This window comes from Paraburkholderia sp. NPDC080076, from assembly GCF_050281145.1.
Classification (GTDB): Bacteria; Pseudomonadota; Gammaproteobacteria; order Burkholderiales; family Burkholderiaceae; genus Paraburkholderia.
The window spans coordinates 57672-113659 of sequence record NZ_JBNNWQ010000011.1 but is presented as its reverse complement, the minus strand read 5'-3'; the positions used below and the strand labels follow the sequence as shown (position 1 = coordinate 113659).

General features: G+C 62.4%; 52 protein-coding genes and 1 tRNA gene (2 of these 53 cut by a window edge). 25 read left to right on the top strand and 28 right to left on the bottom strand.

The genetic code is table 11. The features are described 5' to 3' along the window. A protein-coding gene (locus tag ACQKRQ_RS33720; RefSeq protein WP_427481756.1) for an FAD-binding and (Fe-S)-binding domain-containing protein crosses the window boundary here: on the bottom strand, positions 1–2934 show its 5' portion. The gene continues 66 nt to the left of window position 1, outside the view; only the first 2934 of its 3000 coding nucleotides appear in the window; its start codon is at positions 2932–2934; its stop codon lies beyond the left edge, outside the window. Between the two features lie 40 nt (positions 2935–2974). After that, entirely contained in the window at positions 2975–4012 is a 1038-nt protein-coding gene (locus ACQKRQ_RS33715; protein WP_408287056.1) for a DUF1338 domain-containing protein, read from the bottom strand. Positions 4013–4179: 167 nt separating this feature from the next. Here ACQKRQ_RS33715 and ACQKRQ_RS33710 point away from each other — a divergent pair, with 167 nt between their 5' ends. Then, complete coding sequence (locus ACQKRQ_RS33710) at positions 4180–5112, top strand: LysR substrate-binding domain-containing protein (RefSeq protein ID WP_427481754.1); 933 nt, start codon at positions 4180–4182, stop codon at positions 5110–5112. Positions 5113–5131: 19 nt separating this feature from the next. On the opposite strand, the gene ACQKRQ_RS33705 is transcribed toward ACQKRQ_RS33710, so the two are convergent. Further along, complete coding sequence (locus tag ACQKRQ_RS33705; protein WP_408178515.1) at positions 5132–6265, bottom strand: 4-hydroxyphenylpyruvate dioxygenase family protein; 1134 nt, start codon at positions 6263–6265, stop codon at positions 5132–5134. A 216-nt stretch (positions 6266–6481) separates the two neighbouring features. Then, positions 6482–7465: a pca operon transcription factor PcaQ gene (pcaQ, locus tag ACQKRQ_RS33700; protein ID WP_427481752.1), complete on the bottom strand. Its 984-nt coding sequence runs from the start codon at positions 7463–7465 to the stop codon at positions 6482–6484. 108 nt (positions 7466–7573) lie between these two features. Here pcaQ and pcaH point away from each other — a divergent pair, with 108 nt between their 5' ends. Further along, entirely contained in the window at positions 7574–8278 is a 705-nt protein-coding gene (pcaH, locus tag ACQKRQ_RS33695; protein ID WP_427481750.1) for a protocatechuate 3,4-dioxygenase subunit beta, read from the top strand. Positions 8279–8281: 3 nt separating this feature from the next. After that, complete coding sequence (pcaG, locus tag ACQKRQ_RS33690) at positions 8282–8869, top strand: protocatechuate 3,4-dioxygenase subunit alpha (RefSeq protein ID WP_132383770.1); 588 nt, start codon at positions 8282–8284, stop codon at positions 8867–8869. A 147-nt stretch (positions 8870–9016) separates the two neighbouring features. Here the strand turns inward: pcaG and ACQKRQ_RS33685 are convergent, their stop codons facing one another. Beyond that, positions 9017–10273, bottom strand: a complete 1257-nt coding sequence (locus ACQKRQ_RS33685) for a serine hydrolase (RefSeq protein ID WP_427481748.1) — start codon at positions 10271–10273, stop codon at positions 9017–9019. Here ACQKRQ_RS33685 and ACQKRQ_RS33680 point away from each other — a divergent pair. Next, the gene (locus ACQKRQ_RS33680) at positions 10222–10377 is read left to right on the top strand and encodes a hypothetical protein (protein WP_427481982.1); all 156 of its coding nucleotides are present in this window, start codon (positions 10222–10224) and stop codon (positions 10375–10377) included. The genes ACQKRQ_RS33685 and ACQKRQ_RS33680 overlap by 52 nt on opposite strands. A 26-nt stretch (positions 10378–10403) precedes the next feature. Here the strand turns inward: ACQKRQ_RS33680 and ACQKRQ_RS33675 are convergent, their stop codons facing one another. Further along, positions 10404–10667 carry an H-NS family nucleoid-associated regulatory protein gene (locus ACQKRQ_RS33675; RefSeq protein ID WP_427481746.1) on the bottom strand — a complete coding sequence of 88 codons (264 nt, stop codon included), beginning with the start codon at positions 10665–10667 and terminating at the stop codon, positions 10404–10406. Between the two features lie 466 nt (positions 10668–11133). Between ACQKRQ_RS33675 and ACQKRQ_RS33670 the strand changes: the two genes are divergently transcribed. The 3 genes from ACQKRQ_RS33670 (at position 11134) to ACQKRQ_RS33660 (ending at position 12784) form a co-directional block, all read left to right on the top strand. Continuing rightward, positions 11134–11769 (top strand): LysE family translocator, encoded by a 636-nt coding sequence (locus tag ACQKRQ_RS33670; RefSeq protein WP_408178512.1) that lies wholly within the window; start codon positions 11134–11136, stop codon positions 11767–11769. A gap of 295 nt (positions 11770–12064) precedes the next feature. Continuing rightward, positions 12065–12268: a cold-shock protein gene (locus ACQKRQ_RS33665; RefSeq protein WP_012428559.1), complete on the top strand. Its 204-nt coding sequence runs from the start codon at positions 12065–12067 to the stop codon at positions 12266–12268. A 291-nt stretch (positions 12269–12559) separates the two neighbouring features. Beyond that, the gene (locus ACQKRQ_RS33660) at positions 12560–12784 is read left to right on the top strand and encodes a hypothetical protein (protein ID WP_132383764.1); all 225 of its coding nucleotides are present in this window, start codon (positions 12560–12562) and stop codon (positions 12782–12784) included. Positions 12785–12896: 112 nt separating this feature from the next. On the opposite strand, the gene ACQKRQ_RS33655 is transcribed toward ACQKRQ_RS33660, so the two are convergent. Next, a complete protein-coding gene (locus ACQKRQ_RS33655; protein ID WP_408178511.1) occupies positions 12897–14528 on the bottom strand; it encodes an acyl-CoA synthetase in 1632 nt (543 codons plus the stop codon). Between the two features lie 92 nt (positions 14529–14620). Between ACQKRQ_RS33655 and ACQKRQ_RS33650 the strand changes: the two genes are divergently transcribed. Next, positions 14621–15430, top strand: coding sequence for a Crp/Fnr family transcriptional regulator (locus ACQKRQ_RS33650; RefSeq protein ID WP_408287044.1), 810 nt, complete (start codon positions 14621–14623; stop codon positions 15428–15430). A 182-nt stretch (positions 15431–15612) separates the two neighbouring features. Then, positions 15613–17172 carry a methyl-accepting chemotaxis protein gene (locus tag ACQKRQ_RS33645; RefSeq protein WP_427481743.1) on the top strand — a complete coding sequence of 520 codons (1560 nt, stop codon included), beginning with the start codon at positions 15613–15615 and terminating at the stop codon, positions 17170–17172. Positions 17173–17282: 110 nt separating this feature from the next. Here ACQKRQ_RS33645 and ACQKRQ_RS33640 read toward each other — a convergent pair whose 3' ends face one another. Beyond that, on the bottom strand, positions 17283–17636 hold the full coding sequence (locus ACQKRQ_RS33640; protein WP_427481741.1) for a transposase: 354 nt from the start codon (positions 17634–17636) through the stop codon (positions 17283–17285). Positions 17637–17968: 332 nt separating this feature from the next. Here ACQKRQ_RS33640 and ACQKRQ_RS33635 point away from each other — a divergent pair, with 332 nt between their 5' ends. Continuing rightward, positions 17969–19051 carry a porin gene (locus tag ACQKRQ_RS33635; protein WP_408178619.1) on the top strand — a complete coding sequence of 361 codons (1083 nt, stop codon included), beginning with the start codon at positions 17969–17971 and terminating at the stop codon, positions 19049–19051. Positions 19052–19192: 141 nt separating this feature from the next. On the opposite strand, the gene ACQKRQ_RS33630 is transcribed toward ACQKRQ_RS33635, so the two are convergent. The 9 genes from ACQKRQ_RS33630 to ACQKRQ_RS33590 all read right to left on the bottom strand — a co-directional run bounded on the left by ACQKRQ_RS33630 (position 19193) and on the right by ACQKRQ_RS33590 (position 29006). Beyond that, entirely contained in the window at positions 19193–20326 is a 1134-nt protein-coding gene (locus tag ACQKRQ_RS33630) for a porin (RefSeq protein ID WP_132383752.1), read from the bottom strand. Between the two features lie 773 nt (positions 20327–21099). Beyond that, positions 21100–21273, bottom strand: coding sequence for a hypothetical protein (locus ACQKRQ_RS33625; protein ID WP_427481738.1), 174 nt, complete (start codon positions 21271–21273; stop codon positions 21100–21102). A gap of 191 nt (positions 21274–21464) precedes the next feature. Then, positions 21465–21674 carry a hypothetical protein gene (locus ACQKRQ_RS33620; protein ID WP_408178507.1) on the bottom strand — a complete coding sequence of 70 codons (210 nt, stop codon included), beginning with the start codon at positions 21672–21674 and terminating at the stop codon, positions 21465–21467. Between the two features lie 465 nt (positions 21675–22139). Beyond that, positions 22140–22227: transfer RNA gene (locus ACQKRQ_RS33615), tRNA-Ile, on the bottom strand. 153 nt (positions 22228–22380) lie between these two features. After that, complete coding sequence (rpoD, locus tag ACQKRQ_RS33610; protein WP_427481736.1) at positions 22381–24783, bottom strand: RNA polymerase sigma factor RpoD; 2403 nt, start codon at positions 24781–24783, stop codon at positions 22381–22383. Positions 24784–24874: 91 nt separating this feature from the next. Further along, positions 24875–26746 (bottom strand): DNA primase, encoded by a 1872-nt coding sequence (gene dnaG, locus ACQKRQ_RS33605; RefSeq protein WP_132383746.1) that lies wholly within the window; start codon positions 26744–26746, stop codon positions 24875–24877. Positions 26747–26825: 79 nt separating this feature from the next. Continuing rightward, a complete protein-coding gene (locus ACQKRQ_RS33600) occupies positions 26826–27272 on the bottom strand; it encodes a GatB/YqeY domain-containing protein (protein ID WP_011490548.1) in 447 nt (148 codons plus the stop codon). Between the two features lie 235 nt (positions 27273–27507). Further along, on the bottom strand, positions 27508–27720 hold the full coding sequence (rpsU, locus tag ACQKRQ_RS33595) for a 30S ribosomal protein S21 (protein ID WP_028196180.1): 213 nt from the start codon (positions 27718–27720) through the stop codon (positions 27508–27510). 68 nt (positions 27721–27788) lie between these two features. Further along, positions 27789–29006 carry an NAD(P)/FAD-dependent oxidoreductase gene (locus ACQKRQ_RS33590; protein ID WP_427481733.1) on the bottom strand — a complete coding sequence of 406 codons (1218 nt, stop codon included), beginning with the start codon at positions 29004–29006 and terminating at the stop codon, positions 27789–27791. 120 nt (positions 29007–29126) lie between these two features. On the opposite strand from ACQKRQ_RS33590, the gene tsaD reads away from it, so the two are divergent. After that, positions 29127–30155 carry a tRNA (adenosine(37)-N6)-threonylcarbamoyltransferase complex transferase subunit TsaD gene (gene tsaD / locus ACQKRQ_RS33585; RefSeq protein ID WP_132383742.1) on the top strand — a complete coding sequence of 343 codons (1029 nt, stop codon included), beginning with the start codon at positions 29127–29129 and terminating at the stop codon, positions 30153–30155. Positions 30156–30229: 74 nt separating this feature from the next. Here the strand turns inward: tsaD and folE2 are convergent, their stop codons facing one another. The 4 genes from folE2 to ACQKRQ_RS33565 form a co-directional block, all read right to left on the bottom strand. Then, positions 30230–31036 carry a GTP cyclohydrolase FolE2 gene (gene folE2 / locus ACQKRQ_RS33580; protein WP_132383740.1) on the bottom strand — a complete coding sequence of 269 codons (807 nt, stop codon included), beginning with the start codon at positions 31034–31036 and terminating at the stop codon, positions 30230–30232. 254 nt (positions 31037–31290) lie between these two features. Continuing rightward, positions 31291–33198 carry a 1-deoxy-D-xylulose-5-phosphate synthase gene (gene dxs, locus ACQKRQ_RS33575; RefSeq protein WP_427481731.1) on the bottom strand — a complete coding sequence of 636 codons (1908 nt, stop codon included), beginning with the start codon at positions 33196–33198 and terminating at the stop codon, positions 31291–31293. 85 nt (positions 33199–33283) lie between these two features. Beyond that, entirely contained in the window at positions 33284–34165 is an 882-nt protein-coding gene (locus ACQKRQ_RS33570) for a polyprenyl synthetase family protein (RefSeq protein WP_427481729.1), read from the bottom strand. Then, positions 34162–34470, bottom strand: coding sequence for an exodeoxyribonuclease VII small subunit (locus tag ACQKRQ_RS33565; RefSeq protein ID WP_007178839.1), 309 nt, complete (start codon positions 34468–34470; stop codon positions 34162–34164). Before ACQKRQ_RS33565 ends, ACQKRQ_RS33570 begins: the two co-directional genes overlap by 4 nt. Positions 34471–34755: 285 nt before the next feature. Here ACQKRQ_RS33565 and ACQKRQ_RS33560 point away from each other — a divergent pair, with 285 nt between their 5' ends. Both ACQKRQ_RS33560 and ACQKRQ_RS33555 read left to right on the top strand, forming a co-directional pair. Next, a complete protein-coding gene (locus ACQKRQ_RS33560) occupies positions 34756–35862 on the top strand; it encodes an aromatic ring-hydroxylating oxygenase subunit alpha (RefSeq protein ID WP_132383734.1) in 1107 nt (368 codons plus the stop codon). Between the two features lie 213 nt (positions 35863–36075). Then, positions 36076–36945, top strand: a complete 870-nt coding sequence (locus tag ACQKRQ_RS33555) for a sulfurtransferase (RefSeq protein WP_427481726.1) — start codon at positions 36076–36078, stop codon at positions 36943–36945. 101 nt (positions 36946–37046) lie between these two features. On the opposite strand, the gene ACQKRQ_RS33550 is transcribed toward ACQKRQ_RS33555, so the two are convergent. From ACQKRQ_RS33550 to polA, 3 genes are all read right to left on the bottom strand, one after another. Then, positions 37047–37919, bottom strand: a complete 873-nt coding sequence (locus tag ACQKRQ_RS33550; protein WP_427481724.1) for a dienelactone hydrolase family protein — start codon at positions 37917–37919, stop codon at positions 37047–37049. 102 nt (positions 37920–38021) lie between these two features. Next, positions 38022–39371 (bottom strand): NAD(P)/FAD-dependent oxidoreductase, encoded by a 1350-nt coding sequence (locus ACQKRQ_RS33545; protein ID WP_132383728.1) that lies wholly within the window; start codon positions 39369–39371, stop codon positions 38022–38024. A gap of 165 nt (positions 39372–39536) precedes the next feature. After that, positions 39537–42278 carry a DNA polymerase I gene (gene polA / locus ACQKRQ_RS33540; RefSeq protein WP_427481722.1) on the bottom strand — a complete coding sequence of 914 codons (2742 nt, stop codon included), beginning with the start codon at positions 42276–42278 and terminating at the stop codon, positions 39537–39539. A gap of 1 nt (position 42279) precedes the next feature. On the opposite strand from polA, the gene ACQKRQ_RS33535 reads away from it, so the two are divergent. Beyond that, the gene (locus tag ACQKRQ_RS33535; RefSeq protein ID WP_106282655.1) at positions 42280–43023 is read left to right on the top strand and encodes a TIGR00730 family Rossman fold protein; all 744 of its coding nucleotides are present in this window, start codon (positions 42280–42282) and stop codon (positions 43021–43023) included. A 65-nt stretch (positions 43024–43088) separates the two neighbouring features. Here the strand turns inward: ACQKRQ_RS33535 and ACQKRQ_RS33530 are convergent, their stop codons facing one another. Further along, positions 43089–44006, bottom strand: coding sequence for a transcriptional regulator GcvA (locus tag ACQKRQ_RS33530; protein ID WP_427481719.1), 918 nt, complete (start codon positions 44004–44006; stop codon positions 43089–43091). Between the two features lie 95 nt (positions 44007–44101). Here ACQKRQ_RS33530 and ACQKRQ_RS33525 point away from each other — a divergent pair, with 95 nt between their 5' ends. Together ACQKRQ_RS33525 and ACQKRQ_RS33520 are read left to right on the top strand one after the other, a co-directional pair. Then, the gene (locus tag ACQKRQ_RS33525; protein WP_408287022.1) at positions 44102–44671 is read left to right on the top strand and encodes a chromate transporter; all 570 of its coding nucleotides are present in this window, start codon (positions 44102–44104) and stop codon (positions 44669–44671) included. Further along, complete coding sequence (locus ACQKRQ_RS33520) at positions 44668–45198, top strand: chromate transporter (RefSeq protein WP_132383722.1); 531 nt, start codon at positions 44668–44670, stop codon at positions 45196–45198. Before ACQKRQ_RS33525 ends, ACQKRQ_RS33520 begins: the two co-directional genes overlap by 4 nt. 59 nt (positions 45199–45257) lie before the next feature. Here the strand turns inward: ACQKRQ_RS33520 and ACQKRQ_RS33515 are convergent, their stop codons facing one another. Further along, positions 45258–46784, bottom strand: coding sequence for an AMP nucleosidase (locus tag ACQKRQ_RS33515; RefSeq protein WP_012428586.1), 1527 nt, complete (start codon positions 46782–46784; stop codon positions 45258–45260). Between the two features lie 199 nt (positions 46785–46983). On the opposite strand from ACQKRQ_RS33515, the gene ACQKRQ_RS33510 reads away from it, so the two are divergent. The 7 genes from ACQKRQ_RS33510 to ACQKRQ_RS33480 all read left to right on the top strand — a co-directional run bounded on the left by ACQKRQ_RS33510 (position 46984) and on the right by ACQKRQ_RS33480 (position 52846). Beyond that, positions 46984–47379 carry a hypothetical protein gene (locus ACQKRQ_RS33510; protein WP_132383720.1) on the top strand — a complete coding sequence of 132 codons (396 nt, stop codon included), beginning with the start codon at positions 46984–46986 and terminating at the stop codon, positions 47377–47379. 225 nt (positions 47380–47604) lie between these two features. Further along, on the top strand, positions 47605–48600 hold the full coding sequence (locus ACQKRQ_RS33505) for a homoserine kinase (protein WP_427481716.1): 996 nt from the start codon (positions 47605–47607) through the stop codon (positions 48598–48600). Continuing rightward, positions 48591–49397: a BPSS1780 family membrane protein gene (locus tag ACQKRQ_RS33500; protein WP_132383716.1), complete on the top strand. Its 807-nt coding sequence runs from the start codon at positions 48591–48593 to the stop codon at positions 49395–49397. The genes ACQKRQ_RS33505 and ACQKRQ_RS33500 overlap by 10 nt, the downstream gene beginning before the upstream one ends. 171 nt (positions 49398–49568) lie before the next feature. Then, entirely contained in the window at positions 49569–50021 is a 453-nt protein-coding gene (locus tag ACQKRQ_RS33495) for a MarR family winged helix-turn-helix transcriptional regulator (protein WP_408178494.1), read from the top strand. Positions 50022–50195: 174 nt separating this feature from the next. Continuing rightward, positions 50196–50615 (top strand): organic hydroperoxide resistance protein, encoded by a 420-nt coding sequence (locus ACQKRQ_RS33490; RefSeq protein ID WP_106282649.1) that lies wholly within the window; start codon positions 50196–50198, stop codon positions 50613–50615. 218 nt (positions 50616–50833) lie between these two features. Next, positions 50834–52333, top strand: coding sequence for a cryptochrome/photolyase family protein (locus ACQKRQ_RS33485; protein ID WP_427481713.1), 1500 nt, complete (start codon positions 50834–50836; stop codon positions 52331–52333). 54 nt (positions 52334–52387) lie between these two features. Then, positions 52388–52846, top strand: coding sequence for a TspO/MBR family protein (locus ACQKRQ_RS33480; protein ID WP_427481711.1), 459 nt, complete (start codon positions 52388–52390; stop codon positions 52844–52846). 85 nt (positions 52847–52931) lie between these two features. Here ACQKRQ_RS33480 and ACQKRQ_RS33475 read toward each other — a convergent pair whose 3' ends face one another. Together ACQKRQ_RS33475 and ACQKRQ_RS33470 are read right to left on the bottom strand one after the other, a co-directional pair. Next, the gene (locus ACQKRQ_RS33475; RefSeq protein ID WP_132383708.1) at positions 52932–53108 is read right to left on the bottom strand and encodes a DUF3563 family protein; all 177 of its coding nucleotides are present in this window, start codon (positions 53106–53108) and stop codon (positions 52932–52934) included. Positions 53109–53215: 107 nt separating this feature from the next. Further along, complete coding sequence (locus tag ACQKRQ_RS33470) at positions 53216–54412, bottom strand: extracellular catalytic domain type 1 short-chain-length polyhydroxyalkanoate depolymerase (protein WP_132383706.1); 1197 nt, start codon at positions 54410–54412, stop codon at positions 53216–53218. A gap of 412 nt (positions 54413–54824) precedes the next feature. Here ACQKRQ_RS33470 and ACQKRQ_RS33465 point away from each other — a divergent pair, with 412 nt between their 5' ends. Together ACQKRQ_RS33465 and modA are read left to right on the top strand one after the other, a co-directional pair. Further along, the gene (locus tag ACQKRQ_RS33465; protein WP_427481708.1) at positions 54825–55526 is read left to right on the top strand and encodes a phosphatase PAP2 family protein; all 702 of its coding nucleotides are present in this window, start codon (positions 54825–54827) and stop codon (positions 55524–55526) included. Between the two features lie 135 nt (positions 55527–55661). Beyond that, on the top strand, positions 55662–55988 hold the 5' portion of the coding sequence (gene modA / locus ACQKRQ_RS33460; RefSeq protein WP_427481706.1) for a molybdate ABC transporter substrate-binding protein. The gene runs 447 nt beyond the window's last position; 327 of the gene's 774 nt are visible here — the first part of the coding sequence; it begins with the start codon at positions 55662–55664; its stop codon lies beyond the right edge, outside the window.

Genomic DNA, 55988 nt, shown 5'->3' with positions numbered 1-55988 from the left:
CTCGATCTGCTCGCGGCAACTGAACCCGTTGGTCAGCACGATCGTCTCCGCGTGCGCCGCACGCACCGCGGGAAACAACTTGTCTTCGCCGATCTTCGTGGACAGCGCGTGATGCTCCCCGTTAAAACCAAACGATCCGGCCATGCCGCAGCATCCAGTATCGAGCAGCTTCCATTTCACGCCGAGCTTGTTCAGCAACGCGGTGTCGCCCTGCATGCCGAACAGCGCCTTCTGATGACAATGTCCGTGCACGATCACGTCCGCGTCAAGCGTCGGCCAATCGAACGGCTGACGCGCGACGAAATCGGAGAACAGGAAAGTCTGCGCCGACAGTTTCTTCGCTAGCGGATGGCCGGGCAGTTGCTTCAGCAATTCGTCCTTAAACACCGACAAACAACCGGGTTCGAGACCGACGAGCGGCACGCCGGCGGCGATATCGTCCGCGAGGTCGTCGAGAATGTGCGTGAGCAGTTCGCGCGCGCGTTCGAGCAGGCCAAAGTCATAGAGCGGCCGCCCGCAGCACAAACGGTTCTTCGGCAACATGACGTGCCAGCCCAGTTGCTTTAAAACATCGGCGGCGGCCTGCGCGATCTCGGGCGTAAAGTGATCGTTGAACGTGTCCACCCATAGGATGACTTTCTTCACCTCACCGCGAACCTCACGCGCCGTTTGCGGCGAACGCTGTGCGATCTGCCTGTACGTGGCATCCGCGAATCGAGGCAATTCACGCGTTTGCGCGACGCCGGCCAGCCACTTGCCGAACGAAGACAAACCCGGCGCCGACGTCATGAAGTTCGTCAGACGTGGCAAACGCGCCGCCCACGGCGCCCATTCGCCGATCCGTCCCATGAACAGCGCCTGCCGTGGCCGACGATTCGTCTCGTAGTAATGCGATAGAAATTCCGCCTTGTACGAAGCCATGTCCGTATGCGTCGGGCAATCGGATTTGCAGCCCTTGCACGCGAGGCACGTATCGAGCGCTTCCTTCACTTCGCGGCTTTGCCAGCCGTCGGCGATCACATCGCCTTGCAGCATTTCCCAGAACAGATGCGCGCGGCCACGCGTCGAATATTTCTCTTCACGCGTCGCGCGATAACTCGGGCACATCGTGCCGCCATCGAGCGAGCGGCATTTGCCCATGCCGATGCAGCGCTCGATCTCGCGCTGAAAACCGTCGCCCTCCTGGCTCGCGAACGTCAGTCGGGTTTGCAGCGTGACCGGCTTGTAAGCGGGCCCCATGCGCAGGTTCTCGTCGACGCGATATGCGTGCACGACCTTGCCCGGATTCAGACGATTGGCCGGATCCCAGATCGCCTTGAACTGCTCCATCGCCTGCATCAGTTCAGGGCCGTACATGATCGGCAGAAACTCGGCCTTCGCCTGGCCGTCGCCGTGTTCGCCCGACAGCGAGCCGCCGAATTCGACCACCAGTTCGGCCGCTTCGCGCAGAAACTTGCGCCACGTCGCGACACCTTCCGCGCTGCGCAGATCGAAGGTAATGCGCGCGTGCACGCAGCCATCGCCGAAATGGCCGTAGAGACTCGTCTCGTAACCGTAGCGATCCACCAGCGCCTGGAACGCGCGCAGATAGTCGCCGAGACGCAACGGATCGACCGCCGCATCTTCCCAGCCGACCACCGGGTCCGGCGTGCCGGAATCGACCGATAACGCCACCGCCGACGCGCCGGTCTCACGAATCGACCACACCTTCGCCTGCAACGCGCGATCTTCGACGAGCATCGCGGACACATTCGGCCCTGCTTCGCCCGAGGCAAAGTAAGCGGCGGCGGCTCGCGCCTCGCGCATCACGTCGTCTTGCGTGTCCGCGCCGAATTCGAGCACGACCCACGCATCGCCTTCGGGCAGCAACGCGATCTCGTCCTTTTTCAAACCGCGCGCCTGCAAGCCGCGAATGATCGCGCGGTCGAGTCCTTCGATAGCGATCGGCCCGCAGCGCATGAAATGCGGCACGGCGTCCGCCGCCGTGTAGATATCCGTGAAGCCGACCACGACGATCACGCGCTTGGCCGGGCTCTTCACGAGACGCACTTTCGCCTGCAAGGTGAGCGCGCAGGTCCCTTCGGTGCCGACCAATGCACGTGCGACGTTAAAGCCGTTTTCCGGCAGCAGTTGATCGAGATTGAAGCCCGACACACGCCGCTTGATCTGCGGGAATTTCGCGCGAATCTGCTCGGCGTAGGTGTCGCGCAGTTGCTTCAGCGCGGCGTAGATTTCACCCTGACGGCCACCTGCCGCGATGATGCGTTCGAGTTCCTGATCGGATGTCGGACCGACCCAGAACCGCGCGCCGTCGAAAGTCGCGATTTCCAGCGCTTCGACGTTTTCGACCGTCTTGCCGGCCATCACCGAATGCGCGCCGCACGAGTTGTTGGCGATCATGCCGCCGAGCGTGCAGCGGCTATGCGTCGCCGGGTCGGGTGCGAAAGTGAGGCCATGCCGCTCCGCCGCATCGCGCAAGGTATCGCAGACCACACCAGGTTCGACGATCGCAACACGCTCGACCGGATCGACCAACACGACACGGTTCACATACTTGCTCGCGTCGGCGACTACCGCGACGTTGACGCACTGCCCGTTCTGCGACGTGCCGCCGCCGCGCGCGAGAAACGGCACGTCGTTGCGGCGGCAGGCGGCGAGCGTGGCCAACAGGTCGTCGACGTCCGCGGGCACGACGACGGCGAGCGGCACTTGTCGATAGTTCGACGCGTCCGCCGCATACAGCGCTTTAGAGCCCTGGTCGAAGCGCACTTCGCCGCGCACGTGGCTGCGCAAATCGGCTTCGAGCGCCTGCATCACAGCGGCGCTGCCCGCAAAAGGCGTGGCGATGCGCGGCGTCTTCTTCAACGCGCGGCGGCCGGCACCGTCCAACTCATCGACGCTTGCGCCTTGCTCTTCATCAAATGACGTTCCCACTGCGCTCCCCGTTTCTCGTGCCGATGCCGCCGATTCGCGCTCAGGCAGCCTGGCTCGCGGTCATCTTGAAGATGCCCTGTGCGTTGCCCGCGTCGAAACGCAGGTCCGTTTCCCAACGACGCGCGTCCTGATCGAAAGTCCGCTTGCGCGTGATGAACTCGTAAAACGAGCCCGGCACTTCACGCGTCACGATGCCGCCGTCAGCTGCGCGGAACTCGCGCTGAACGAGGTCCGCGCGATACGCCGTCTGAAACACACGGCCCGAGCGCGAACGCTCCACTTCCGGTTTCATCGGACGACCCTTGGCCTTCTCGTCGTCGGAGAGTTGAAAGACATCCGCGACGCGATCGGTGGCGTGATTGAAAGCGTTGCCTTCGGTCGCGATCCATGCCATCTCCGCCGATTCCTTCAACAATACTTCGTAATCGGCTTCGCGTGGCATGTCGTGCTGCCGCGCGAACGCGCCCACGATCACCGGCAGCAATTCATACGCCGCGTCGAGCGGCAGCACGCCGTCCCGCTCGAGCTCCCACAACTGGCCGATGGCGCGCGGCGTCAACGGATCGCGCGACGCGCCGATCACGTTGGTCACGGCCTGCTGAAATTCTGCCGAGAACCGCTCGGGATGCAATTCGCTGACGAAGAACTGCGCGATTTCATCGGGCGCGTCGTCGTGCGCCCAGGCGCGGCCGGTCATGCCGAGGCGGTCGAGCGGATAGCGGCCGTTGATGCTGAAGCCGAGCGGACGAAGAATGCGTGCGAACGCGGCTTCACCCGTCGGCAACGCGCCGCTGTGCGGCCAGCGCACCGTGCGCAACGCGCCGTGATCGAAGTACACGCTGCCGCCTGCTGCGATCGTCTCCTCGGTGTACTGGCGGCCGTTCGCCGAGCGCGCCAGCAGATCCTCGAACAGCGCCATGTTCATCGCCTGCGCGAGTTCGGCTCGCGTGACGATGCCGTCCTCCCCTTCGTCCAGAATGCGCGGATGATTCAGCGTCGCAAAGAGCCGTGTGGTTTTGTCGGCGCCGAGCAGTTTCAGCAGCAGTTGTTCGACATTCGCATTCTTGATGTTTCGCATAGCGGTTCTCTACGTAGCTTTGACGGGCGCTGATTCACATGTTCGAGCAGAGCTGCCGGTGCGGGTGCAAGCCGCAGGACGGCACGATCGAAGGCGTGATTATTCAAACCTGCCGGCTTGCCGTAAAGCGAGATAAAATCGCCACTTGATGCGTTTTTGGAATCAACGTGCGAAAGTTCAAGATCCCCAACATGGGCGCGCTGCTCGCTTTCGAAGCCGCCGCGCGGCACGAGAGCTTCACGCATGCGGCGCGCGAACTCTTCCTGACCGAGAGCGCGGTCTCGCGGCAGATCAATACGCTGGAGAGCAATCTTGGCGTGCGGCTGTTCGTACGCGTCAAACAGCGCGTGGTGCTGACGAAGGCAGGCAAGGTCTATAGCGCGCAAGTGCGGCGCTCGCTGGAACAACTCGATCGCGACACGCTGTCCATCATCGCGCACGGCAGCGGCGGCGGTTATCTGGAGTTGGCCGTTCTGCCGACTTTCGCGTCGCAATGGCTGATTCCACGGCTCGCGGCATTCAATACGCAGTATCCGGACGTGCGCGTGAACATGGGCGTGCGAACCGGCACGTTCCCGTTCGCCGAGACCCATTTCGAAGCCGCGATTCATTACGGCAAGCCCACATGGCCGGGGACGTCGGCGGATTTTCTGTTTAGCGAGGAGGTGGTGCCGGTGTGCGCGGCGAGTTTGCTGAAGCGGCCCGTTCAAGGCGCCGCCGAACTTCTGGACTATCCGCTGCTGCATTCCACCACCCGGCCTGACGGCTGGGCGTCATGGTTCGCCAGCATGGGCGTCGACGACAACCGGACCATGCAGGGCGTGCGCTATGAACTCCACACCATGCTGATCAGTGCGGCCGCGGCCGGTCTCGGCATTGCGCTGGTGCCGCGCTTTTTCGTCGAAGCGCAACTCGGCCAGCTTGGGCTCGTGATTCCGCTCAACGCGCCCGCGGTCGCCGACTCCGCGTACTACCTCGTCTATCCGACCGAGTTGAGTCATGGCAAGCCGCTGGCGAGTTTCCGCGAGTGGCTGCTGCACGAAGCCGCCGCCTACAGCGCGGTGAATCCTGAGTTGGGCGGCCCGCCCTATACCGGTTGAGCCGGCGTCAGATCAAACCTCAAGCGCCCGCTTGTTCGCGCGCCTTTGCCAGCGCGCTCAAATTGCCTTCGCCGAAGCCGTGATGACCTTGGCGCTGGACGATCTCGAAGAATATTTCGCCGGCGCGGCGCCGCACGAAGGTTTGGAAAAACAGCAGCGGCACGCCGTCCGCGCCGATCTCGCCGTCCACCAGCACGTGCGTGCGCTTGAGCCGCGCGACGTCGAGCCCATGACCCGGCAGACGCGCGTCGAGTTGCTCGTAATAGCGTGGCGGCGGCTCGACGAACTCGACGCCGTTCGCGAGCAATTGTTCGACGCACGCGAAGATGTCGTCGGTCGCGAGGGCGATATGCTGCACGCCTTCGCCCGGATGGTCCGGCAGGTACTCATGCATCAGGTTGGTCCGGCTCGTGCCTTCCTCGTACAAGGGCACGCGGATCGCGCCGCACGGCGACACCATCACGCGCGATTCCGCCGAGACATGCCAGTTGGCGTGCAACTCGTGAATCTCGCGGAAGTTGAGCAGGTCGCGGTAGAAGTCGAGCCATTCTTGCATCCGGCCCTCGCCGACCGTTTGCGTCAGATGGTCCACCGCGACGAGGCCGGTGCCCGCATGGCTCAAGTCGGCATGCGCCGTGTCGATTTCGATGGGCCGGAAGTCGATATCGAAGATCGAGATGTCGCCGAGACCGCCACGCTGGCCGCCGCGGCCGCGCCAACGGTCGACGAAATAGATGTGCGAGTCGCCGATGCCCTGAATGGCCGGAATCAGCAGCTCGCCCGTGCCGATCTTTTCGCCTTCGAACGCCCATGCGCCGAGTTCGATCGCGCGGTCGAAGGCGCGCTGCGCGTCCGCCACGCGAATGCCGATCGCGCAAATGCCCGCGCCGTATTCCTCGGCATAGCGCGCGGCGAACGAATCCGGCTCGGCGTTGATGAGGAACTGCATCTCGCCCTGACGATAAAGCGTGACGTCCTTACTGATATGCCGCGCAATCGCCTTGAAACCGAGTTTGGTGAAGGTTTCGCCAAGCGCCTGCGGATCGCGCGCGGCGAACTCCACGAATTCGAGTCCGGCGGTGCCGAGCGGATTGTGCTCAGGCGCCGACACGGCGCGCAGCGCGGCGTCTGGAGTGGGCAAGTCGCTGGGCATGGCAATCTCCTTTACAGTCTTTCGACACTGTTCCTGCTGTTTCCGGTGTTCGGTGCAAGCCGCCGCCACATCCGCAGTGTGACACCACGGCTTTTGCACCGTGTTTGTACACCGGGTAGCCGGGCGTCCGCAACCTTCATTTTGTACCGGATGGTTCACACGACGGCGCGCCGCATGCCTCGCGGCGCTCATCACCATGATTGAGTACCGGACGCCCTATTTGCGGCTCCGTTTCTGCACCCTTTTACCGGCTGCCTTGTCCGCGCTCGACGCCATGCGCTGCTGCGCGACCTCGCGCACCGCCTCGATAAACGCCCGCCCGACCGGCGACGGCTGCGTGTCCGAGCGGCGGATCAATCCGACCGGCTCGCCGGTGCCGGCAAAGGGCAACGGCAAACGGACCAGCATGCCGTGCGCCAGCTCGTATTCGACAGCGCTCAGCGGGACGAACCACACCGCGTCGTTCTCCAGCGTCAACGCGCGTCCCGTCGAAACCGACAATACCTCGACGAACGCCGACAACGGCGGCACGCCCCACGCGCTCAGCAGGCTGTCCGCCGATTGCCGGATCAACGTGCCGAACGGCGGCAACACAACCGGAAAATCTTCGAGCGAGGTTGCCGGTAAGCCCGCGTCCGCCGCGAGCGGATGCCCGGCGCGCACCACCGCGATCAACGGCTCGCTGAACAGTTGCTCGAAACTGAGCCCGACCATACGCTCGGGATCGGCCAGACGTCCGATCGCAAATTCGATCGTGCCCGCTTTCAGGCGCTCGAGCAATTCCGGGTTGGCGCCGGTCGCGAGGCGCACGATCACGCGCGGCCACAGCGTGGCGAACTGCTTGAGCACCGGCGGCATCAATGCCGCCGCGACGGTCGGCAAGATGCCGATTTCCAGCGTGGCAGCGGCAGCGCCTTCCGCGCGCGCCAGCAGATCGACACCCTGGCGCAACGCGCTGACGCAGGCGCTCGCGTGCGGCATGAAAAGTTGCCCCTCGCGGGTCGGCACGGCGCCGTGGCGGCCGCGCTCGAACAGCTTCACCCCGAGAATCGCTTCGAGTTCGGCAACGGTCTTGGAGACCGCGGGCTGAGTGATCGACAGGCTGTCAGCGGCCCGCTGGACGCTGCCGAACTGCGCGACGGCCAGAAAGCACTGGAGATGACGGAATTTGACGCGGCTATCCGCGAGACTGCGTTGCATAACGGCAGGTTATACGAAAAGGGCGAAAACGTCATTTTGCATAACCTCTCAGGTTGGATAAAGTCTTTCCATAACGCCGTATCCCACAATTCCTCGAAGGAGACACTGATGGACGATTCCTTTCTCAGCGCGCGTGACTTCACGTCGCATCCCGCTTACGTCTACCCCGGCTACGGTTCGTCGGTCAAACGCGGCCCGACGCGTCCGCTGATTCCGCTGAAGGAAAAGCTGCGCGACCAGCGCGTGCCGGTCTACGGCACCGATGACCTCGGCGCGCTCGACCACGACCTGACGCGAAACGCCGTACGCAATGGCGAGCCGCTTGGCGAGCGCATCATCGTGACGGGCCGCGTGCTCGACGACGGCAACCGCCCGGTGCGCAACACGCTGGTCGAAATCTGGCAAGCCAACGCCGCCGGCCGCTATGTTCACAAGGCCGACCAGCATGACGCGCCGCTCGACCCGAATTTCCTCGGCGCGGGCCGCTGCATCACGGACAACGAAGGCCGCTACCGTTTCCTGACGATCAAGCCTGGCGCATATCCGTGGGGCAACCATCCGAATGCGTGGCGTCCGAACCATATCCACTTCTCGCTTTTCGGCGACCATTTCGGCTCGCGCCTCGTCACGCAGATGTACTTCCCCGGCGACCCGCTGCTGGCGTTCGACCCGATCTTCCAGGGCACGCCGGAGCACGCCCGTGACCGCCTGATCGCGGATTTCTCGCTCGACACCACGCAAGAGGCCTATGCGCTCGGCTACGACTTCGACATCGTGCTGCGCGGCCGCAACGAAACTCCGATGGAGCGCTAAGCCATGACGACCCTCAAGCAAACGCCTTCGCAAACGGTCGGACCTTACTTCGCGTACGGTCTGTGCCCGCAGCAGTACGATTTCGACTTCAAGAGCCTGTTTACGCCCGTTCTGGCTGACCGCGAAGCGGCCGGCGAGCACATCACGATCGTCGGCCAGGTGTTCGACGGCGACGGCAAGGTGATCGGCGACGCCATGCTCGAAGTGTCGCAGGTGGACGCGAATGGGCACTTCCCGGAGTCGCGCGACGAAATCCTGAAGACCGGCTTTCGCGGTTTCGCGCGTGTCGGCACCGGCACGGATCCGCACAAACGCTTCGTCGTGGAAACGGTGAAACCGGGCCGCGTCAGCCCGGATGAAGCGCCGCATCTGAATGTGATCCTGACCATGCGCGGCATGCTGCTGCACACTTTCACGCGCGTCTATTTCGAGGACGAAGCCGCGGCGAATGAGAAAGACCCCGTACTGGCAACGGTTCCAGCGGACCGGCGCGCCACGCTGATCGCACGCCGCGAGCCGCATGTGGCTAACGTCTACCGCTTCGACATCTACATGCAAGGCGATAAGGAAACCGTATTTTTCGATCTTTGACGCGGTTTTTCTACACTTTCATATAGCTTTCACATACACTGAGCATGATCCTTCTAGCGACTGGATCGCGATACTCCGAGTAGTTGAGCCCGCCTTGCGCGGGCTTTTTTTTGGTCTTTTTCGGCCTTCTTGTCTGATGAATAACGCTTAGCGCAACGAACAGCGCAGCCAGCGGCTGATTCTCGTCACGTCGGCAATGTGATCGTGCGCGCCTGGCGCACCCAACACCACGATGTCGACCGGCCTGCCGTGCACCCTCATTCGCACGACAACACAGTGTCCGGCCTCGTTGATGAAGCCGGTTTTCTGCAGAACGATCGAGCGGTCGCCGCCTCGCACCAGCGCATTCGAGTTGTGATAGCTCAGGCTAGCTCGTCCGCCGCCGGGTAAAACCACTTGCGCGCGATCGGTGGAATAAGCGCGAATCAACGGATAACGGCTGGCCGCGGCGACCAGCAACGACAAATCCCGCGCTGTCGAAACGTTTTGCGGCGACAAGCCCGTGCCGTTCACAAACGACGTATGCCGCATACCGAGAGCGCGCGCCTTCGCATTCATCGCGGCGACGAAGCCCGGACGGCCGCCCGAATAATCGCGACTGAGCGCGGCCGCAGCGCGGTTCTCCGACGACATCAGCGCAATATGCAACATGTCATGGCGCGACAGCGTCGAACCGACACTCAAACGTGAACCGGTGAACTTGTCGAAATCCTGGTCCTGAACCGCAACGTTGAGCGGCGCATTCAATGCATGCCTCGTATCGAGCGACACGACGGCTGTCATCAGTTTGGATACCGAAGCGATTGGCATGACTCGGTCAGCCTGCTTTTCAGTGAGTACGGTTTGCGTTCGTTCGTCGACGACGTAGACGGATCTGGCGCGCAGCAACGCGCGCGATTTCGGCGTATAGCCGCAGCGCGCCAGCAGGCGAAGCGCTTTATGCGGCATCGACGCGCGCGACGCTGATACATGTTGCGTATCGCGCTTTGCCGCCAACTCTGCGGGCCGCCTCGCGCCGCGCGCATCCCGCGCATTGCGCACAGCTTGCCGGCGATGTTTAGGTGTGATCTTGCTGGCATGCATCGTCCGTTCGGTGCCCGTCACGTGCTTGCGCTTGTGCGTGACACGACGCCGAGCCTTGCCGGGAGTGGGCTTCTTCGCTTTGCTCGAGCGTTTGGCTTTCGCTTTGGACGTGTGCCTCGTGGACGTTTCGACGTGCCGGCTCACGCGCACGGACGGCTGACGTGCAGGCTGGTGGGCCGCACCAAACGACCCGCCGATATTCAGCCACAACAGGCCGAATACCGCGAGACAGCGGAACCATGCAGGGAAACGTAAAGCAGGAAATTCAGATGAAGGAGTTCGACGACCGTACGGTATGCAGCTTCCAGTTCTGTGCCGCATGCGCCCGTATGAACGGGCACGGAATCGGCAACGACGCGCCGATCTTAAGGCAGATCGCGCATGCGATCAACGGCAAAGGAACGCGCCGGCAGGCTATGCGATAACCGCGAGCAAGCGGCAGACGCCACTCTCAGCAACGGAAATGATCGATGTTCTGTCCAGCGTAAATCGCGCGCGCGAGCCAGTCCGGTTTATCACCGTGACCGTCCCACGTATTGCCGTAGGCGTCGCGATACATCACGGCCCGGGTCGCGGTCGCATCGGTTTCGATCGCTTCGGCGAGCGCTTCTATCGTAATGCCGTATTCGTCCATGCGTCGGCGGATCCATGCGACCAGGCGCTCACGCGCATTCCCGTCGAAGTCGAGCTGCCGTTGTTCTCCAAGCTCTTTCATAACGTACCGGTATCGCGGCTAATAATGCTCGCATTAGAAAAACAAAAGGCTTCGCTAAACAACGCGAAGCCTATGCGTGATTCAGATGGCTCGAGTGCGAATCGAACTCGCGATGCCTCTCCCGATGCGGGAGAACTCGCACCTGGAAATCATGCCCATTAAATCTTGGATTATGGGGAATTCGTCGGCAACCGGATCGAATTGCGCTCTTGTCTCGCCCCGTGGTTCGGGGCTGCTTCAGCGTATGGAAAGCGATTCTAGCATCCAATTTCTTTTGCTTGCAGCAATGAATTGTTAGTCCGCGTTGCAGGGCTTTTCAATTGCCATTGGGTTATCCAGACTGTTAGCAGAAGCGGCAATACTCATCGACAAGAAATGAGCGCGAAGCAAAGGGACAAAAGCAAAGCCTCGCACTCTCATGTTATGTTTCACTGATAGCACGCTAGCGCACAGGAGACACTCGACCATGACCGCTTCAACCGCCATCATCACCATCCTCGTCGCACTCCTGTTAGGCGCCATGAGTCCGGGACCGAGTTTCGTCATCGTCGCCCGTAATGCGATCGGCTTGTCGCGCGGCGATGGTCTCGCCACCGCCATTGGCATGGGCGTCGGCGGTGTGTTCTTTAGCGGCATCGCGTTGCTCGGTCTCTATACCTTGCTGGCGAGCGTCGAATGGCTCTATGTCGGCCTGAAAGTGGCAGGCGGCCTCTATCTGATCTATCTGGCGTCGAAAATCTGGCGTGGCGCCGCCAAACCGCTCGCCTTCGATGCCACGCAAGCGGTCCAGGCCAATGCCCGTAAATCTTTCTGGATCGGCTTGAGCACACAACTCAGTAATCCGAAGACAGCCGTTTATTACGGCAGTATCTTCGCGGCCCTGCTGCCGCAACATCCGCCGCTGTGGTGCTACTTTGCATTGCCGCCTGCGATCTTCGCTATCGAAGCCGGCTGGTACACCGTTGTCGCGCTGTGTTTTTCGAGCAAGCGACCGCGCGAAATTTACCTGCAATGGAAAGCCTGGGTCGATCGGGTCGCCGCGAGCGCCGTCGCCGCGCTGGGATTGCGCCTCATCCTGACGGCACACAAAGTGGGTATCTGAAACGCGTTGCCGCTCGAACGGCTTGCCGTGCCGCGTCGCACGGCAAGCCGGGAACCAGGGCTCTATCGGCAAGCGCGCAGCGCAAGCCGTTCGCGGCACCCGGCAAAACAGTTACAAGATAAGTGTTGACGTTGATACACCCCGGCGGTTACTGTGGCATCCGAAGTTCAAGAAGTTCGATTGCTGTTCATCAATGTCTCGCTCCCTCAGCGGTATTCGTTGTCCTCTCCCTCCTTGACGCTTCACGCGCTCTTTCACAGAGCACATCTTTCTATTTTTACCTCAAGGATTCTTCATGGATACCGGTACCGTTAAGTGGTTCAACGACAGCAAAGGCTTTGGCTTCATCACCCCGGACAAGGGCGGCGACGACCTGTTCGCACACTTCTCCGAAATCAGCGGCGACGGCTTCAAGACGCTGGCTGAGAATCAGAAAGTGAGCTTCGAAACGAAGCAAGGCCCGAAGGGTCTGCAAGCGGCTAACATCAAGCCGCTGTAAGTTTGAAGGGCTCGGTGTCCGGCAACGGACATCGGGCTGCAGCGACATCCTCGCGGAGCTTTGTCTCCCACAGTTTGCGCGTATCGCTTTGAGCTGCATGCCATTCAAGCAGCTTGCCTGAGCGCCAAACGCCTCGTTGCACCTCATTCTCCCCTCCGGCTTCAACGCCCATTTTTCGCTTTTCCGACTGCGTCAGGATTCGGCTCGCAATGGCTTTGAATCAGCTCGTCCGCGCGACTCGTACAAGGGTCCGCAAGGCAGGCGCGCACTCGAACATCATTAAAATATAAAATGCAAAACAAACATATTCATCACTACAACGGCTATGCCGTCAAACCCTCGGCGCATCGTTTGCCCGATGGCACTTTTTCATCCAATCTGCTGCTCGAACGCGCCGACAGCGCGCGCACCGAAGGGCGCTACCAGTTCTATTCGCTCGATTACTTCACGAACGAAGAACAGGCTTTGCAGCACTCGGCGCGCTGGGCACGTCACTGGGTCGACACGCGCGGCTAAGCGCGCGACCGGCGCGCAATCCTATGCGATGGCGCGCACGTGATCCACACAGCGCGCAGTACCGGCACTGGCGTGCCATTCGGCACGCCACACCATCGCACCCGCAAGCGCATCATGGCTTTTCTTCGGCCTTGATGCGCGCGCGCAGTTCGAACTTCTGAATTTTTCCCGTCGATGTCTTCGGCAATTCGCCGAAGCGCACCGCTTTCGGCAACTTGTATCCCGCAAGAAAGAGCCGGCAGTGCGCAATGATCTCTTCCGCGCTCACCTGAGCGCCCTCCTTGAGCTCGACGAAGGCGCACGGTACCTCGCCCCACTTCGCGTCCGCCATCGCCACCACGGCGGCTACGGACACCGCAGGGTGACGGTACAGCGTGTCTTCGACCTCGATGCTCGAGATGTTCTCGCCGCCGGAAATGATGATGTCCTTGCTGCGATCGCGAATGCGGATATAGCCATCGGGCATCCGCACGCCAAGATCGCCGGTATGGAACCAGCCGCCCTGGAAGGTGGCGTCCGTCGCACGCTCGTTCTTCAGATAGCCCTTCATGCAGATGTTGCCGCGGAACATAATCTCGCCGATGGTCTCGCCATCGGCGGGCACGGGTGCGAGCGTGTCCGGGTCGAGCACGGTCACCGCCGCTTGCAGGTGATAGCGCACGCCCTGCCGCGCGTTCAGTTCGGCGCGCGCGCTGTCGTCGAGCGACTCCCACTCTTCCTGTTTTGCGCAGACCGCGGCCGGCCCATAGGTTTCGGTGAGTCCGTACACGTGCGTGAGATCGAAGCCGATCTCCTTCATCTTCGCGATCACTGCCGGCGCGGGCGCCGCGCCCGCCACCATCGTCGACACGCGATGCTCGATGCCCTCGCGCCATTCGGCCGGCGCGTTCGCGAGCGCGCTCTGAACGATCGGCGCGCCGCAATAGTGCGTGATGCCTTCGCGGCGAATCAGATCGAACACCGTCTTCGCATCGAATTTGCGCAAACAGACGTTGACGCCGGCACGCGCGGCTACCGTCCACGGGAAACACCAGCCGTTGCAGTGAAATAGCGGCAAGGTCCACAGGTAGACCGCGTGCTTGGGCATATCCCATTCGAGGATATTGCTGAGCGCGTTCAGATACGCGCCGCGATGGTGGTAGACCACGCCCTTCGGATCGCCGGTCGTGCCGGAGGTGTAGTTCAGCGCAATGGCGTCCCATTCGTCGGCCGGCAGGGTCCACGCGAATTCGGGGTCGCCGGATTGCAGGAACGCTTCGTAGTCTGTCGCACGGATGAATTGAGCCGGATCGGCGGGCATCGCGTCCGCCACGCTGATCACGCGCAGGTCCGGAAATTCCAGCGCGGCACGATGCGCGAACTCGCCGTACTCGGTATCGACGATCAGCGCCTTCGCCTCGCCGTGGCGCAGCATGAACAGCAGCGACGACACGTCGAGCCGCGTGTTCAGCGTATTGAGCACGGCGCCGGCCATGGGCACGCCGAAGTGCGCTTCTATCATCGGAGGAATGTTGGGCAGCAAGGCCGCGACCGTGTCGCCACGCTGAATGCCGGCTCGCTGCAGCGCGCTGGCCAGCCGCCGGGCGCGCTCGTAGGTCTCTCGCCAGTTGCGGCGAATCTCCCCATGGACGACCGCCGGCCGCTCACCGTAGACTTCCGCTGCGCGCACGATGAAATCGATCGGCGTTAGTGGGACATAGTTGGCCTCACGGCGCTCGAGGCCTGCTTCGAACATGTGCTTCATCGGATCGTCTCCAGAGGCGCTGGTCGCGCCGTCGATTATTCTGACTGATGAACTAGGCTAACAATTGCCATGGTGAACTGTCTGTCATTCAAATGACAGAGTGGCGCGCCCTGGCGCTGCCACACCCACATTCGCCCGAAAACCCGCAAGCTGCCATGAACGACGCTCCGCTCACCGCCCCCGCCGACGCCCGCCCGCGCAAGCCGGAACGGGTCGCGCGCGCAAATCTGCCGGGCCTGTTCGCCACGTGCGCGTGGTTCCGGGCGCTCGCCGCCGAGCATCAGGCCTTGGTGCTCGCCAGCGCGCACGCGGAGCATCTGGAAGGCGGCGCATGGATCGCGCGCCGCCAGGAGCCGTCGGACTACTGGATCGGCGTGCATTCCGGCCTCATCAAACTTGCCATCTATAGCCCTTCGGGACGCAGTTGCACGCTGTCCGGCGTGCCGCGCGGCGGCTGGTTCGGCGAAGGCAGCGTGATCAAGCGCGAACTGCGCAAATACGACGTGGCGGCGATTCAGCCCTCGCTGGTCATGTTCGTGCCGTCGGAGACGTTCCACACGCTGTTGGAGTCGAGCCTGCCGTTCACCGGCTTCGTGATCCGGCAACTGAACAACCGCATGGGCGAATTCATCGCATCGATCCAGAATAGCCGACTGCTCGATGTCGACGCGCGCGTCGCACAGGCGCTCGCGCAATTGTTCAACCCGGACCTTTATCCCGACACCGGCCGCACGCTGGCCATTTCGCAGGAAGAAGTCGGCCTGTTGGCTGGCGTGTCGCGTCAGCGGATCAATCAGGCGCTGCAAAACCTCGAACGGCTGCAAATTTTGCGCCTCTCGTATAACCAGATCGACGTGCTCGACCTCGAACGCCTTGGCGCGTTCGGCCGGGAACAGATCTAGCGCCCAACGCCCTGCCAGCCCCGTTTTTGCCTCACATGTTTCGGCTGTCGCCTGCGCGCGGCCGTTCGACTGTTTTTTGAGCAACCGGATAAAGAAAGCGCCGCACGCGCCGTTATGCGAGCTATGCAGCGCAGATTGCAGCCTCTCCCTATTCCGAGCTCAACGTATTGTCGAATCCGATAATGAACCGTCTGACACTGAAACAGAAATTGTGGGTGCCATTGCTGCTGTGCTGGGCTGCGCTCCTGATCGTGACCGTTGTGAACGCGTACGAAGCACGTAGCGGTCAAATGGCCGCACGGCGCGCGGATCTGGCCGACGTCACGGACATGGCGGCATCGATCGTCGCGGACTATGCGAAGCAGGCCGACGCCGGCAAGCTCTCCGCCGACGAGGCGAAGCAGCAGGCCATTGCCCGCGTCAATGCCCAACGCTACGGTGCATCCGGCTACGTGACGATCGTGCGCAGCGATTCGGTCATGATCGATCATCCGATGAGCCCAAAGCTCAACGGCAAGGACATGAGCGGTTTTCGCGACGCCAAAGGCAACGCGCTGTATCACGACATCGCCCAGGCCGGCGGTTCGGCGGCCGGCGCCGGCTACCTGCGCTACTGGTGGCCGAAACCCGGCGAGACGACGCCTAGCGAGAAGATCGGTTATGTGAAGCGCTTCGCCCCGTGGGGCTGGGACTTCATCGCCGGCGCTTACATGGACGACATCCAGGCGCAGTTCTACACGACACTCGCGCGCTCGGCCGGCATGCTGGTGGTGTTGGGCGTGATGGTGTCGTTCGTGGCGTCGCGCGTGGTGCGCAGCGTGTCGCGCTCGATCGGCGGCGAGCCTTCCGCGGCGGCTTCGATTGCGATGCAGATCGCGCGCGGCGATCTGGCCACGCGCATCGACCTGCGCCGCGACGACAAGTCGAGCCTGCTGTTCTCGTTGCGTGAGATGCGCGATCAACTCGCGGCCACCGTCGCGCGGATCAAGACGTCGGCGGAGACGATCACCGTCGCTTCGAAAGAAATCGCCGCCGGCAATCTGGATCTGTCGAGCCGCACCGAGGAACAGGCCGCGTCGTTGCAGCAGACTGCCGCGAGCATGGACGAACTCACCAAGACCGTCACGCAGAACGCCGACAACGCGGCGACCGCGTCCGAACTGGCCGGTGACGCGTCGGCCATCGCCGCGCGCGGTGGCCAGGTGGTCAACGACGTCGTCGAGAAAATGGTGGGCATCACCGATAGTTCGCGCAAGATCGGCGAGATCATCAGCGTGATCGAGGGGATCGCGTTCCAGACCAACATTCTGGCGCTGAACGCCGCGGTGGAAGCTGCGCGCGCCGGCGAAGAAGGCCGCGGCTTCGCGGTGGTCGCGGGCGAGGTGCGCAATCTCGCGCAACGCAGCGCGACAGCGGCCAAGGAGATCAAAGTGCTGATCGATCAGTCGGTCGCGCAAGTCGGCGAAGGCTCGACGCTCGCGGGCAAAGCGGGCAGCACGATCGGCGAGGTGGTCGACGCGGTGCGCCGCGTGACGGCCATCATGAACGAGATTTCGGCGGCTTCGAAGGAACAGAGTTCAGGTATCGGCGAAGTCAATCTCGCGATCCGTCAGATGGACGATGTGACGCAACGCAATGCCGCACTCGTCGAGCAGGCCGCCGCCGCGGCCGGTTCGCTCGATGAGCAGACCGAACAACTGCGCCATGCCGTCGCCGTGTTCAAGGTCGAGCAAGCTGCGTGATTGAGTGACAGCCGGTCTTTCCAGATCCGCAGGCCTGCTGACCGATTAAAGAAAGGCTGTCGCCGGGAACCTGGCGACAGCCTTTTTATTTGCCGCTGCGAAGCCGCTAGCTATGCAGCACTCACACCGCTCCTTCGCGTAACAGGCCGCTCCAGAATCGCGTCGGTCCCGAAGAGCGTGAACACGATGTCGGCCAGCACGCCCGACTTCTTCCAGCGCAGATAGTAGCGATGCGCCGTCTGATACGGCGCATAGCGCTCCGGCATCGCGCTCCAGGGCGCGCGTGCGCGCAGCACCCACATCACGCTATTCAGCACCCAGCGGATATCGATGCTGGGACGCCCGCGCCGAGGTCCAAGGGCCTTCATTTCAGGCAGCAGCGGCACGATGCGATGCCATTGCTCGTCAGTGAGATCGTGATTGGTCGGCAAATGAGGTTGCGTCTTTCGGGCGGAATTATCCATGCGGTAAAAGCGCGCGGCCGCCGCGTACAGGCTGGCGTGGCCGCGAAATAGCGTCTATCAATCAGTGGATTTCAGACTAACCGAAGCACGCTTCCGCGAAGGTTAACTCTTGTCAGACGGACCCGAATAATTGTCAGAAACTGCAATAAGTTATTGCGCTAAAGGACTTTTGGCGCGACGAGGGTGCTGGTCTATCATCGGCGCGCCGGCGCATGGTCAGCTTGCGCACGCCGGACTTGAATGAAAAATCCATAACCACATAAGCAGGAATGCCAGTGAGACAAATAAGACTCCTCAAGACCGCCGCCATCGTGGGTGGCGCCGCCCTCGCGATGACCTCCGAGCAAGCCTCGGCACAGAGCTCGATCACGCTGTACGGCGTCGCTGACGTGAGCGTTCGCTATTTGACGAACTCCAACGCCAAAAACGATGGCCGCCTGTTCATGACGAACGGCGCGATCACCAACAGCCGCTGGGGTCTGCGCGGCTCGGAGGATCTGGGCGGCGGGCTGAAGGCGATCTTCGATCTGGAAAGCGGCATCAATCTGCAGGACGGGTCCGCCTCGGACAGCCAACGGCTCTTCAACCGCAATGCGTATGTGGGCCTGAGCAGCCAATACGGCACGCTCACGCTGGGCCGTCAGAAGACACCGTTGTTCGACCTGCTCGGCGACACCTACGACCCGCTCACGGTCGGCAACTACTTCGAGAACTCATGGCTGCCGGGCGCGCTCGGTGCGGGGCTCTATGCGGACAACGCCATCAAATACACCGGCACGTACAAAGGCCTGACCATGGCCGCGATGTACTCGTTCGGCACCAACTCGGAATCGACCGGCGCGGGCGGTTTCTCCGGCCAGGTGCCGGGCCATCTCGGCGCGGGCTCGATGTACGGCTTCACGTTGTCGTATGTGGCCGGCCCGTTGAGCGTTGCAGGCGGCGTGCAGCAGAACAGCGACAACAGCAATCACAAGCAGACCATCTTCAACGCGAACGCCGTGTATGCGTTTAGCACGGCGAAGGTGTACGTCGGCTATCTGCATTCGAAAGACGACACCGGCTTCGTCGATAGCGCGCTGGCGCAGCAGACGCTCGTGCCCGGCGTGGATATCCTGAAGGGCTCGGGCCGCGTCGACAACGGTCCGTTCGCCGGCGTGACGTGGCAGGCAACACCCGCACTCACGCTGACGGGCGCAGCGTACTACGACCACATGTCCAATGCGGCGATCGGCAACGGACAACTGGGCAGCGGCAATCGCTATACGTTGGTGGCGCTGGCTGAGTACGCATTGTCCAAGCGCACCGAGGTGTACGGCACGGTCGATTTCGACAAGGTATCGGGCGCTGCGTCGGTCGAATTACCGGGCAAGAGCAATCAGACCGGCGTTGCGCTCGGTCTGCGTACGATTTTCTAAGGCACGCAGGGCCCCTCGAGCCGAGCAAGGCGCGCGGCATCCGGCATATTCACGCCGGGTGCCGACCATCGAATTGCGCGCGCATAAAAAAAGGTGCCGCGAACGGCACCTTTTCGTACAACAACCAGCTTCTGCTGAAGCTTAGAAGCGGTGACGCAGACCGACCGTAGCAGCCGTCTGGTTCTTCGACGACGACGGCAGTTGCGTGTTGTCGCCGCTGTAGATCGAAGCGACACCGCCGTCGCCCATTGCGTGCTGGTACACGGCTTGAGCGTAGACGTCCGTACGACGCGACAGCGAGTAGTCAGCCTGCAGGCCGATCTGGTGGTAGCGCACCGACTCCGAACCACCGTTCGCACCAACGCCGTAGCCCTTGCCGTCCGTGAACGTGTAAGCAACGCCCAGGCCCAGAGCCGGGGTCACGTTGTACTTGCCGTTGACTTCGTAGTTGTTAGCGCGCAGCGATTGCTGGCCAGCCGTGAAGTTGTCCGAACGCGATTGCGTCCATGCCAGACCGACGGTAGCCGGGCCGAAAGCGTACGAACCAGCAACGCCGAATTCACGTTGACGGAAGTTGCCGACGTTGCCTGCCAGTGCGTTGACGTACGAACCGTCCGAAGCACCGGTGTTGCCTGCGCCCGGGTTGTTTTGCTGTGCGTAAGCAGCACCCAGGTGCAGACCTTGCCACTGGTATGCAGCACCAACGCTGTATTCGCGGTTGTTTGCGAATGCGCCAGCCTGGTTCGAGAAGCCGTACGTGCCGCCGAACGTGAAGCCAGCGTAGTTAGCGCTCGAGTACTTGATCGAGTTGTTGACTGCGTAGCCGCCGTTCGTGTTCAGGTTGTCGTTGTTGAACGGGTGTGCGAAGTACGTACCGCCCCAGCTGCCCGTTGCGGTCAGCGGTGCCAGGTAGTCTTGAGCTGCGTCATATTGACGACCCAGCGTGACCGTACCGAATTGCGCGCTCGACAGACCGACGAACGCTTGACGGTTGAACATGCCGTTGTTGTTAGCGAACTTGCCGTTGTTGATGTTGAAGCCGCTTTCCAACGTGAAGATTGCCTTCAGACCGCCGCCCAGGTCTTCCGAACCGCGCAGACCGAACATGCTTTGGTTGATGCCGCCGCTACCAGCTGCCCACTTCGAATTGTGGTTGACGTTGCTCGTGTACGTCAGGCCCGCGTCCAGCAGACCATACAGGGTCACGCTGCTTTGTGCGTGAGCGACGGAAGCGAACGATGCGGCAACCGCAACGACGATGAGACTCTTTTTCATGCGTGGGACTCCTGTTCGATAAATTTACGCGGGGAGCGGGACCTGCCTCGGCAGCGCATGCATCGCACCCACTGCCGCCCTGTCGCCGACCCGTTTCGGATCAGCCGGGCACCCTTGAAACGAAGCGTGAGTGTAGGGGGACACCCTGGTAGCGAGGCCGGCAATTCACGCAACAGGATTTTTCAGAATCAGCAATAATCTAATTGCCGCAGGCATTAAGTCTTTGTTTTTCCGGCATTAATTGCAAAATTAGGCAAGTGTCGCAGCTGCTCTGAACATAAGTAATTTGCAACTTCTCAATATTGTCAGTTGTGTGTATGCAACAGGGTTTTCATATTCCCGTCGTAATCGGGTCGGAACGATTAAACAATCAGAAACTTCTGACTGCCCGGAAATGAGGCAATTAGGCCGTATCCATTCAGTTCAATGCTAATTTATTTTAGAAAACCGGGAACTTAATTAAATGGATGCAGTCGTTTGATTCAAACCGGATTAGCCAGTGTCATTGAACTGGCCATTAATGTCTTTGCGGAGTGAAATGAATTTAATGGAAGTTGCAGGGGCGATTCCGCGCACTTCGCGAGCCCGCGCGTCGAAGGGGAAAGCCTTCAGCACGGGCGTTGCCCGGAGGTGAAATGCGGCGCCAACCGCCGCGTGACAAAAACCCGTGCTGAAAGCGGATGGCATACATCGAACAGCCTTCCGCCTCCATTAAACGGCACGAACGTGCGATTTTTTACACGGAGTTTCCCTAGTTTCCGGTAAGCACGGCCTTATGGCTTGTCGGGCGATCGCCGGAGCACCTCGTCATCCTCGGGAGAAGCGCCCGGCACAAGCGGATCGGTTTCGGGCAGCACGCCTGGCAACGGACGCGGCTGCTCGTCGGGTTCATCGAGCGGCTGGTTGGCGGGGTCGGCAACGGGGTCGATAGTCGGATCGGTTTGCATGATGAGCGTCCTGAGGATGGGAATATCTCCCAACACTCAGCGCGCAACGGCTATTCCCGAGGTCTTGGCGCCACAGTCGAATCGCGCCGCCGTCTCGATCGGTTGATGTCCGGCTGTAGAAACTGCCCCGTGTACGCCGAAACTTTCAACGCCCAATCGCGCGACTGAATACGCCGCGCCCTGTCACGAGACTAATGGCGATCCGGCCGCGAGCGCGGCATCTCGTCGCCCGAACCGGTCAGGAACGGCTCCAGCCCGAACAGCCAGGCAAAGCAGAAGGTGGCGCGCGCCAACGCGCTGACCTGCTGTCGTTGCGGCGCACTCTCACCGGCGCCTTCCAGCGGAGTGGCCAGCAAGGGTCGAGTCTGCACAAACTCAGTAGCGGTGTGGTCAGGTCGCATGATCGTTCTCGTTATTGATATGGTTTGGACGCCGAGCTTATGCAAACGACGTGCCACTCTCACTAACCGGACCTCGGGCCGACTGCTACTCAGATTAGCGCCGCTATCGCAATGGCGTCTGTGCGCCGGAGCGCGAAACGGAAGCAACGAGATGACGAGGCGAATCCTGCAAAAGAGGGATTAAATCGAACGGAGTTTGCGCCGGCAACGGCAGAAGGAATGACGATATTGCCGCGACGTGAAATGCGCCGCTTAACACGCTCGCTTAACTCACAACATCCGATCTGAAGCGTTTGGAAAATCCCGCCAATGCGGCGATGAACGTCTTTCACCCAACCGGATAGACATCCGCCATGCGTAGATTAATAGCGCAGCGAAAGTGACATATTGCCGCGCCCGATATCCGCTTCACGCCATAAAAACAAAAAGGGTTCCGACATTATCGGAACCCTTTCTTAGCATCGATGGTGGGCCGGGTCGGATTCGAACCGACGGTGTCCTTTCGGAGGCGGATTATGAGTCCGCTGCCTGCAACCAGCACGGCGTCCGGCCCAAGAAAAAAGACCCGGTCGTGAAGGCCGGGCCTATTCGTTGATTGGCCGACATACTACACGAAAAAGGGGCCTTCGCAACCGCTTCGCTACGGCGAAACAACCGCGAGGCCCCTTCAAACCGCTACATCATTTGCAACCAACGCCAGCTTCGATCAATTCCCTTCGAGGAACGACTTCAGCTTGTCCGAACGGCTCGGGTGACGCAGCTTGCGCAGCGCCTTCGCCTCGATCTGACGGATCCGTTCACGCGTCACGTCGAATTGCTTGCCGACTTCTTCGAGCGTGTGATCGGTGCTCATCTCGATACCGAAACGCATGCGCAGCACCTTCGCTTCACGCGGCGTCAGCGAGTCGAGCACGTCCTTCACGACATCGCGCATGCTGGCATGCAAAGCGGCGTCGGCCGGCGCAACCGTGTTGTTGTCTTCGATGAAGTCGCCCAGATGCGAATCGTCGTCGTCACCGATCGGCGTTTCCATCGAGATCGGCTCCTTCGCGATCTTCATGATCTTGCGGATCTTGTCTTCCGGCATTTCCATCTTCTCGGCCAGCGTTGCCGGATCCGGCTCGAGACCGGTTTCCTGCAGAATCTGACGCGAGATGCGGTTCATCTTGTTGATCGTTTCGATCATGTGAACCGGAATCCGGATCGTGCGCGCCTGGTCCGCGATCGAACGCGTAATGGCCTGACGGATCCACCACGTTGCATACGTGGAGAACTTGTAGCCACGACGATATTCGAACTTGTCCACCGCCTTCATCAGGCCGATGTTGCCTTCCTGAATCAAGTCGAGGAACTGCAGACCACGGTTCGTGTACTTCTTCGCGATCGAGATCACGAGACGCAAGTTCGCCTCGGTCATTTCGCGCTTCGCCTGACGCGCCTTCAGTTCACCCGCCGCCATCTGACGGTTGGTTTCCTTCAGATCCTTCAGCGGCAGCACGACACGCGCTTGCAGATCCAGCAGACGCTGCTGCTGTTCGCGAATGGCCGGGATGTTCCGCGTGAGGATCGCGCTATACGCGTGACCTTCACCGACGATCTTGTCGGCCCATTCGAGATCCGTTTCGCTGCCCGGGAAACGCGCGATGAATTCCGCACGCGGCATGCCGCACTTGTCGACCACCGTATGCAGGATCTGACGCTCGACCTGACGCACTTCGTCCACTTGCGCACGCAGCGTGTCGCACAGACGCTCGACGGTGCGCGCGGTAAAGCGGATCGTCATCAGCTCGTTCTGGATCGTTTCCTGTGCCTTCAGATACGACTTGGACTTGTAGCCTTCCTTCTCGAACGCGCGACGCATCTTGTCGAACCATTCGCTGATCATCGCGAATTTTTCGAGCGACGCACGCTTGAGCGCTTCCATCTGCGCTGCGTTAGCCGTGGCTTGCGCCGTGCCGTCGTCTTCTTCCTCGTCCTCTTCCGCGTCCTCTTCGACTTCCTCGTCTTCGCTCTCGATCGCTTCCGCTTCCTGCGCGGAGAAGCCGTCCGCGTCTTCCGCATTGGCGTCGATCAGGCCGTCGACCAGTTCGTCGATGCGAATTTCCTCGTTCGCGACGCGCTCCGCCATCGCCAGGATGTCGGCGATCGTGGTCGGGCATGCTGAGATGGCCATCACCATGTGCTTCAGGCCGTCTTCGATCCGCTTGGCGATTTCGATTTCGCCTTCGCGCGTGAGCAGCTCCACCGTGCCCATTTCGCGCATGTACATGCGGACCGGGTCGGTGGTGCGGCCGAATTCCGAGTCGACGGTGGACAGCGCGACTTCCGCTTCCTCTTCCACTTCGTCGTCCGACGAAGCCGCCGGCGCGTTGTCGTTCAGCAGCAGCGTTTCAGCGTCCGGGGCCTGTTCATACACCGCCACGCCCATGTCGTTGAACGTGCTGATGATGCCTTCTATCGCCTCGGTCTCGGTGAAGTTGTCCGGCAGGTGGTCGTTGATTTCAGCGTACGTCAGGAAGCCGCGCTCCTTGCCGAGCTTGATCAGCGCGCGCAGTTTGGAGCGGCGTTCCTCGAGTTCCTCGACCGTGCCCGGCTGTGACGACGCGAAAGCGTCTTTCAGCAGCGCTTTTTCCTTTGCACGACGATCGCGAGCCTTGGCCTTTTCCACCTTGGCTGGAACAGCCGCGGGGCTTTCTTCGCTTTGGGTTGCGTCGTCATCGACGGGTACTTCGTTCAGCTTTTTCGTCATGGAGTTCGCCGTACCGGCTGTAGTCTCGACTCGCGGCTGGTGGACAACAGCCGTTTGAACCGTGGATACTGGAACCTCGCGCACTACCGCATCGTCCTGCGCGGCAGCCGCTTCCCTTGCGCTTCTGACACCCGACCCCTTCGTGGCCGGTACTGCTACAACTTTCGCCGCCCTGTCCGGCTCCGCTCGCGCAGCCGACGTGGTCGAGGACTTCTTCCCGGCAACCGGTGCAACGCTAACCGCAGACGTTTTTCTGGTGGAAGAAACTAACCTGGCCTCGGTGACCTTTCTGGTCCGCTCCGTGGAGCTCGTGCCTGTTGTTTTCTTTCCGTCCGTAGTTCCGCCCGTAGTCTTTGCCATCGCATCGCCTTTTCGCCTTTGCTAGGAAAACCCTTGAAAAACAAACCGCTGGAAACCTTTTATTATACCACCCAGGCTTCCTGCGCTCCGCCTACAGCCCGAGCTGGCGCTTCATGTCAGCCCGCTTCCGATTAAGCTCCGACAGCTCCGCAAACTCCTCCGGCGTGTGCCGGGATTGCCGCGAAAGCTGCTCGAGACGATCGCAGTAAGCGTCGTACCGCATCTTCAGGATCGCCGCTTTCAGTTCCTCGCCGACAATCCGTTCCTGCTCGCGCCGTTCCTCGATGACGGTCGCATCTTCCGGGTCCTTCAGCAGTAAATCCCGGACGTTTTCATCATAGTCTAGAATTTTGCGAAAGATTTCCTCGAAAGTTGGGGCGTTCGCGCCGTTTCGCAATAGGTCGGACAACAACTGAAACTCCGCCGAATCGCCCAGCGCACGCGCGTGCGTCGTCACTTCCTCAAACAACTCGCCGTGCCGCGTGACCGTGAGAAGAGCCTGTTCGGCCTCTTCGTCCAGCACGGACACCGTGCGCGGATACATCACCAGATTGCGCAGCGTTTTTTCCTCGATCCCGGTCACACTGCGCCGGTCTTTGCGGGCCGGCGCGGCGCGGGCCGCCGCCGCGATGCGCGAATCGACCTCGCATAGCGCGGCGACCTCGTCGAACGGCACGTCGAGCCGGTCGGCGAACATATGCATGATCTGGGCGCGCAGCGCGTTGGCCGGCAGCGCCTGCAGCAGCGGCTTGGCGTCGAACAGCGCGCGGGCCCTGCCTTCCGGCTGATCCAGCTCCTTGCCGGTCAGCACCTCGTTCAGCATGAACTGCGACAGCGGCATGGCCCGCTCGACCTGCTCGGCGAAACCCTCGGTGCCGAATTCACGCACATAGCTGTCCGGATCGTGCTCGGACGGCAAAAACAGGAACCGGATGGTCCGGTTGTCCGCCGCATGCGGCAAACAGGCGTCCAGCGCACGCCGGGCGGCGCGCCGGCCGGCCGAATCGCCGTCGAAACTGAAGATGACCGTGTCGGTCTGGCGCATCAGTTTCTGCACATGAATCGGCGTGCAGGCCGTGCCGAGCGTGGCGACCGCGTTCTGGAACCCCAATTGGGCCAGCGCGACCACGTCCATATAGCCTTCCACGACCAGCACGTAGTGCTGCTCGCGAATTGCCAGACGCGCCTCGAACAGCCCATACAGCTCGCTGCCCTTGTTAAATAAAGGCGTTTCGGGCGAATTCAAATATTTGGGCTCGCCGCCGTCGAGCACGCGGCCGCCGAAGCCGATCACCTGACCTTTCACATTGCGTATCGGGAACATGACCCGCTCGCGAAAGCGGTCGTACCGGCGGTTCTGGCCCTGAGCGTCGGACTTTTCGCTGACGATCACCAGACCCGATTCGACCAGCGAATCGTCGCGGTAGTTCGGAAAGGCCGCTTCGAGGTTCTGCCAGCCGTCCGGGGCATAGCCGAGCCCGAAACGGGCCGCGATCTCGCCGGTCAAGCCGCGTTTCTTCAGGTACTGGATCGCGACCGGCGCGCTGCGCAGTTGCTTGCGGTAGAAGTCGCAGGCGGTCTGCATGACATCGGATAGCGCGGTGGTAACCGCTTTGGACGCCGCCGGCGCATAGCCGCCGCCGGAACCGCCGCCGCCATAGCCGGGCGATGGCTCATTCGGCACCGTCAAGCCGACCGACTGCGCCAACTCATTGACTGCCTCGGGAAACGATGAGCCGACGTGTTCCATCAGGAACCCGATGGCCGTACCATGCGCGCCGCAGCCGAAGCAGTGATAGAACTGCTTAGTCGGACTAACCGTAAACGAAGGGCTTTTCTCGTTGTGGAACGGGCACAGCCCCATGAAGTTCGCGCCGCCCTTTTTCAACTGCACATACCGGCCGACCACGTCGACGATATCGACGCGGTTGAGCAGGTCCTGCAGGAATGACGGAGGAATCACGGTAAATGACGCTGCCTAAAAACTCAGCGCCGCGCGCGCCGTCGAAATAACGGCATGCACAGCGCGGAAATACGGGAATTTACTTCGCGAGCGCGGCTTTGACTTGCGCCGAGACAGCGGTCATGTCGGCACGGCCGGCCAGCTTCGGCTTGAGCACGCCCATCACCTTGCCCATGTCCTGCGGGCCGGCTGCGCCGGTTTGCGCCACCGCGGCCTGCACTTCGGCAACGATCTCCGCCTCGGACATCTGTTCCGGCATATAAGCAGACAAGATCGCCAGCTCGGCCTTTTCCTTGTCGGCCAGATCGGTGCGGCCAGCGGCTTCGAACTGGCTGATCGAGTCTTTGCGCTGCTTGATCATCTTGTCGATGACCGCAGTGATCGCGGTGTCGTCGAGCGTGATGCGCTCGTCGACTTCGCGCTGCTTGATCGCGGCGAGCAGCAGACGGACCGTGCCGAGGCGCTCGGTCTCACGTGCCCGCATGGCGGCCTTCATATCGTCGTTGATCCGGTCCTTGAGACTCATCACTCACCTGAATGCGTTGGAATTTGAAAAACCGGCCAGGCTAATTGCATCAACACGCGCATCAACACGAATACCCGCTTGGGACTGCTTCCTCAAGCGGGTTGGCACACTGTGCGTTGTGGTTGCGACCCTGCCGGCTGGCCCGAAGGGCCGTGTTTTCCGTGATGGCACCTGTCGCGCCCTCACCGGTTGAATGTCGCCGCTCCGTTCAACGGGAACCGCGGCAACGCCAGAATCAGTAGAACTTCTTTGGCAGCATCTGGCCACGCAGACGCTTGAAATGACGCTTCACCGCAGCCGCCTTCTTACGCTTGCGCTCAGCCGTAGGCTTTTCGTAAAACTCGCGAGCGCGAAGTTCCGTCAGCAAGCCGTTTTTCTCCATGGTGCGCTTGAACCGGCGCATGGCGACTTCGAACGGCTCGTTGTCTTTTACGCGGATGGTCGTCATTTTTCAATAACGGAACTTTGTAAAGGTTCAGGAGTATAGCAGAGCTTTCTCACAAAGCCAGAGCGCCGTCAAGCCCCTCTGGCATACTCCGCGGCCGCCTGGCCGGCCGCCACACCCGATGCCCACGCCCATTGAAAGTTGTAGCCACCCAGCCAGCCGGTTACGTCGACAGCTTCGCCGATGAAGTACAAGCCCGGCGCGCGGGCGCTCATCATCGTCGATGACGACAGGTCGCGCGTGTCGATGCCGCCGCGCGTCGCTTCGGCTTTGCGATAGCCTTCCGTGCCGTTGGGGGTGAGCGTCCAGCGCGACAGGGCTTCGCCGACGCGGCGCAGGATTTTGTCCGGCAAATCGGCCACGCGGGCTTCGGCGGAAATCTGATGGGTTTCCAGCCAGACATGGGCGAGCCGCTGCGGCACCCATTCCGACAACAGATTGGCGATCTGACGCTTGGTGCCGGTTTTCGCCTCGAGCAAGGCGGTCGTCGCGTCCTGGGCCGGCAAGAGGTTGATGTGAATCGGCTCGCCGGGCTGCCAGTAGCTCGAAATCTGCAGCACACCCGGGCCGGATAGGCCGCGGTGGGTGAGCAGCAGGTCTTCGTTGAACTCGGCGCCGGTCTTCTTGTTGCCGGTCGCCAGTTGCACTTCCAGCGAGACACCGGACAGCGCCGCGAACGGCTCCCAGTCGGCTGCAGCGAAGGTCAGCGGGACTAGTGCGGGGCGCGTGTCGATCAGCTTGTGACCGAACTGTTTGGCAAGACGGTAGGCGAAATCGGTGGCGCCGATCTTGGGAATCGACAGTCCGCCCGTTGCGACCACGAGCGCGCGCGCCATGATTGGCCCCGGCTGCGTATCCAGCGTGAAGCGCCCTTCCGGGTCCTGCCGCACCTGCTCGACCGACAGCGGCGTGCGCCATGCCACGCGGCCCGCGTCGCACTCGTGCTTCAACACATTGATGACCGCGTCGCTCGACTGGTCGCAGAAGAGCTGGCCCTTGTGCTTCTCGTGCCATGTCACGTGATGGCGCTTGAGCAGCGCCATGAAGTCGCGCGGCGTGTAGCGCGCGAGCGCCGAGCGGCAAAAATGCGGGTTGGCCGACAGGTAATTGGCCGGGCCGGCATACAGATTCGTGAAGTTGCAACGGCCGCCGCCGGAGATGCGGATCTTCTCCGCGAGACGCTGCGAGTGGTCGATCAGCACCACGCGACGGCCGAGTTGCCCGGCCACGGCCGCGCACATCATGCCGGCCGCGCCTGCGCCGATCACTGCGATATCGAAGGATTCCATGGGGCCGCATTGTACCCGCGCGTCGGCGGCGCCTTGCCCGCACTGCTATACTTTCAGGCTTGCCTTCTCACTGTCGGCGCCTGGGTTTTGTTAATCCGGCGTCCACTCAAGCGACCCATCATGCTCGTTCTCGGCATCGAAAGCTCTTGCGACGAAACCGGTCTCGCGCTCTACGACACCGAGCGCGGCCTGCTTGCGCACGCGCTGCATTCGCAAATTGCGATGCATCGGGAGTACGGCGGCGTGGTGCCGGAACTGGCGTCGCGCGATCACATCCGGCGTGCGCTGCCGCTGCTCGAAGAGGTGATGGAACGCGCCGGCGCAGCCCGCGGCGACATCGACGCGATCGCCTATACGCAAGGCCCGGGTCTCGCGGGCGCGCTGCTGGTCGGCGCGAGCGTCGCCAATTCGCTGGCCATGGCGTGGGACAAGCCGACTATCGGCATTCATCACCTCGAAGGGCATTTGCTCTCGCCGTTGCTGGTGGATGAGCCGCCGCCGTTCCCGTTCGTCGCGCTGCTGGTGTCCGGCGGTCACACGCAACTGATGCGCGTGACTGACGTCGGCGTCTATGAGACGCTCGGCGAAACGCTGGACGACGCAGCCGGCGAAGCCTTCGACAAAACCGCCAAGCTGCTCGGCCTCGGTTACCCGGGCGGCCCGGAAGTCTCGCGCATGGCCGAATTCGGCACGCCGGGCGCGGTGGTCCTGCCGCGTCCCATGCTGCATTCCGGCGACCTGGATTTCAGCTTCAGCGGCTTGAAGACCGCTGTCCTCACGCACGCCAAGAAGCTCGGCGGCTCGAATATCTGCGAGCAGGCGAAAGCCGATCTGGCGCGCGGTTTCGTCGACGCGGCTGTCGAGGTTCTGGCGGCGAAGTCGCTGGCCGCGCTCAAGAAGACGAAGCTCAACCGGCTGGTCGTCGCGGGCGGGGTCGGCGCGAACCGGCAATTGCGCGAGGCGCTTTCCGCTGCCGCGAAGAAGCGCAATTTCTACGTGCACTATCCGGACCTGTCGCTGTGCACGGACAACGGCGCGATGATCGCACTGGCCGGTGCCTTGCGACTGCAACGCTGGCCCGATCAATCGGGCAAAGACTACGCGTTCACGGTGAAGCCTCGCTGGGATCTGACGTCCCTCGCACGCTGAGTTCGACATCGTTACGCCATAAAAAAAGCCGCTTCAAGAAGCGGCTTTTTTGATGCAGTCGGCAAACGCGCGTATCAAGCCACGCGCTTATCCCGCTCGATCACCGCGTACGCGCTGTGATTGTGAATCGACTCGAAGTTCTCGGCTTCCAGCACGTAGGCGACGATCCGCTCGTCCGCATTCAGACGTTGCGCGACATCGCGCACCAGGTCTTCGACGAACTTCGGATTTTCATAAGCACGCTCGGTCACGAACTTCTCGTCCGGGCGCTTGAGCAAGCCCCACAGTTCGCACGAGGCTTCTTCTTCGGCGATACGAATCAGTTCTTCCACGGCCACGTCGCCTGCCAGTTCGGCGTTGATCGTGACGTGCGAGCGCTGGTTATGCGCGCCGTACTGCGAGATCTTCTTCGAGCACGGGCACAGGCTCGTCACCGGCACCAGCACTTGCAGGAACAGACGCGTCGCGCCGTTGCGAGTGTCACCCGTCAGCGTGACTTCGTAGTCGAGCAGGCTCTGCACGCCCGACACCGGCGCGGTCTTGTTCACGAAGTACGGGAACGACACCTCGATGCGGCCGGCCTCGGCTTCGAGCTTTTCGAGCATGGCGGCGAGCATGGTGCGGAACGTGGCCGGCTCCAGCGGCGCCTTGTTCTCTTCGAGCAAGGCGACGAAACGCGACATGTGCGTGCCCTTCTGCTCAGCCGGCAGATGTACGTCGAGGTTCCACGTACCGACCGTCGGCTGCACCTCGCCGCCTTGGGTGCGCACCGTCAGCGGATGGCGCACGGCCTTTACGCCGACACGTTGAATCGGGATCTGACGAGTGTCGGGCGTGCTTTGCACGTCGGGCATCACAAAGGCGGGATTCATCTGATTCATTTCTTGTCCTTTCAGGAAACGCCGGACCGCCCTGAGTCTTCGCCCCGAAGGAAGTCCCCTTCGGGGATTCCCTCGCGAGGGCTGCCGCAAAGCGACAGGTTCGGCGGCTCCCAGCGGCCGCGCGGATCAAGGCGCGCAATGGCGAACGCCGGCCCCTGCCGGCGTTGGATGATGGGCCCGAAGGCCCACCGATTCAAGTTGGAGATTGCTTATGGCCGCCATGGCACGGCGGCCGCACCGCGAGCGGCGACGCTTTACGCGACGCGCTTCACCGACGACTGTCCGCCGACCGCGCCGCTCGACAGGAAGCGCTCGCGGATCGACTTGGTGATACCCGCGGCGTCGAGACCACACGCGGCGAGCAGCTTGGCCGGGTCCCCATGATCGATGAACCGATCGGGAAGGCCCAATTGTAGTACGGGTCGCATAACCCCACTTTCAAGCAGGGCTTCGACGCAGGCCGAACCCGCGCCGCCCATTACGCTGCCTTCTTCGACCGTGACGATGGCATCGTGCGTTTCGGCCAGTTGGCGGACCAGATCGGCGTCGAGCGGCTTCACGAAGCGCATGTTGGCGACCGTCGCATCCAGTTGCTCGGCGGCTGCCAGCGACGGCGCGACCATCGTGCCGAATGTCAGAATCGCAATGCGCTTGCCAGCCGGCTGCGACGTTTCACGACGAATTTCGCCCTTGCCGAGCGGCAGCGCCACCATCTGCTTCACAGTGGCGACGCCCGTGCCGGCGCCGCGCGGATAGCGCACCGCTGTCGGGTTCGGTTGCTGCAACGCCGTGTACAGCATCTGGCGGCATTCGTTTTCGTCCGACGCAGCCATCACCGTCATGTTCGGGATGCAGCGCAGGAACGCCAGGTCGTAAGCGCCCGCGTGCGTTGCGCCGTCCGCGCCGACCAGACCCGCGCGGTCGATGGCGAACACCACCGGCAGGTTCTGCAGCGCGACGTCGTGAATCAATTGATCATAAGCACGTTGCAGGAAGGTGGAGTAGATCGCGACCACCGGCTTCATGCCTTCCGCGGCCAAACCGCCGGCGAACGTCACCGCATGTTGCTCGGCGATGCCGACATCGAAGTAACGGTCCGGGAAGCGCTTCTCGAACTCCACCATGCCCGAGCCTTCACGCATGGCCGGCGTGATACCGACCACACGTGCGTCCAGCTCGGCGGCGTCGCACAGCCATTCGCCGAATACCTGCGTGTAGGTCTTCTTCGACGGCGTGCTGGCCGGCTTGATGCCTTCAGCCGGATTGAACTTGCCCGGGCCGTGGTACAGCACCGGATCGGCTTCGGCCAGCTTGTAGCCCTGGCCTTTCTTCGTCACCACGTGCAGGAATTGCGGACCGCGCAGTTCCTTGATGTTCTGCAGCGTCGGGATCAGCGAATCGAGATCGTGGCCGTCGATCGGGCCGATGTAGTTGAAGCCGAACTCTTCGAACAGCGTGGCCGGCACGATCATGCCCTTGGCGTGCTCTTCGAGCTTGCGGGCGAGATCGAGCATGGGCGGCGCGACGCGCAGCACGCGTTCGACGCCGGCACGCGCGGCGGCGTAGAAGCGGCCCGACATCAGGCGCGCCAGATGGCGATTCAGCGCGCCGACCGGCGGCGAAATCGACATGTCGTTGTCGTTCAGGATGACCAGGAGCGGCACGTCGTCTTCGACGCCGGCGTTGTTCATCGCCTCGAACGCCATGCCGGCCGTCATCGCGCCGTCGCCGATCACGGCGATGCCCATGCGGTTGTCGCCCTGCAGCTTGCTTGCGACCGCCATGCCGAGCGCGGCGGAAATCGACGTGCTGGAGTGCGCCGTGCCGAACGTGTCGTACTCCGACTCGTCACGTTTCGGGAAACCCGAGATGCCGCCCAACTGACGCAGCGTGTGCATCTGGTCACGACGGCCCGTCAGGATCTTGTGCGGATAGGTTTGATGGCCGACATCCCAGACGATCCGGTCGTGCGGCGTGTCGAACACATAGTGCAGAGCAATGGTCAACTCGACCGTGCCGAGGTTGGACGAAAGATGGCCGCCCGTCTGCGATACGCTGTCGAGCACGAAGGCACGCAACTCGTCGGCAAGCGGTTGCAATTGGCGGCGATCGAGGCGGCGCAGGGCTGCCGGGTCGTCAATGGTTTTCAGCAAGTCGTACATCGTCGTTCCATTGTAGGAAAACTTACGCGCCCGCACTTCATACATGCGCTTCGCAACGGAGGCGCGCGGCGGCGGGCTTTCGCGTTCAGCTAACCCGGTTCACCACCAGGTCGGCCAATTCGGCAAGACGCTGCGCGCGTGCGCCGAACGGCGCCAGCGCGGCGTGAGCGTCGCTGCGCAACTGCGCTGCGAGCGCGCGCGACGCGTCGAGCCCAATAATCGACACGTAGGTCGGCTTGCCGTCCTTCGCGTCTTTACCTGCCGTTTTGCCGAGCGTCGCGGAATCGGTCGTGACGTCGAGAATGTCGTCGACGACCTGAAACGCGAGGCCGACAGCGGCCGCATACGCGTCGAGCGAACGCATGGCGTCCGCATCCGGCGTTTCGCCCGCCAGTGCGCCCATGCGCACCGCGGCACGCAGCAACGCGCCGGTCTTCATGCGGTGCATGGTTTCGAGTTGCGTGCGCGTCAGCGTGTGGCCGACGCTCGCCAGATCGATGGCCTGCCCGCCGCACATGCCGATCGAGCCGCTCGCCAGCGCCAGTTCGCGCACCAGCGCGGCCTGCTGCGCCGGGGCCAGAACGTCCGACGTCAACGCGACAAACGCCTGCGATTGCAGCGCGTCGCCGACCAGCAATGCCGTCGCTTCGTCATATTTGACGTGTACCGTGGGCTTGCCGCGACGCAGCGCGTCGTCGTCCATGCACGGCATGTCGTCGTGGACGAGCGAGTACACGTGGATCATTTCCAGCGCTGCCGCCGCCGCGTCGAGGCACTCGGCGCGCGCGCCGGTCAGCTCGCCGGCCGCGTGGCACAGCAGCGGGCGAACCCGCTTGCCGCCGCCCAGCACCGCGTAACGCATGGCTTCATGCAGCGTGGCGGGCTCGGTTGCCTCGCTTGGCAGGTAATGTTCCAGTGCCGTTTCGACGCGCTCCAGTACCGAGCGCATCCATTGTTCGAATGTCATAGGTCGTCCCCGCTTTCAGTAGCGGCTGTGCCTGCGGTATTCATGGGCAGCGGCTTGAGCGTCTCGCCGTCGAGCACGCGCACCTGCTGCTCGACCTTCTCGAGCTGCTGCTGGCAAAACGCCACGAGAGCCGCGCCGCGCCGGTAGGCGGTGAGCGATTCCTCGAGGCTGAGATTGCCGCTTTCCATGCGTGCAACCAGCCCTTCCAGCTCCGCCTGGGCGGCCTCGTAATTCTCGGGCAGCGGCGTGGTGTCGACGCCTTCGGCTGGCGTGGCAGCAGTATCTTTCGACGCGGTCTTCGCCATGAATAGTCGCAAAATTAAAACAAGTCGGACATTCTACGGCAAAAGCGATATTTCCGAGCCGCCCGCCGCCCTACGCCCGCCTTCCCGCTGCGCGCCGTCCTAGCAGTCTCGCAGAAAAAAAACGATCGGTCTGCGGCGAAAAAGCCGAACTTTCCTGAGATTTTTGACCCAAATCAGGCACTTAACGGCCCCAAAGAAGGGGAAACAGGTATAATTGCGGGCTCCCTAAATCGAATCTTCGATGGTTGGGTTGTTCACTGCTTTCACGTCTTCACGGGAGTGGGAATGTCCAATCTGAGCAATGCATTGCAGTTGCGGTCTGTCCACAGCCAGCTGCCAGTCACGGCTTACTTTGACGAAGCGCTTCTAACGCGCGAAATCGAAACCCTTTTCAAGAAAGGTCCTCGTTACATCGGCCACGATCTCATGGTGCCCGAAACGGGGAATTATTTTGCTTTGCCGAGCGAGAGCGAAGGGCGTGTGCTCGTCCGTAACCAGCAGTCACAAGTCGAACTGCTGTCGAACGTGTGCCGCCACCGGCAAGCCATCATGCTCAACGGCCGCGGCCAGACGGAGAACATCGTCTGCCCCCTGCATCGCTGGACGTACGACCTGAACGGCCAGCTCCTCGGTGCGCCCCATTTTGCGGATAACCCCTGCCTGAATCTCGGCGCCACGTCGCTGCAGAACTGGCAAGGCCTGCTGTTCGAAGCGCAGGGGCGCGACGTCGCGCGCGATCTGGCGCGCCTCGGCACCAAGGAACACTTCGATTTTTCGGGCTTCATGTTCGATCACGTCGAAGTGCACGAGTGCAACTACAACTGGAAGACCTTTATCGAGGTCTATCTGGAGGACTATCACGTCGCGCCGTTCCATCCGGGCCTCGGCAGCTTCGTCAATTGCGACGACCTGACGTGGGAGTTCGGCGAGTGGTATAGCGTGCAGACGGTTGGCGTGCACAAAGATCTTGAGCAGCCGGGCAGCCCCACGTACCGCAAGTGGCACGACGAAGTGCTGCGCTTTCGCGGCGGCAATCCGCCCGAATTCGGCGCGATCTGGATGGTGTACTACCCGGGCATCATGATCGAGTGGTATCCGCACGTGCTGGTGGTGTCTTGGCTGATTCCGCGCGGTCCGCAGAAAACCACCAACGTGGTGGAGTTCTATTACCCTGAGGAAATTGCGCTGTTCGAGCGTGAGTTCGTCGAAGCCGAACGCGCCGCCTACATGGAAACGGCTCGCGAAGACGACGAGATCGCGGAACGCATGGACGCCGGCCGCCGTGCGCTGATGAATCGCGGCGAATCGCAGGTCGGCCCGTATCAGAGCCCGATGGAAGATGGCATGCAGCACTTCCACGAATTCCTGCGGCGCGAACTCGGTACGATCTGAGTGGCGCCGAACCAGATTCACCAGATTCTTCCGGCAGGATCAATGCATGGAAAGACGGGCTTCGACCCGTCTTTTTTTGTTTAGACTTAGAAGATAGCTTGGCCATCCGTAGGCGGCGCCAAGCCGCCGAGCGGAGCCGCCATCGCCCGCATCGAGCTTTGCATGGGACCCGAGCGAGCGCTAAAGCGCTAACTCTGATCGACAGGAGACGTCATGCCGCACACTCACTACACCACTCTGATTTCCGCGACCAATCTCGCGGAACGGCTTGCCGCCGCGCCGGGCAGCGTGTTCGTCATCGACTGCCGGTTCGATCTGGCCGACACGGAAGCCGGCGAAAAAGCCTATCTGGCCGGGCATCTGCCGGGCGCGCATTACCTGCATCTCGATCGCGATCTGTCGGGGCCGAAGAACGGTCACAACGGCCGCCATCCGCTGCCGGATCGTGCGCGGCTGGTGGAGACGCTGGAGTCGCGCGGCCTGAAGCAGGGCCAGCAGGTCGTCGCGTACGATGCGCAAGGCGGCATGTACGCCGCCCGTGCATGGTGGCTGCTGCGCTGGCTCGGTCACGACGCGGTCGCGCTGCTCGACGGCGGCCTGCAGGCATGGGAAGGCGGCGGTCATCCGCTGACGCAGGACGCGCCGGCCCAGAACACCGGCGACTTCAAGGCAGGCGCGCCGCTGTCCGTCACGGTCGATGCGCAAACGGTCGAGCGCAATCTCGGCTCGAAGGAACACGTGGTGGTCGACGCCCGCGCAGACGACCGTTATCGCGGTGAGAACGAGACACTGGATCGCGTCGGCGGCCACATTCCCGGCGCGCTCAACCGCTTCTTCAAGAATAACCTCACCGCCGACGGCCGCTTCAAGCCGGCGCATACGTTGCGCGAGGAATTCCACGCGCTGCTCGCCGACACGCCGCCGGAACACGTGGTGCTGCAATGCGGCTCGGGCGTGACGGCATGCGTGAATGCCCTGGCGATGGAAGTTGCCGGCCTGCACGGCGCCGCATTGTATGCGGGATCGTGGAGCGAGTGGAGTTCCGACCCGAAGCGGCCCATCGCGACGGGCCCGAATCCTTGAGCGTCCCAGCGCGCGCCACAGCACGTCGTTAGCAAAAAGCCGTTGCCGCCCGAAAGCAGCAACGGCCTTTTTTTAACGCAAGCGAGGGAGCGGGGATCGCCTCAAGCCACCCCATGCTGCTTGAACCACACCAGCACACGGCGCCAACCATCCTCGGCATCGGCCTTCTTGTAGCTCGGCCGATAATCCGCGAAAAACGCGTGGCCCGCATCGTCATACACGACGAACTGCGAACCACGGCCCGCTTGCGGCCCTTGCGCGATGGCCTGCTTCATCTGTTCGAGCGTGTCCTGCGGGATGCTCTGATCTTGCAATCCGTAAAGCCCCAGCACCGGCGCATGAAGTTGCGCGACCTGATCGAGCGGATTCGCCGGCATCATTGCGTTCTTTTCGCCCGTTACCCGTCCGTACCAGGCGACACCCGCCTTCAGTCGCGGGTTATGTTCGGCGTACAGCCACGCAATCCGCCCGCCCCAGCAAAAGCCGTTCACGCCAAGCCGGTTCAGATCGCCGCCATGCTCTCCGGCCCAGGCGACGGTGGCATCGAGATCGCCCATCACCTGGTCGTCCGGCACCTTGCTGACCACTAGCGCGCTGATCTGCTGCATGCTTGCATGAACGGTCGGATCGCCCTGCCGTTCAAAAAGATTCGGCGCGATCGCGAGATAGCCCAGCTTGGCGAAGCGCCGGCACACGTCGGCGATATGCTCGTGCACGCCGAAAATCTCGTGCACGACGATGATCACCGGCAAGTGCGTCTTGCCCTTCGGCTGCGCGCGATAGGCCGGCACCAGCGTGTCGCCGGAGCGCACCGCGATTTCGCCGGCGTCGAGGCCGTCAGTATCGGTATGAATGGTTTGCGCCGAAACGGGCAGCACGGCGGCGGCGAAGCCGGTGCCGAGCGCGGCTTTAATGAAAGTACGTCGGTTGAAGGGGACGTGCGGGACCAGGCTGTCGATATCGGGTTTCAGCATGCGTGCACTCCTCAGTTGAACGTTGGAGGCAACAGGATACGCCTGACACGCATCCTGTTGCAGATGCAACGTTCCCGAGCCGGCCGGGCGCATCGGCACTCGTCAGTGCAGCTTGACCCGCGGCAGCGTGGTGCGGCGCAACCAGTGCGCGAAGGTATCGAGCACCATCCGCGCATAGCCGTGCAGCGCGGCGATATGCAGCCGGTACAGCGACATATACATGAAGCGCGCGAACAGCCCTTCGATCAACATATTGCCGCCGATCACTCCGCCCATCAGATTACCGACCGCGCTGAAATGCCCGAGTGACACCAGCGACCCGAAGTCGCGATAGGTGAACTCCGGCAGTGGCTTGTTTTCGAGCCGCGCAGCCAGCGCCTTCATCAAAAAGCTCGCCTGCTGGTGAGCCGCCTGCGCGCGCGGCGGCACGTTGCGCTCGTTGCCCGGCCACGGACAGGCGGCGCAATCGCCGAGCGCGAAGACGTTGTCGTCCGTTTCAGTTTGCAGCGTGCGGCGCACGATGAGTTGGCCCAGCCGGTTGACCGGCAAGCCGTCGAGTTCGCTCAAAATCGCCGGCGCCTTGATGCCGGCCGCCCACACCGTCAGATCGGCGCGCACCGTTTTGCCGCTCGCGGTGCGGATCATACCGGGCGCGACTTCGGCCACGGTTTCGCCGATCATCAGCTTCACGCCGAGCTTGGTGAGCAGCTCGGCCGTGGCGGTCGAGACCCGTTCCTGCAAAGCCGGCAGAATGCGCGGCCCCGCTTCGATCAGCACGATGCCGACGTCATGCCGCGGATCGAGCTTATGCAAGCCGTATGCGGACAACACCTGCGCGGTGTTACGCAATTCCGCCGACAGTTCGACACCCGTCGCGCCGCCGCCGACAATCGCCACCTGAATGCGCGGCTCGCCCGTGGACGACGTGCCCGGCCCCGATTCGACCGGTTCATGCACTTGATGCTCGGCGCGCATGCATGCCGCGATCAGGCGTTTGCGGAAACGCTCGGCCTGGCTGACTGTATCGAGTGCGAGGGAAAATTCAGGCGCGCCTTTGACGCCGAAGAAGGCGGTCGTGCTGCCGATCGCGATGATCAGCGTGTCGTATTCGAGCTGGCGTTCGGGCAGCAACTCGGCGCCGTCGTCGTCGAGCACGGTGCCGAGCGTGAGGCGCTTGTTCGCGCGGTCCAGTCCCGTCAGTTCGCCCTGCTGAAATTCGAAGCCGTGCCAGCGCGCTTGCGCGGCATATTCGAGTTCCTGCGTGAACGGGTCCATGCTGCCTGCCGCCACTTCATGCAGGAGCGGCTTCCAGATATGAGTCGGATTGCGGTCGACGAGCGTGACCTGCGCCCGCACACCGCCCTTGCTCTTGTGGGGTGCATAGCGGTCGCCCAAACGCGTCGCCAGCTCCAATCCCCCCGCGCCTCCGCCAACCACGATAAAACGATGCATTGAACTCTCCGTGTTTGCCGATGGGTTATGCGTCGTTCGGCGCCCATGAGGATTCACATGAGCGCCGTCTTTCAGCGATTGTCCGCGAGCAGCACGGGTTGTCACAAGCCATCAATACGCATGTGTGACATGCGCACGACGATATCGCGTCCCGTCACACGCACGTCAATGCGCTTCTTCCCAGTTCAGGCCGGCACCCACTTCGGCGACCAGCGGCACTTTCAGGTCGGCGACACCGCACATCAACTCGGGCAAGCGCTTGCGCACGTCGGACAATTCCGCGTCCGGTACTTCGAGAATCAATTCATCGTGCACCTGCATGATCATGCGCGTGTCGATCTTCGAGGCTTCGATCCAGTCCTGCACCGCGATCATCGAGAGCTTGATCAGATCGGCGGCTGTGCCTTGCATCGGCGCGTTGATCGCGGCGCGCTCGGCGGCCTGACGGCGCGGACCATTGCCGCCGTTGATCTCCGGCAGCCACAGGCGGCGGCCGAACACCGTCTCGACATAACCCTTGGCCTTGGCGCTCACTCGCGTTTCGTCCATATAACGCGCCACGCCCGGATAACGCGCGAAATAGCGGTCGATATAGAGCTTGGCTGCGTCGCGCGTGATGCCGAGGTTCGCGGCAAGACCAAACGAACTCATGCCGTAGATCAGACCAAAGTTGATGACCTTGGCCACGCGGCGTTGATCGTTCGACACTTCGAGCGGCGTCACGCTGAAGATTTCCGCCGCGGTGGCGCGGTGAATGTCTTCGCCCTGCGAGAATGAGCGCAGCAGCGATTCGTCGCCGGAAATGTGCGCCATGATGCGCAGTTCGATCTGCGAATAATCCGCGGAGACCAGCTTGTGTCCGGGCGGTGCAATAAACGCTTCGCGAATACGGCGGCCTTCGCCGGTGCGCACGGGAATGTTCTGCAGGTTCGGGTCGTTCGATGCAAGGCGCCCCGTGACCGCCACAGCCTGCGCATAGTTCGTATGCACGCGGCCCGTGGTGGCGTTGACCATGCGCGGCAGCTTGTCGGTGTAGGTCGACTTCAGCTTCGACAAGCCACGGTGTTCAAGCAGAATCTTCGGCAGCGGATAGTCTTCGGCGAGCTTTTGCAGCACTTCTTCGTCGGTGGACGGTGCGCCGCTCGGCGTCTTCTTGACCACCGGCAGTTCCAGCTTCTCGAAGAAGATCTGCCCGATCTGCTTCGGCGAGCCCAGATTGAATTCGCCGCCGGCCAGCACATACGCTTCGCTTTCCAACTGGATCAGACGCGTGGCGATTTCGCTGCTTTGCTGACGCAGTTTCTCCGCGTCGATCAGCACGCCGGTGCGCTCCATCTTGCGCAGGACACGCGAGGTCGGCAGTTCGATCCCGCGATAGACATACTCGAGCGTCTTCTCCGCAGTCACTTGCGGATACAGCGCCTGATGCAGCCGCAAAGTGATATCAGCATCTTCCGCAGCGTATTCGGCGGCCTTGTCCAACGCGACTTCGTCGAAGCCGATCTGCCCCGCGCCCTTGCCCGCGACCTCTTCGTACTTGATCGTCTTCACGCCGAGATGGCGCAGCGCGAGGCTGTCCATGTCGTGCGTGCGATGCGATTCGACCACGTACGATTGCAGCAGCGTGTCGTGTTCGACACCGCGCATTTCAATGCCGTAGTTCGCCAGCACCTGCTCGTCGTACTTGAGATGCTGGCCGACCTTCTTGTGCTCGGCGCTTTCCAGCCACGGCTTGAGTTTCGCGAGGACTTCGTCGCGCGGCAATTGCACGGGCGCGTCGGGGCCGCGATGCGCGAGCGGCACATACGCCGCCCGGCCGGCTTCAACCGACAACGACAGGCCCACGATCTGCGCGGTCATGGGGTCGAGCGAGGTGGTTTCCGTATCGAACGAGGTCAGCTCGGCCACGTTGATCTTCTCGAGCCATGCGTCGAATTGCTCCCACGTCTGCACGGTGTCGTAGTGCCGCTCATGATCCACCGACAAAGCCGGCGCCACATCCGTTTCCGGACCTTCCACGGCGTCCGCGATTTCCACTTCGCGCAGCCACGTCTTGAAGCCGTGGCGCGTGAACACGTCGCGCAACTCCTCGCGCGATTCCGGCCGGCTTTGCAGGCTTTCCTCGATCGACACGATATGGTCGGTCATATCGCAGTTGCGCTCGACAGTGACGAGTTTCCTCGCCATTGGCAGAAAATCGAGCGCTCTGCGCAGATTGTCTCCTACCGCACCTTTTATTTCGTCCGCATGTGCGACGATGCCATCCAGCGACTCGAATTGCGTCAGCCATTTGATCGCTGTTTTCGGCCCGCATTTCTCGACGCCGGGCACGTTGTCGACGGTATCGCCGATCAACGACAGGTAGTCGATAATGCGCTCCGGCGGCACGCCGAACTTGGCGAGCACGCCGGCGCGGTCGAGCGTTTCGTTAGTCATCGTATTGATGAGGGTGACATGATCCGACACAAGCTGCGCCAGATCCTTGTCACCCGTCGACACGATCACATTCATGCCACGCTTTTCCGCTTCGGTGCTGAGGGTGCCGATTACGTCGTCGGCCTCGACGCCTTCGATCATCAGCAAGGGCCAGCCGAGCGCGCGCACGGCCACATGAATCGGCTCGATCTGGCGCGAGAGGTCGTCCGGCATCGACGGCCGATTCGCCTTATAGTCGGGATACCAGTCGTCGCGAAACGTTTTGCCCTTGGCGTCGAACACGCACGCGCTATACTCTGCTGTGACTTCCTTGCGCATGCGCCGCAGCATGTTGATCATCCCGTAAAGCGCACCCGTCGGACCACCGTCGGGGCTGCGCAGATCCGGCATCGCATGGTAGGCCCGGTACAGATAACTCGAACCGTCGACCAATAGCAGGGTCTTACCTTCAAGGCTTCGTTCTTCAGGCATTATGACTAAGAGAAAAGTGATTCCGAGTCTGCGATCACTCGCAGATCAAGAGCGCGCAACGGCCAAAAAGGCCCGCGCATCGTGGCAGATGTTCACGATTATGGCAGAGTTTATCGAGGCGACCGAGTACCTCTCGGAGATTCGTCCGGCTGTCAGCATCTATGGTTCAGCGCGCCTGAAGCCGAACTCGCCCTACTACAAACTTGCCACGCAAATCGCGCGCAAGCTCTCGGACGCCGGCTTCGCCGTGATCTCGGGCGGCGGCCCGGGCATCATGGAGGCGGCCAACAAGGGTGCCCATGCGGGCAAGGCGCCTTCGGTCGGCCTGAACATCGAACTGCCGCACGAGCAATCGGGCAATCAGTGGCAAGACATCTCGTTGCGCTTCCGCCATTTCTTCACGCGCAAGGTCACGTTCGTGAAGAACTCGGACGCGGTGATCGTGATGCCCGGCGGCTTCGGCACGCTGGACGAACTCGCCGAAGTGCTCACGCTGATCCAGACCAAGAAGTCGCGCCATGTGCCGATCATTCTGGTGGGCGCCGAGTTCTGGGAAGGCCTGCTTGCGTGGTTCAAGAACTCGCTCACGCCAATGGGCCTGATCAATCCGACCGACATGGACCTCATGCAGGTCATCGACGATCCGGACCAGGTGCTCGAAGCGGTGCTGAAGTTCTATGAAGACCGCGAAGAAACCGAGCCGCAGCCGACCAAGTCGGACGAAGACCGGATGTTCTATCTGTGAGGCTGCCGCTTCGCGCTCTTGCGCGAGGTGAACGCAAGGCAACGCAGTGTATGAACACGCGTACGCTAACGGGCGGCCTCGAGGCTGCCCGTTTCCGTTTTATCGATTTGATCGCCTTGCGCTTGCAGCCATTCGCAGAACTGCGCGACTAACAGTGCATCCGCGACCTCGCGTCTCGCCACCCACCAGTAGCCGCGTGCATCGATACGCGGACCCGCCAGCGGCACCACGAGCCGTCCCGATGCCAGTTCATCCGCCAGCAAGGGCAACGGACCGAGCGCCACGCCGAGCCCGTCCACTGCGGCCTGCAAGGCCAGATAGAAGTGATCGAACGATTGCTTCTTCCGGCATTTCACCGTCATCCCAGCCGCCGATAACCAGTTGCGCCAGGCATCCGGACGCGTATCGGAATGCAGCAGCACGTGCCGCGCGAGATCGTCGGCGACCTTGATCGGCGAACGTTGCAATAACACGGGACTGCACACCGGAATCTCGGTCTCGCCGAGAAAATGGCCGCTCGCGCAGTTGGCCCAATGCGCGGGACCGCGCCGCACCGCGACGTCGAAGCCATCCAGCGTCTCGACCGGCGCGTTCGAGGTCGCCAATCTCAGCTCCACATTCGGCACCTTGCGCTGGAACTGATGCAGGCGCGGCAGCAGCCACTTCATCGCGAAAGTGGGCAACGCATTCACGCGCAGCACACGGACGACGCCGGTGTCACGCAGTTGATCCGTGGCGAGCGCGATGCTGTCGAACGCAGCCTGAACGGTGGACAGGTAGCGGCGCCCGTCATCGGTCAGGCGCACGCGCTTGCCGCGACGCTCGAACACCTGCACGCCGAGCCACGTTTCGAAAGCGGCGACCTGTCGGCTGATTGCACCGTGCGTCACATGCAATTCGTTCGCCGCGGCGGTGAAGCTCTCATGCCGCGCGGCGGCTTCGAAGGCGCGCAGCGCCGGAAAAGGAGGAAGGTTTCGGGCCATGCTTGTGATTCTAGATCACAAGGCGGTGCTCAAAAATCGTTTTGCTCAACGCCGGTTCGGCGCTAACCTCCTGAGCTTGAACTGGAAGCTAACCAATGGACCACGATCTCACCTCGTCCGAGCCCGTGCTGGCGCCTACGCCCACATTGCGGGAAATCTTCGGCGGCTTTCTCGGCCTCGGGCTGATCTCCTTCGGCGGCGCACTGCCGCTGGCGCGGCGCGCATTGGTCGAACAACGCCGCTGGCTGAGCGCCGACGAATTCACCGACTTACTGGGCCTCTGCCAATTTTTGCCGGGCGGCAACGTGATCAATCTCTCGGTGGCGATGGGCATGCGCTTTCGCGGCGTGCCGGGCGCGCTGGCCGGCCTGCTCGGACTGATCGCGGGACCGTCGCTGGTGGTGATCGGCCTCGGCGTGCTGTACGAGCACACGCAAAACGACCCGTACGTTCGCCATCTGTTCGCGGGTCTCGCCGCCGCCGCGGCCGGCCTGTTGATCGCGATGGCCGTGAAAATCCTGCTGCCGCTACGGCGTAGCCCAATGGCCGCGCTCATCGCGGCACTCGGCTTCATTGCGATTGCGATCATGCGGCTGCCGCTTCTGCCCACCATGCTGGTGTTGACGCCGCTCAGCATCTATATCGCGTCGAGGAGGGCACGATGAACGAGACGCTCATTGCCCTCGCCGTTATTTTCAGTCAGCTTTCGCTGCTCGCGTTCGGCGGCGGCAATACGATTCTTCCGGAGATGCAGCGTCAAGTGGTAGACGTGCATCACTGGATGCCGGCCAGCGAATTCAGCGCGCTATTCGCACTCGCGCAAGCCGCGCCGGGGCCGAATCTGATGATCGTCACGCTGATCGGCTGGCACGTGGCCGGTTGGGCGGGCATGCTGGTGACGTCGGTGGCGAAGTTCGGGCCGTCGTCGCTGGTGACGATCCTCGCGGTGCATGCATGGGAGCGATTCAAGGACCGCCCGTGGCGGCGCTACGCGCAGTTGGGACTGATGCCGGTGACCGCCGGCATCATCGCGGCGAGCGCGGCGCTGATTGCCGAAGCGTCGAACACGACGGCCATCGCGTGGGCGATCACCTCCTTCACCGTTGTCATGGCGATGACGACGCGCATTCATCCGCTGTGGCTTCTGGCGGTCGGCAGTTTGATCGGGCTAGCGGGCTTCGGGCAGCTTTGACTTTGATCGAGCACGAGCGCGCGGAAGCGGCGCTCGCCCTTGTCTGCCCAAGAAGCCGCTTACTGAAACGCGACTTCCGCGAAGCTGCGCAGCTTGCGGCTATGCAAACGATGCAGCCCGTTCATCCGCAATAGCTCCATCGCCTTCACGCCGATCTGCAGATGCTGATCAACCTGCGCGCGATAGAACTGATCCGCCATGCCGGGCAGCTTCAATTCGCCATGCAAGGGCTTGTCCGACACGCACAGCAAGGTGCCGTAAGGCACGCGGAAACGGAAGCCGTTCGCGGCAATCGTCGCGCTCTCCATGTCGAGTGCAACCGCGCGGCTTTGCGAGAGCCGCTGCACCGGCTCGCGATGATCGCGCAATTCCCAGTTGCGGTTGTCCACGCTCGCCACCGTGCCCGTACGCATCACGCGTTTCAGTTCGACGCCGTCCAGCTGCGTGACCTGTGCAACCGCGCGCTCCAGCGCCACCTGCACTTCGGCGAGCGCCGGGATCGGCACCCACAGCGGCAGGTCGTCGTCGAGCACGTGATCCTCGCGCACATAGCCGTGCGCCAGCACATAGTCACCGAGGCGCTGCGTATTGCGCAAGCCCGCGCAGTGGCCGAGCATGATCCACGCATGCGGGCGCAGCACGGCGATGTGATCGGTAATGGTCTTCGCGTTCGACGGCCCGACGCCGATGTTGATCATCGTGATCCCGCTGCCGTCCGCGCGCTTCAGGTGATACGCGGGCATCTGCGGCAAACGTGGCGGCGCCGTGCCTTCCTGCTCCTGTTCGCCGAGATTCGCGTTGTACGTGACCACGTCACCGGGCTCGACGAACGACGTATATTCGCTGCGATAGGCGCGCAGTTCCTCGTCGTCGGTATGGGCCATCATCGTGCGGCCGAGTTTGACGAACTCGTCGATATAGAACTGGTAGTTCGTGTACAGCACGTAGTTCTGGCAATGCGTGGGCGAGGTCGCCGTATAGTGCTTCAGCCGATGCAGCGAGAAATCGACCCGCGCCGCGGTGAACAACGCGAGCGGATGCGGCTCGCCCGGCAGCGGTTCATACGTGCCGTTGACGATACGATCGTCGAGCAGCGCCAGGTCCGGCGTGTCGAACACATCGCGCATCAGGAACAGGCGCTCGCGATCCAGATCGCCTTCGAGGTGAATGCCTTCGGCGAAAGCGAAATGAATCGGAATCGGCTGGTCCGACACGCCGACTTCGATCTGCACGTGATGATTTTTTGCCAGCAGGCGCAACTGCTCGCGATAGTAGTTGCCGAACAGATCGGGCCGTGTGACGGTCGTCTCGAACACGCCCGGACCCGCGACGAAGCCATACGAACGGCGCGAGTCGATATGCGTGTTGACCTCGGTGCACACCCGCACGAACGGATAGCAGGCGCGTACCCGGCGTTCGAACAGTTCGTTGCGGCGATAGCGCGCGAAGGCGTCGCGCAGAAACGAAGTGTTCGCTTCGTAGATCGCCGAGAGGCGGGTGACGGCCTCGGTCGCGTCGTCGAAGGATTCGGTTGGGAAGCTGTTGGCGGGAGTCTGCACCGCGCGTTGATTGGTATCGTTGTTCATCTTCATTCGCCTCTAATGATGAGGCCACATTACCACGGAACCGTGACTCGCCAAATCACCTGGCGGTGCTGCAACACACGCTGCGGCGCCACTCGCAAGATTGCGCGCACGCCGCGCGAAAGCGGCGCAAAATAAGGCGATCGCGCCCGAGGAGCAGGTGGGATTTGCTAGAATCGGGGCACCATATTGGAGAATCACCATGAAGCCGCTCCTTCCCGTCGCCGTTGCGCTGGCCCTCGCCTTCGGCAACGCCGCGATGGCTGCCCAGCCTGTCGACGATACACCGGCTCCCGGCGCGCCCCAGTCCGCCAACGAACGGGCCGGTTTGCCCGATCTGGAAAAGATCAATCGTCCGGCCGCCGAGGTCAGCTCGAAGGTTGAAATCAACGTCCCGCGCACGCCGAGCTTCTACGAACGCAGCGCCAACGGCACCGAAATCACCGAATACCGCGACAAAGGCAAGCCCGTCGAAATCAACGTGCATTCGAATCTCGGCACGCGCTATCAGATGAGCGCGCCGCTCGACACGTCGCCCACCGTGCGCGACAACGGCCGTGCAAGCACGCGTTTGCCGTCGGTGCACCTGGCCTATTGACGCATGCCGGGGCGGTGCCCGGTGTGGGCGCCGCCCCGATCCGGGCGCCCGCGAGGCGCCGTCGCGGCGCCTCAGTCTGCTTGCCGGGTCTCACGCTGGTGGTAAGGCGTTGAAGTGCCGCAGCGCTTCACGGCCCCGCAAGAACGCTTTTCCGATACCGCATTTGCCGCACATCGCACTGGCCGCACCGCGCCAGCCCGACCAACCTGATCTGACGTTTCCCGCATGGCTGTCTTCACCGCTGTCACCGAACCCCAACTTGCAGAATGGATGAGCCATTACGATCTCGGCGACGTCGTCGAATTTCGCGGCATTTCCTCCGGTATTGAGAACAGCAACTTCTTTCTGACGACGACGCGCGGCGAATACGTCCTCACGATTTTCGAAAAGCTGACGGCCGAACAACTGCCGTTCTATCTCGACCTCATGCGGCATTTGGCTGCGCATCGCGTGCCGGTACCGGACCCCATGCCGCGCGAAGACGGCGCGCTGTTCGGCACCTTGCATGGCAAGGCCGCCGCCATCGTGACCAAGCTCGAGGGCGCGCCGGAACTGGCGCCGGGCGTCGAGCACTGCATCGAAGTCGGGCAAATGCTGGCGCGCATGCACCTGGCAGGACGCGACTACACGGGCTATCAGCCGAATCTGCGCAGCCTGCCGTGGTGGCAGGAAACCGTGCCGACCATCCTGCCGTTTCTGGAAGGCGAGCAACGCGATCTGCTGTCGTCCGAACTGGCGCATCAGGAAGCCTTCTTCGCCTCGGCCGATTACGCCGCGCTTCCCGAAGGCCCGTGCCACGCCGACCTGTTCCGCGATAACGCCATGTTCGCGCACGCCGCGCCGGACACGGGCCACGAAGTGCGCCTCGGCGGTTTCTTCGACTTCTATTTCGCCGGCTGCGACAAGTGGCTGTTCGACGTGGCGGTGACGGTCAACGACTGGTGCGTCGACCTCGCTACCGGCAAACTCGACGACGCGCGCACCGAAGCCATGCTGCGCGCCTACCAGACCGTGCGCCCGTTCACCGTCGAAGAAAACCGCCATTGGGGCGACATGCTGCGAGCGGGCGCGTACCGCTTCTGGGTCTCGCGCCTGTATGATTTTCATTTGCCGCGCGCGGCCGAACTGCTCAAACCGCACGACCCCGGCCATTTCGAGCGCATTCTGCGCGAACGCCTAACCGGCGTTGCACTTCCAGGCATCCATACCTCATGCAACTGATCGAAGTCCCCGCGAAAGCCGGCTATGTGTGGTTCCGGCAGGGTATCTGGCTGTTCCGCAAGAACCCGCTCGCGTTCCTGACGCTGTTCTTCACCTATCTGCTGGTGATGACGCTCGTGTCGCAGATTCCGGTGGTCGGCGGCGTGTTGCCGCTGGCCTTCATTCCGGGCGTCGCGGTCGGCTTCATGGCGGCGTGCCGCAACACGATCGCCGGCAAACCGGTGTTTCCGACCATTCTGGTGGACGGTTTTCACTCGTACGGCCCGGTGGTCGCCAAACGGCTGCTGGTGCTCGGCGTGCTCTACGTCGTCGCAATGGCGCTGGTGCTGGCCGCTTCGGCACTCGCCGACGGCGGCATGCTGCTGAAGGTCATGCTCGGCGCCGCCGCGATGGATCAGGACGCGATCGCCAACAGCAATATCCCGCTGGCGGTGATCACGGCCTTCGCGGTCTACATTCCGGTGGCGATGATTTTCTGGTTCTCGCCGATTCTCGCCGCGTGGCACGACGTGCCGCCCGTCAAGGCGATGTTCTTCAGCCTCGTCAGTTGCTGGCGCAACCGCGGTGCGTTTATCGTGTTCGGCGCGCTGTGGTTCGCGGTGGCGTTGACGGTGTCGCTCGGCTTGTCGGCGCTGATGCAGGCGCTGGGCGCGGGCGACTTCGCGTTTGCGATCCTGATGCCCGCCACGATGATCGTCACCACGATGCTGTACTGCTCGTTCTACGCGACCTATCGCGGCTGCTTTGGCGTGCAAACGCCCGAAGCACCGGACTTGCCGACCACACCGGCGGCTTGAGTTCCGTTCAGGTGCGGGCGCTGTTCCGGCGCCCGCACCTGTGCTGCCCTCTCGGCAGCGCATGCCTTCGCCGTTTCCTGAATCTCCAGCTGCACTCGTCAAACTGTGCCGATTTGCGGCACAATGGTTTGCGCGCAATCCATTTGCACGCTCTTTTATACGAGATGCACCATGACCCAGCGCCCCGCTTTGCCCTTCACGCTCGACGAGCAACTCTGCTTCGCCCTCTACTCGACCTCCCTTGCCATGACGAAGGCGTACAAGCCGCTACTGGACAAGCTGGGCCTGACGTATCCGCAATATCTGGCCATGCTGGTGCTGTGGGAGAGCGACGACGTCACGGTCAAAGACATGGCCGCGCGCCTGAACCTCGACTCGGCGACGGTCACGCCGCTGCTCAAGCGCCTCGAGACACAAGGGCTGCTGGAGCGGGTGCGCGGCGTCGAAGATGAACGTCTCGTGTATATCCGGCTCACCAAAGCCGGCTCGGCGCTCAAACGCCAGGCGCGTGAAGTGCCCGCGGAAATCTTGTGCGCAACCCAGCAGACGCCCGAATTTCTGCTGCGTTTGCGCGACGACCTGACTCGCCTGCGCACCACCCTCAACGATTACATGGACCTCTAGTCGGCCCGTTGCAAAACGTGCGCTATCGCTATGATGCAAAAATTCATTTGCACACAAATGATTTGTGTACTATCTTAATCACATGCCGCTGCGACAGCGCTCCGCCAGAACGGCGGGCTCGGCAAAGAGCGGCAAATTTGCAGATCCTGACAACCCAGACATAGGAACAGCACCATGAACATCCTCTACAAAGCAAGCGCAACGAGCACCGGTGGCCGCGACGGCCGTGCAGTATCGTCGGACAATGCATTGGACGTTAAGCTGGCAGCACCGCGCGAACTGGGCGGCACCGGCGCAGCAGGTACGAATCCGGAACAACTCTTTGCAGCAGGCTACTCGGCGTGTTTCCTGAGCGCCATGAAGTTTGTCGCCGGCCAGAAGAAGCAGACCTTGCCGGCGGACACGCAAGTCACGGCGGAAGTCGGCATCGGCCCGAACGACAAGGGCGGCTTCGCACTCGACATCGATCTGCGCGTCTCGCTGCCGGGTCTGGACGCCGGCGCGGCGAAGGAACTGGTCGACGCAGCGCATCAGGTCTGCCCGTACTCGAACGCCACGCGTAACAACGTCGACGTCCGTTTGCAAATCGCGTAAGCGACGGATTCGATGCATCGCTAAAGAACCGCTTGAGCGGCGCGGAAAACCTCGCCGCCGGCCACGCACGGCGCCCGCACCCTGCACAATAGGAGCGGGCGCTGTGGCGTTTACCGACGCGGCATGCGATGTGCGACGCAGGGCCATACCGTCGCTTGCAGCGCTCTCGGCCGGCGATAGCGCAGCCATGCACCTTAGTTCCACTCTCCACGTTCCTGATGACACGCGTCCGACAACTGAACGACTCCTTCGATACCGGTCTGGTCTGGTTTCGCCGCGACCTGCGCAGCACGGACAACGCCGCGCTCTACTACGCGCTCAAGCATTGCGAAAGCGTGTGGTGCGCATTCGTGTTCGACACGACGATCCTGCAGCCGCTGGTCGACGCGTGGCAGGCTCGTCATCCCCATACGCAGCCGCAGGATCGCCGCATCGAGTTGATTCTTGCGGCGCTGGGTGAACTGGACGAAGCGTTGCGCGCGAACGGCGGCGGCCTGATCGTGCTGTACGGCGAACCCGCCGACCTGGTGCCGAAGCTCGCCGACGAACTTGGCGCGGACGCGGTTTTCGCGAATCACGACTACGAGCCGGTCGCCATCGAGCGCGACGAGACGGTCCGCGAGCGGCTCGCTGAAGCTGGACGCCAGTGGCTGACGTTCAAGGATCAGGTGATTTTCGAGCGCGACGAGGTGCTCACCGGCCAGAACAAGCCTTTCACGGTGTTCACGCCGTACAAGAACGCATGGCTCAGGCAACTGACGGCCTTCGATCTGAAGCCGTATCCCGTGGAAACCTACACGAAGCATCTGGCCGCGCCGCCGTCGAAGCTGGACCGCCGGTTACCGACGCTCGCTCAACTCGGCTTTACGCCGAGCAACCTGGCGGAACTGGACCTGCCCACCGGCATGAGCGGCGCGCAGCATCTGCTCGACGACTTCGCGACGCGTATCGACAGCTACAAGGACCGGCGCGACTTCCCCGCCGCCAAAGGCCCGAGCTACCTGTCGATGCATCTGCGCTTCGGGACGGTCTCGATTCGCACACTTGCGCGCCTCGCCCACGAGATGTCGCTGCAACCCGACGGGCAAGGCTCCGCGACGTGGCTGTCGGAGCTGATCTGGCGAGACTTCTACTTCATGATCCTGGCGCATCATCCGCGGCTCGCGAGCGGCGCGTCGTTCAAGGAGGAGTACGACCGGCTGCGCTGGGAACAGGGCCCGGAGGCGGACGAAGCGTTCGCCGCGTGGTGCGACGGCCGCACGGGCTACCCGCTCGTCGACGCCGCGATGCTGCAACTGAATCGCACCGGCTATATGCACAACCGCTTGCGGATGGTGACAGCGAGCTTCCTGGTGAAGGATCTGGGCGTGGACTGGCGGCTCGGCGAACGGTACTTCGCCGAACAGTTGAACGACTTCGATTTCTCGGCGAATAACGGAGGTTGGCAGTGGGCGGCGTCGACAGGATGCGACGCGCAGCCTTATTTCCGGATCTTCAATCCGATCACGCAGTCCGAAAAATTCGACGCCGAAGGACGCTTTATCAAACGCTATTTGCCCCAGCTCGCGAAGCTGCCGTCGAAGTGGATTCACGCGCCGTGGCTGGCGGGAGCGGACCGGCTCGCGGAATTCGGCGTGGTATTGGGCAAGGACTATCCGGCACCGATCGTCGACCATGCCGAAGCGCGGGCGCGTACGCTGGCCCGTTTCGGCAAGTGAGCACCCGCTTACGCCGCTTTGCTTTGATTCCAGATATCTGAAGGAGACTCGGGGATGCGCCGATTGCCGTCGCTGCTGGTGTTTCTTGTTTTGGCGTTCGCAGCCGCGTTCGTTGCGAGCCGGTTTTTGCCTGACGCCTGGTACGTGGCGCTGCAAAAGCCCGCGTTCAATCCGCCGGACTGGGTGTTCCCGCCGGCGTGGTCGGTGCTGTATGTGCTGATGGCGATTGCCGCCTGGCGCGTGTGGAAACGCGACGGCCTGAGCGCATCGATCGTTTTATGGCTGGTGCAGTTGCTGTTCAACGCGGCCTGGATGTGGCTCTTCTTCGGCCTGCATCGACCGGGCGTGGCGCTGGCCGATATTTTGATACTGCTGATATTGATCGTCGCGCTGACATGCGCATTCTGGCGACGAGACCGCTGGGCAGGCGGATTATTGATGCCCTATGTCGCGTGGGTGGCGTTCGCCGCGGTGTTGAATCACACGTTGTGGCAATTGAATCCGGCTGTCTGAGCGCTTGCGACAATCTGCGACAGCTTGGGCGCCTCACCCGAACACCGGCGTCGCAATCCGCGCCGATGTTTTTGACTTGCGCAGCTTAGTGCTGGCTCATCCACGACGGTTGGCGAAGGTTCGCCTCACGGTCCAGCTTACGCATACGGAATTCCAGATCGTACAGATCCGTTGCTTCGGCGAGGAAAGCGTCAGCGCGTTCTTTCGCGAGTTGATCGGGCGATTTGGTCAGAAACAGAAACAGGCGGCTAAGCAGATACATGGTCAACCTCGGCAATGAGTTTAGGCGTTAACGCCTAAGGGATAACCCGTATTATAGGGAAAACCCTAGGAACGCGCCAGCACTCATTTCGAAGTGTTGCTCCAACGTCACCGTGCGCCCGCTGAGGCCGCTGCGGCGTCCGCTTCCGCGATACGGCCTGTGCCCGTGCGGCGCTGGTGCTTGAAAAATTCCCACACCATGGCGCTTGCGTCGGGACCTTTGGCTGAATGAAACGGCACGGCGTCGTCGCCGCCGCTCCAGGCATGGGCAAGCCCTTGCACACGGCACAGCCGCACCACACGCCGCCCGCCGCGCAGGTAGTCGCGCATGACCACGCCGCCCTTGCGGTCCTCGCGGACTTCACCGGATTTGCGCGCGCCGTTCTGGTCGACGATGCGGTTCAGGCGGAGAAACTGCACGGCCAGCTGGTCGGCATTGATCGGCGAGACCACATGGTCGGCGTCGCCGTGGATGATGATGGCCGGCATGCCGGGGTAACGCGCCACGTCGGCGGTTTCGTCGACCAGTTCGGCCGGTTCGCGGCGCGCACCGCGCCGCATCACGTCCATCGCCGCGACGCCGGAACGCGCCTCGCCGAAAGCGGGGCCGGAATGCAGCGCGACCGCTGCGAAATGCTCCGGATAGTTGACGGCCAGAAGCGCCGTCAGGCCGGCGCCAGCGGAGATTCCGGCGACGTACACGCGCTCGCTGTCGAAACCATGCTGCGCGACCAGGGCGTCCACCAGCGACACCACCGCGCGCGCTTCGGCACCGCCGGCGCTATCGCCGGCGTCGTACCAATGCCAGCAGCGGTGCGAATGCACATGCTTCGACTGTTCCGGATAAACCACGGCAAAGCCGAAGCGGTCGGCGAGCACGTTCATCCGCGTACCTTCGGCGAATTCGTCGATCGACTGCGTGCAGCCGTGCAGCATCACCACCAGCGGCATGGCCTCGAGCGCATGGCCGGTCGGGACATACAAGCCGTACTGAAGATGATTGACGAGCCGGCCGGGCGCGGCGGGCGCCGAGTGGAACGAGCGCGTCCACGAGCCGCTTGCCCATGCCGACGCGCGTGGACGCACCCGCGACTCGCGAGCGGCGGCGCGCGGCACTTCGCGCTTGGCGGGCGCACGCACCACCGCATCCAGCTTGACCGGGCGAACTTTGGTGGACGGCTTACTGGTGGCGGGCCGGGCCGGTCGCGTCGTGGTGCGCTTGGTTGTTTTGCGGGCGTGCTCGGTTTGGATCGCGAGCAGCCGCTTCAGACCGCGCAGCCAGATTTTCGATAGACTTTTTGCCATTGGCGGAAAAACCTCGCAAAAAGGGACAGGGTCCGTCCGGTAGAACGGCGCTTTGTTGTGCAATGCACAATAACACCAATCCTCATGCGATGCTGGAACCCTGGAATCCTATCCGGGACCGAATTTTCCGCTCGGCGAACCTTGTCACGAGGCTGGCGTCAAAGCCCGGCAAGGCTCGTCCGCTGTTTATCTGCCATTTGTCGGCCGAATCTTTATCACTTGTTCGTCAGCTAACGTTAAGCGGCAAAAAGCTACGTGCGCGGCGCGCCGCCCTGCAGCACCCGTCTATACTGGCGGTTAATTCTTTGCCGCGCGCGACTTACGCCGCGCCGGCCGAGTCGGCGATTTGCGCCGCTCGTGCGTTAACCCACCACCAACCCGATTCTACGCGGCCTTGGTCGCGCTTTTTGCCATGCCCGATTTACCTGCCCACCTTTGGTATTCGATCACCAGCCTCGGCGGCGCCGGCATGACGCTGCCGCTCGCGTTCGCCATCGCGTTGTGGCTGGCGGTCGGCTACACATGGCGGATGGCGGCGGGCTGGCTGCTACTGCTCGGCGCGGCCATCGGCGTTGTGACGGTGACGAAGCTGGCATTCCTCGGCTGGGGTGTCGGCGTGCGAGAGCTGGACTTCACCGGCGTCAGCGGCCATGCCATGCTGTCCACCGCGGTCTATCCGGTCGTGCTGTTCCTCATACTGTTGCCGGCGCGTCCGGGCATCCGTTTGGCCGGCGTGCTGCTCGGCCTTGCCGCGGGGATCGCGGTGGGGTTGTCGCGCGTCGTGCTGAGCGCTCACTCGCCGTCTGAAGCCATTACCGGCTGCCTGACCGGCGCCCTGGCGGCGCTGGTGTTCGTCCGCCTCGCGTGGCATGCGGAGCCGGGACGGCTGTCGGTTCTGCCCGTCGCCGTCAGCATGATGGTCCTCGCGGTGCTGGTGCACGGCGTGCACGTGCCGACACAGCGCTGGGTCACGCATATCGCGCTGAAAGTGTCCGGTCATGACCGGCCGTTCATTCGCGCGAAGTGGAAGGCGGTGCGCGATGTCCGTCCGGCCACGGCGCCGCTGTCGCAAACGCTCAACACGCTGGCGCCGCCGCATTCGTCCGACGCCTGAACCATCTCCAGTTACTCGACTAGCCGCTTCATGCGCACGGCGGAATAATTGTCATGGGCCACCGTTATAACCTTTCATATATTACGATAGCGTTTTAACCCGCCGATCCGACTCACGCCGGACTTCCAATCCTTCATGACACTCTGCCGCCGCCTTCTGAAGCAAGCGCTGTTCGTCGCCAGCGCTGTCTCCGTCGCCATCAGCGCCAACGCGCACGCCGACGAACTGGTGGTTTCCGCCGCCGCCAGCCTGACCAACGCGTTCAAGGCGGTCAGTGAAGTTTTCGAGCAGCAGCATCCGGGCACCAAGGTGCTGCTGAACTTCGGCGCCTCCGACGTACTAATGCAGCAGATCGTCAAGGGCGCGCCCGCCGACGTGTTCGCGTCCGCGGACCAAAAGGCCATGGACAAGGCCGCCGCCGAAAAAGTGATCGTGCCGGCCACGCGCCGCGACTTCGCCGCT

Excerpts from the sequence above, each read along its gene's own strand:
- ACQKRQ_RS33665 (WP_012428559.1), top strand. The coding sequence starts at position 12,065 with ATGGATACCGGTACCGTTAAGTGGTTCAACGACAGCAAAGGCTTTGGC.
- ACQKRQ_RS33685 (WP_427481748.1), bottom strand. The coding sequence starts at position 10,273 with ATGCGGCACAGAACTGGAAGCTGCATACCGTACGGTCGTCGAACTCCT.
- ACQKRQ_RS33630 (WP_132383752.1), bottom strand. The coding sequence starts at position 20,326 with ATGAAAAAGAGTCTCATCGTCGTTGCGGTTGCCGCATCGTTCGCTTCC.
- pcaG (WP_132383770.1), top strand. The coding sequence starts at position 8,282 with ATGACGACCCTCAAGCAAACGCCTTCGCAAACGGTCGGACCTTACTTC.
- ACQKRQ_RS33675 (WP_427481746.1), bottom strand. The coding sequence starts at position 10,667 with ATGAAAGAGCTTGGAGAACAACGGCAGCTCGACTTCGACGGGAATGCG.
- ACQKRQ_RS33515 (WP_012428586.1), bottom strand. The coding sequence starts at position 46,784 with ATGAACAACGATACCAATCAACGCGCGGTGCAGACTCCCGCCAACAGC.
- pcaQ (WP_427481752.1), bottom strand. The coding sequence starts at position 7,465 with ATGCAACGCAGTCTCGCGGATAGCCGCGTCAAATTCCGTCATCTCCAG.
- ACQKRQ_RS33480 (WP_427481711.1), top strand. The coding sequence starts at position 52,388 with ATGCGCCGATTGCCGTCGCTGCTGGTGTTTCTTGTTTTGGCGTTCGCA.
- ACQKRQ_RS33495 (WP_408178494.1), top strand. The coding sequence starts at position 49,569 with ATGACCCAGCGCCCCGCTTTGCCCTTCACGCTCGACGAGCAACTCTGC.
- ACQKRQ_RS33645 (WP_427481743.1), top strand. The coding sequence starts at position 15,613 with ATGAACCGTCTGACACTGAAACAGAAATTGTGGGTGCCATTGCTGCTG.
- ACQKRQ_RS33510 (WP_132383720.1), top strand. The coding sequence starts at position 46,984 with ATGAAGCCGCTCCTTCCCGTCGCCGTTGCGCTGGCCCTCGCCTTCGGC.
- ACQKRQ_RS33505 (WP_427481716.1), top strand. The coding sequence starts at position 47,605 with ATGGCTGTCTTCACCGCTGTCACCGAACCCCAACTTGCAGAATGGATG.
- ACQKRQ_RS33500 (WP_132383716.1), top strand. The coding sequence starts at position 48,591 with ATGCAACTGATCGAAGTCCCCGCGAAAGCCGGCTATGTGTGGTTCCGG.
- ACQKRQ_RS33560 (WP_132383734.1), top strand. The coding sequence starts at position 34,756 with ATGTCCAATCTGAGCAATGCATTGCAGTTGCGGTCTGTCCACAGCCAG.
- ACQKRQ_RS33620 (WP_408178507.1), bottom strand. The coding sequence starts at position 21,674 with ATGCGACCTGACCACACCGCTACTGAGTTTGTGCAGACTCGACCCTTG.
- ACQKRQ_RS33600 (WP_011490548.1), bottom strand. The coding sequence starts at position 27,272 with ATGAGTCTCAAGGACCGGATCAACGACGATATGAAGGCCGCCATGCGG.
- ACQKRQ_RS33715 (WP_408287056.1), bottom strand. The coding sequence starts at position 4,012 with ATGCGAAACATCAAGAATGCGAATGTCGAACAACTGCTGCTGAAACTG.
- ACQKRQ_RS33520 (WP_132383722.1), top strand. The coding sequence starts at position 44,668 with ATGAACGAGACGCTCATTGCCCTCGCCGTTATTTTCAGTCAGCTTTCG.
- folE2 (WP_132383740.1), bottom strand. The coding sequence starts at position 31,036 with ATGAATCAGATGAATCCCGCCTTTGTGATGCCCGACGTGCAAAGCACG.
- ACQKRQ_RS33655 (WP_408178511.1), bottom strand. The coding sequence starts at position 14,528 with ATGAAGCACATGTTCGAAGCAGGCCTCGAGCGCCGTGAGGCCAACTAT.
- ACQKRQ_RS33485 (WP_427481713.1), top strand. The coding sequence starts at position 50,834 with ATGACACGCGTCCGACAACTGAACGACTCCTTCGATACCGGTCTGGTC.
- ACQKRQ_RS33625 (WP_427481738.1), bottom strand. The coding sequence starts at position 21,273 with ATGCAAACCGATCCGACTATCGACCCCGTTGCCGACCCCGCCAACCAG.
- ACQKRQ_RS33635 (WP_408178619.1), top strand. The coding sequence starts at position 17,969 with ATGACCTCCGAGCAAGCCTCGGCACAGAGCTCGATCACGCTGTACGGC.
- tsaD (WP_132383742.1), top strand. The coding sequence starts at position 29,127 with ATGCTCGTTCTCGGCATCGAAAGCTCTTGCGACGAAACCGGTCTCGCG.
- ACQKRQ_RS33470 (WP_132383706.1), bottom strand. The coding sequence starts at position 54,412 with ATGGCAAAAAGTCTATCGAAAATCTGGCTGCGCGGTCTGAAGCGGCTG.
- ACQKRQ_RS33640 (WP_427481741.1), bottom strand. The coding sequence starts at position 17,636 with ATGGATAATTCCGCCCGAAAGACGCAACCTCATTTGCCGACCAATCAC.
- ACQKRQ_RS33490 (WP_106282649.1), top strand. The coding sequence starts at position 50,196 with ATGAACATCCTCTACAAAGCAAGCGCAACGAGCACCGGTGGCCGCGAC.
- pcaH (WP_427481750.1), top strand. The coding sequence starts at position 7,574 with ATGGACGATTCCTTTCTCAGCGCGCGTGACTTCACGTCGCATCCCGCT.
- ACQKRQ_RS33705 (WP_408178515.1), bottom strand. The coding sequence starts at position 6,265 with ATGCCCAGCGACTTGCCCACTCCAGACGCCGCGCTGCGCGCCGTGTCG.
- ACQKRQ_RS33680 (WP_427481982.1), top strand. The coding sequence starts at position 10,222 with ATGAAGGAGTTCGACGACCGTACGGTATGCAGCTTCCAGTTCTGTGCC.
- ACQKRQ_RS33555 (WP_427481726.1), top strand. The coding sequence starts at position 36,076 with ATGCCGCACACTCACTACACCACTCTGATTTCCGCGACCAATCTCGCG.
- ACQKRQ_RS33650 (WP_408287044.1), top strand. The coding sequence starts at position 14,621 with ATGACAGAGTGGCGCGCCCTGGCGCTGCCACACCCACATTCGCCCGAA.
- polA (WP_427481722.1), bottom strand. The coding sequence starts at position 42,278 with ATGCCTGAAGAACGAAGCCTTGAAGGTAAGACCCTGCTATTGGTCGAC.
- ACQKRQ_RS33545 (WP_132383728.1), bottom strand. The coding sequence starts at position 39,371 with ATGCATCGTTTTATCGTGGTTGGCGGAGGCGCGGGGGGATTGGAGCTG.
- ACQKRQ_RS33525 (WP_408287022.1), top strand. The coding sequence starts at position 44,102 with ATGGACCACGATCTCACCTCGTCCGAGCCCGTGCTGGCGCCTACGCCC.
- ACQKRQ_RS33475 (WP_132383708.1), bottom strand. The coding sequence starts at position 53,108 with ATGTATCTGCTTAGCCGCCTGTTTCTGTTTCTGACCAAATCGCCCGAT.
- ACQKRQ_RS33590 (WP_427481733.1), bottom strand. The coding sequence starts at position 29,006 with ATGGAATCCTTCGATATCGCAGTGATCGGCGCAGGCGCGGCCGGCATG.
- ACQKRQ_RS33535 (WP_106282655.1), top strand. The coding sequence starts at position 42,280 with ATGACTAAGAGAAAAGTGATTCCGAGTCTGCGATCACTCGCAGATCAA.
- ACQKRQ_RS33530 (WP_427481719.1), bottom strand. The coding sequence starts at position 44,006 with ATGGCCCGAAACCTTCCTCCTTTTCCGGCGCTGCGCGCCTTCGAAGCC.
- ACQKRQ_RS33465 (WP_427481708.1), top strand. The coding sequence starts at position 54,825 with ATGCCCGATTTACCTGCCCACCTTTGGTATTCGATCACCAGCCTCGGC.
- ACQKRQ_RS33570 (WP_427481729.1), bottom strand. The coding sequence starts at position 34,165 with ATGACATTCGAACAATGGATGCGCTCGGTACTGGAGCGCGTCGAAACG.
- rpsU (WP_028196180.1), bottom strand. The coding sequence starts at position 27,720 with ATGACGACCATCCGCGTAAAAGACAACGAGCCGTTCGAAGTCGCCATG.
- rpoD (WP_427481736.1), bottom strand. The coding sequence starts at position 24,783 with ATGGCAAAGACTACGGGCGGAACTACGGACGGAAAGAAAACAACAGGC.
- ACQKRQ_RS33670 (WP_408178512.1), top strand. The coding sequence starts at position 11,134 with ATGACCGCTTCAACCGCCATCATCACCATCCTCGTCGCACTCCTGTTA.
- ACQKRQ_RS33565 (WP_007178839.1), bottom strand. The coding sequence starts at position 34,470 with ATGGCGAAGACCGCGTCGAAAGATACTGCTGCCACGCCAGCCGAAGGC.
- ACQKRQ_RS33660 (WP_132383764.1), top strand. The coding sequence starts at position 12,560 with ATGCAAAACAAACATATTCATCACTACAACGGCTATGCCGTCAAACCC.
- dxs (WP_427481731.1), bottom strand. The coding sequence starts at position 33,198 with ATGTACGACTTGCTGAAAACCATTGACGACCCGGCAGCCCTGCGCCGC.
- ACQKRQ_RS33550 (WP_427481724.1), bottom strand. The coding sequence starts at position 37,919 with ATGCTGAAACCCGATATCGACAGCCTGGTCCCGCACGTCCCCTTCAAC.